Genomic DNA, 50,106 nt, shown 5'->3' on the forward strand with positions numbered 1-50,106 from the left:
AGTTCATTGAAACCTAATTTGATACCAAGGTATCTAATTGGATTATCATCAACGAGTGCCCACACAGATTGATAGGTTCTTATTTTTAAAGAGCGATTCTTCTTTGTGATTTACATCACTTCGGAAGAGGCGGCCATTCTAGCGAGATAATCTTTTGTGTCAAACACTTTCTCAAATTATTTCGTTTTTCTTTCTGACCTTGCCGACCTTGCCTTGAGCCCTTGTGAGCTCTGCCCTGTCGACAAGGACGCATTATAGAGATCGTGCTCACATTGGCAAGCGTTATTTTGCAAAAATTGCAAAAACAATGGTTAAACGCTGTGTTTTCGATCAAAGCCTTATTTATCCAACTTTACCCAAAGAACGTGAACAACTTATCCACAGAGTTATACTTTTGAGGCACATTTTCATACCTTATAAATAAAGAAAGCGGCTTTGCAGCTGCTTTCTTTATTTACCTGAAAGTCGGTTACAGCCAACTTTACGACTAGATGCCCGAACCATCTTGCTCAGAGCCATCATCTTCATGCAATCCACATTCACGCTTTAATCCGAAGAAGCGGGTTTCTTCTTCCGACATTCCGGGCTCCCACTTTATAGTCGTATGGGTATCACCTACAGAGAGATAGCCTTGGTCCCAAAGCGGATGATAACTTAAACCGTGCTCTTCTAAATAATAGTGCACATCTTTATTTGTCCAATCGATCACGGGCAAAAACTTGAAGACACCATTTTGTATTGACAAGATAGGTAACCCCGCTCGTGACTTGCTTTGTTCGCGGCGCAACCCTGAAAACCAAGTTCCTATGTTTTGCTCACGTAGAGCTCGTCGCATTGGCTCGATTTTGTTTATCTTGTTGTACTTTTCAATTCCCTCTATACCTTGTTCCCAAAGTTTTCCGTAACGTGCTTCTTGCCAATTGGCACTTTCTTTAGCTTGGTACACTTTAAGGTTAAGATTCAGTTGCGCTTTCAACTGATCGATGAATTGATAAGTCTCTGCAAATAGATAACCGGTGTCCGTTAGGATGATGGGAATGTCCGGCTTTTGTTGTGTCACAAGATGGAGCATCACTGCGGCTTGGATACCGAAACTGGATGAGACAGCGAACTCCCCTTCCAAATTCTCCAATGCCCACTTTAGTCTCTCTTGTGCCGAAAGCTGTTCGAGATCGACATTGATTTGAGCAAGACGGAGAATTTGCTCCGTCTTCGTTAATGTCAGTAACTCTGCTAGCTCCGGTTTGGACGCTACAGAATCAAGCATGGAAGTCCCTCTTTGATATGAACACTTCTTGGATAATACCAACTCGAATCGTGAAGTCGCCAAATGCTTCGCCTTCCTCACGTTCAGCAGCCCAACGAGCCACCAGCTGATCAATCTCTTCTAAGATTTGCTTATCCGTAATATTCTCTTTGTACATCTTCGGCACTCGCGTTCCACCACGGTTACCACCTAGGTGTAAGTTGTATCGACCTGGCGCTTTACCAACTAAGCCGATTTCTGCCAACATTGCTCGACCACAACCGTTTGGACACCCTGTTACACGAAGAATGATATTGTCTTCTTCAGGTAGACCATGCTTTTCGAGAATACCTTCTACATCGGTTACGAACTGAGGAAGGAAGCGCTCTGCTTCTGCCATTGCTAATGGACATGTTGGGAACGCCACACACGCCATCGAGTTTTTACGTTGTTCACTTACGCCGTCATCCATCAAGCCATGCTCACGAGCAATCTTCTCGATCTTCGCTTTTTGGCTTTTCGGTACACCTGCAACAATCAGGTTTTGGTTTGCTGTCATGCGGAAATCGCCTTTATGGATTTTGGCTATTTCAGCAACACCCGTCTTAAGTGGTTTCCCTGGGAAATCCAGCAGACGACCGTTTTCGATGAAGAGTGCTAGATGATACTTACCATCGATCCCTTCAACCCAACCGATACGGTCACCACGTTCCGTGAATTCGTACGGGCGGCTTTGCTCAAACTTAACCCCGGCACGTTTTTCTACTTCTGCTTTAAACACATCACTACCGACACGATCTAATGTGTATTTGGTTTTTGCATTCTTACGGTTAGAACGGTTACCCCAATCACGTTGAGTTGTTACTACAGCAGCAGCAACATCAAGTGTTTTCTCTAATGGGATAAAACCAAAGTCATCCGCTCTACGTGGATAAGTTGACGTATCGCCATGCGTCATCGCTAGACCACCACCAACGAGCACGTTAAAACCAACCAGCTTACCGTTATCTGCAATCGCTACGAAGTTAAGATCGTTAGCATGTACGTCTACGTCATTTTGCGGTGGGATAACCACTGTGGTTTTAAACTTACGTGGCAAGTAGTTCTTACCCAAAATAGGTTCGTCTTCTTCCGTGCTTTCTACTTTTTCACCGTCGAGCCAAATCTCTGCATAAGCGCGTGTCTTCGGTAATAGATGCTCACTGATCTTCTTCGCCCATTCGTACGCTTCTTGGTGTAGCTCCGACTCCACTGGGTTAGTGGTACACAAGACGTTACGGTTAACATCACCCGCGGTGGCAATCGAATCAATACCAATGCTGTTTAGCGTTTGGTGCATCAACTTGATATTTGGTTTTAGCACGCCATGGAACTGGAACGTTTGGCGAGTAGTAAGACGAATACTTCCATATAAAGAGTGCTCAGTTGCAAACTTATCGATCGCTAGCCATTGCTTTGGTGTAATGATGCCCCCCGGCATACGTGCACGAAGCATGACGTTGTGTAGTGGCTCCAGCTTTTGCTTAGCACGCTCATTTCGGATATCGCGATCATCTTGCTGGTACATTCCGTGGAAACGAATCAACTGGAAGTTGTCTGCAGTAAAGCCACCAGTAATGCGGTCTTGCAGATCTTGTTCAATCGTTCCACGTAGTAAATTACTTTCTCTTTTAAGGCGCTCGTTATCCGAGAGTGGACCAAGCACCTCACCTAATACTTCTTGGCTGTTTGATTGTTGATTCGCGCTCATTAGTACACATCCCTTTGGTAACGTTTCGCTTTACGTAGATCGTTGATAAATGCTTCTGCTTCTTCACGAGATAGCTTGCCTTGTTGCTCGGCTACAAATACCAGCGCATCGTGAACATCTTTTGCCATACGAGTAGCATCACCACACACATAGATGTAGGCACCATTCTGAATCCATTGCCAAACTTGTTCAGCGTTTTCTAGAATGCGATGTTGAACATAAACCTTCTCTGCTTGGTCACGGCTAAACGCGACATCAAGGCGGGTCAGCAAACCTGACTTGAGGTACTTTTGCCATTCAACTTGGTAAAGGAAATCTTGAGTAAAGGTACGGTCACCAAAGAACAACCAGTTCTTGCCTTGCGCGTCACGGTTATCACGCTCTTGAATAAAGCTGCGGAAAGGCGCAATACCTGTGCCTGGACCAACCATGATGATTGGTGTGTTGTCATCTTGTGGCAGTTTGAAGTTATTGTTGTGCTCAACAAACACTTTCACTTCACCGCCTTCTTCTAGACGTTGAGCGAGGAAACTCGATGCTCCGCCATAGCGCTTCTCATCACCTTTGTCGTATTCAACCAATCCGACAGTTAGATGAACTTCTTCGTCCACTTCCGTTTGACTCGAAGCGATAGAATATAGACGAGGTGTCAATCGACGAAGTAAACCAACCAATTCTTCTGCGCTTAGCTTGGTCTTCTTTTCTGCAAGGACATCTACGACTTGAGTATTTGCTGCGTACTCACGAAGTTTGTCTTTATCTTCCACTAGCTTTTGTAGTTTCTTACTACCAGAAAGCTCTGCAAACTTCGTGACGAGTTGAGGATTAGAAGCGGTGATCTCATATTTGCTAACTAAAGCGCTGTGAATAGATAAACTCTCACCATCAACTTCGACACTCTCGACACCGGATAAGCCTGCTTTTGCAAGGATGGCATTCGCCAACTCTGAACTGTTATCAAACCAAACTCCGAGCGCATCACCGGCTTGGTAAGTTAGTCCAGACTCTTCAAGGTCAATTTCGACATGGCGAACATCTTTACCTGAATCTCGGCCAGTGATCTTTTGACTTGTCAGCAGTGTTGCAGTGTATGGGTTTTGCTTATTATAAGACGAGTGGCCTGATGCTGCCTGCCCGACTGGCAACTGAACCACTTCCGCTTCATTACCTGAACAAAGCGCTTCTTTCACTTGTTCAAGGGCTTGTTTGCGCCATTCCGCGGCAGGCGCATCGTAATCCACATCACAGTCAATGCGATCGATGAAGGCAGTTGCACCAAGCTTAGACAAGTAAGTATCGAAGTCTTTACCCGTTTGGCAGAAGAACTCATAGCTTGAATCGCCAAGCGCAATGACTGCGTATTGCAGGTTTGGTAACTTAGGTGCTTTCTTAGATTGAAGGAATTCATGCAGTTCAATGGCATTATCTGGTGCTTCGCCTTCACCATTGGTCGAGGCCACGACAATAACGTGTGTCTCTTTAGCGAGGTTTTTACCTTTGTAGTCACAGGCATCAAAGAGCTCTACAGCAATGCCTTCGGCTTTCGCTTCTTGCTCTAGTGCTTCAGCAACACCTTTTGCATTACCCGTTTGAGAAGCAAAGATGATGCTCAACTTACCTGCCGGTTGTACAGCGACAGCCGCCGCTGCGTGTGCGATTGGTGTCGCGACTGCAGTACTTGGTTGATTTTGTGCGAGACCCCAGAAATAACCACTGACCCAAGCAAGTTGCTGTGAAGACAACTCAGAGACAGTTTGCTGGAGTGAACCAAATTGTTGATCATTAAGAGGGCTTGCGATTGGCGAGTTTCCACCTTGCCCATTTTTTCCTTCCGACTCATTCTTGTTAGAAGATTCATTCTTTTGAAAAGACATTGTCACGACATCCCTATTCATTGCGTGACTATAGATTAACCACTCTCTTTAATAACAAGAAAGAATAGAAGTGAATGCTTTATAACTTTTTGGAAGTAAGCCCCTCTGCGTTACACTCAACGATCTTCGATGCGTACCTGTTGAAAGCCCACAGCCATTGCCGACTTGGACGCCGTATCGAGATCATCATACAGACACTCCTCACCATGGGTATCAGTGAGAAAAACAAATCCGCCTTGTGCGTGACGAAATTCCACGACCCAACCACCTTCTTGCATTGCAGGCTCGATGATGGCCTCTACAAGCTGTTTTTCACGAAATAGATGTCTTAGTTCATTTATAGTCATCGTAAGCCTCAGCTCCTAGCGTTTAACACTAGATAAGCATGGCCCAACTCTGCGAAGTTAGGCGAGTATTTCGAATAAGTATAATGAAGTGATATAAAAAAAACGCCGCTTATAAGGCGACGTTTTAAAAGAAGTATCTTGAGCTAACTTAAAATGAGAATTCTACACTCGCGAAAAAGCCATTGGCAAAGATAAACTCTTTACCTAAATCTGATAAAAACTCTTCTGACTCTAGGTCAATTACACGGTAACCACCACGCAAAGCCAATTGAGACTCTTGGAAAGGAATACGGTACTGTATGCCTGCCATTAAGTCCGTGCTCTTAATGCCTTTGTTATCACCAAAGTTCATTTCACCAATCACATCAAAATTGGTGTTTGGCACCGTGATTTCGGCGTAGCCGTACCAAGCCCAAATCAGTTCATCGAACTCTTCCGTACGAACGTTAGTCCCTGCATCAGTGTATTTAGTATCACTTAAGTTGCTAAACGTTAGGCCGGCATCAAAGTGCAACAAATCATGCTCAAGAATTTGGTAGTAAAGAGTGAGGTCAAGCTTATCAAAGCCCATAAAATCTGCATCAATGCTGGAATAACGAAGACGAGCATTGGGCACGTATTTTACGTCATGCTCTACCGCTGCGTAGAAAGACCCTGTTGTATTGCTATCTCTTCTTACTTCATTAACTTTGGTATCCGCAACCCAAACTTCTGCACCGACTTTCGTCGTCAAAGAAGACTCTTGTGCAAAAAGAGGGAAAGACGCGGCCAACGATAGTGTCGCTAAAGCGAGGGTCGCTTTATTTGTCATGTAATTTTTACTCCGAGATAGCTGATTTCAACATTAAGGGCATGTAAGAAATACTACCATACTCTCACAGCCCTCTATCAACTAAATCTCGACAATCCGTTACTTATAACGCGGTTGGGCAACAACACTTTTAAAGAACCATATACCTAGAGCAATGACTATCAACCAAGGTAACAGTTTCAATACAGCACCAACCATGCCAAGTAGGAACATCACCACCAATGCGATACCTGTTGCGGCGAATACCGTCATCATTGTGATACCTGTTACCAACAATGTCGCGGCGAACACTAAAATAAAGATAAGCTCCAACATAATCACTTCTCCTTTGTTTTAGTGTTATTACAGCAGGTTCTATACCAACTTTTTCAAATGAAACTAAATTAATGATCTAAAAGAAAAAATAAAGCCAGAGGCACTTCTGCACTCTGGCTTACATATTCATCACTTGGCAATTCTAACCAACCACTGGTGAATTTTACACATTCAGTTCTTTCGGAATTTTCGCTAGTGCATCTTGCAGTACTTCTAGACCAGAGCCTGGCTTATGCGCGTTTTCACTGATGTGGCGACGCCATTGACGTGCACCCGGCATGTTTTGAAACAAGCCCAACATATGACGAGTAATGTGCCCGATGTAAGCACCTTTTGCCAATTGCGCTTCAATGTAAGGATACATCTCTTCGACAATTTCACTGCGTTTCTTCACTGGCGCATTCGAGCCAAACAGCTCTTGGTCTACTGATGCAAGCAGATAAGGGCTTTGATACGCCTCACGACCGATCATCACACCGTCTAAATGTTGTAGATGTTCTTTTGCTTCTTCTAATGACTTCACACCGCCATTCACAGCGATAGTGAGATGAGAGAAGTCTTTCTTCAACTGGTAAGCGCGCGGGTAATCCAATGGTGGTATTTCACGGTTTTCTTTCGGGCTCAAGCCACTCAGCCACGCTTTACGCGCGTGAATAGTGAATTGCTCACAGCCGCCTTTTTCAGACACAATCGATACAAAGTCAGTGAGGAACTCATAAGAGTCTTGGTCGTCGATACCAATACGTGTTTTTACCGTCACTGGAACATCAACCACGTCCTTCATCGCTGCTACACAGTCAGCCACCAATTGGGGCTCTGCCATCAGACACGCACCAAAGCGACCGTTTTGAACTCGGTCAGACGGACAACCCACATTTAGGTTGATCTCATCATAGCCGCGCTCTTGAGCTAGCTTGGCACACTTCGCCAAATCTTCAGGGTTTGAGCCACCCAATTGAAGCGCTAACGGATGCTCTTCTTCGTTGTAAGCAAGGAAATCCCCTTTTCCATGAATGATCGCGCCTGTGGTTACCATTTCGGTATACAGCAGGGTTTCTTTGGTCATTAAGCGATGGAAGTAGCGACAATGACGATCGGTCCAATCCAACATTGGTGCTACAGAGAGCCTGCAAGAATGAGTCATGATATAAACACCCGTTTTTACGTTGCCAAGTAAGAGCGCATTGTGCACTCAAAAAATTAAGTCGGGTATTGTATACCCAAGTACCCTCTAGGTGCTAGTTTCAGCAAGAACGACTGAGTTTTCAGATATGGCGACGAGTAAGGTTCGAGTAGTTCTACACCAAAATCATCACAAACTACGCTAGCCAAGGCAACGCCCCTGTGGGAGCGCCATGAATCCGCTTATGGCTGCCTGATTTCTGCACTGGTCTCTCGTTCTCTGATATCCACAGCGCATCCCTCCCTCGCGGACTTGCTTTATTTCATGATTTTCGTTCTGATTATGGGTAAAATAAAGCGCTTCTGCACAAAGTGCATATTGAAGTGCTTTATCATCAAGCACGTCCGATAGTTATGGTGAAAGATTTGGACTCAAAAATCATTGAACAAATTGAGCGTACATGCGTGGAACGTGGCGTTAGGCTGACTCCACAACGCAGACGCGTTTTTGAACTGATTTGTTCTCACCGCCGCGCTTCGAGTGCGTATGAGCTATTGGAGCAACTTAAAAAGAGTGAACCTCAGGCGAAGCCACCAACCGTTTATCGAGCGTTAGATTTTCTTTTAGAGCAAGGTTTTATCCATCGAGTCGAGTCAACAAACAGCTTTATCACTTGCTGCTCTTTCAACACTCAACAACATTTTTTTCAACTGTTAATTTGCGATAAATGTGGTGATGTCGTTGAACTTGAAGACGAGACGCTGATATCCTTGTTAGCCAATAACGCCGAGAAACACGGATTCAAGTTAACAAATCAAGTTATTGAAACCCACGGTGAATGCCAGGCATGTTCCTCGTAGACAAAAAAAGATAGATAGAAGAACGTTATGCGCGCTGAATTTGTAAACCCGTTTTTAGCTTCTTTAATGAATGTTCTAAAAACTATGGCCTCTCTAGAACTGAAGCCACAAAAACCGCGAATCAAGAAAGATGAGATCGCACGAGGGGACGTTTCTGGCCTTATCGGTATGGTTGGTCCACAAACACGTGGCTCAATGTCAATTACCTTTGATGAAGCATTAGCACTAGAAATCATGCAAAACATGCTTGGCGAACGTCCAAATGGCGTGAACGAAGAAGTGACCGACATGGTTGGTGAGATCACCAACATGGTGACTGGTGGTGCAAAGCGTATTCTTGCTGAAAGTGGCTTCGATTTTGATATGGCAACACCGATTGTTGTATCAGGCAAAGGTCATACTATTCGCCACAAATGTGAAGGTTCCATCATCATCATGCCTTTTTCTTCACAGTGGGGAAATGCCTTCATCGAAATTTGTTTCGAATAAAAGAAAAACAGGTTGGTCAGTGCCAACCTATTTTATTTCTGCCTCAGGTAATAAAAAAGGTCAGCGTTTGCTGACCTTTGTTTTTCTATTCAAACATTAAGCTTTGAACGCTTTAAACGCGTTGATCAGACCATTTGTAGAACTGTCGTGTGAGCTGATTTCTGATTCATCTGCTAGCTCAGGTAGGATTTGGTTCGCTAGTTGTTTTCCTAGCTCAACACCCCATTGGTCGAAGCTGAAGATATTCCAGATAACGCCTTGAACGAAGATTTTGTGCTCGTACATTGCGATCAGGTTGCCTAGCGTGCGAGGTGTGATTTGCTTAACTAGGATAGAGTTCGTTGGGCGGTTACCTTCAAATACTTTGAATGGTACTAGAGATGCCATCTCTTCTTCGCTCTTACCTGCCTGCGCAAATTCTGCTTTCACTGTTTCTGCAGACTTACCAAATGCCAATGCTTCTGTTTGTGCAAAGAAGTTAGACATCAGTTTTTGGTGGTGGTCGCTCGCTGGATTGTGGCTGATTGCTGGTGCAATGAAGTCACATGGGATCAACTTTGTGCCTTGGTGGATCAACTGGTAGAACGCATGCTGACCATTTGTGCCAGGTTCACCCCAAATGATAGGACCTGTTTGATAAGTTACTGCGTTACCTTCACGGTCAACGTACTTACCGTTAGATTCCATGTTACCTTGCTGGAAGTACGCCGCGAAACGGTGCATGTACTGGTCGTAAGGTAGAATTGCTTCTGACTCAGCACCGTGGAAGTTGTTGTACCAAATACCGATTAGAGCAAGAATCACTGGAATGTTGCTTTCTAAGTCTGTCGACACGAAGTGGTTATCCATCTCATGGGCGCCATCTAGAAGCTCAATGAAGTTGTCGTAGCCAACGGCTAGTGCAATTGAAAGACCGATTGCTGACCAGAGAGAGTAACGACCGCCAACCCAGTCCCAGAACTCAAACATGTTGTCCGTGTCGATACCAAACTCAGATACCGCTGGAGCGTTAGTCGATAGCGCCGCGAAGTGCTTAGCAACGTGTGCTTGATCGCCAGCAGTTGCTAGGAACCAATCACGTGCAGAGTGCGCGTTTGTCATGGTTTCTTGAGTTGTGAACGTCTTAGACGCGATCAAAAATAGCGTTGTCTCTGGATCGACTTTCTTCAGCGTCTCAACAATATGAGTACCATCAACGTTAGAAACGAAGTGTAGGTTTAGGTGATTTTTGTATGGTGCCAGTGCTTCCGTCACCATGTAAGGACCAAGGTCAGAGCCGCCGATGCCGATATTGACGATATCTGTGATTGCTTTACCTGTGTAACCTTTCCATTCGCCGCCAATTACGCGTTCAGTGAATGATTTAATTTTCTCTAGAACCGCGTTTACCGCAGGCATTACGTCTTCGCCGCCAACCATTACTGGTTTATTAGAACGGTTACGTAGTGCGGTGTGAAGAACAGCGCGATCTTCTGTTTTGTTGATTGCTTCACCACTGAACATCGCTTCAATCGCTGACTTAAGCTCAGTTTCGTTCGCAAGTGCGAATAGATGCTGCAGAGTTTCTTCGTTGACTAGGTTCTTTGAGTAATCGACTAGAATATCTGAGCCGAAACGTGCAGAGAATTTGTCAAAACGAGCCGCGTCTTGAGCAAATAGCTCTTTCATATCCATATCTTGTGCAGATTCGAAATGCGCTGTTAGCGCTTGCCAAGCTTGAGTTTGCGTTGGATTGATATTTTTCAACATGGTCTTTATCCCGATGTTACAGTAGGTTCTATTCCTGACAGTCTAGAGAAAACTGTGGAATCCCCGATTTAGCAAAATGTATATAAATTAGATGTTTGGGCAAATTGCCACAAAACAAGTCTTGTAATTTTTTTTCAGGCATCAATTATGACGGAGAGCTTTTACTCTCACATTGAGTTAGGTCACGTTCCCTGTTTCGAATTTAAACAATTCATTTATGATGCTAAGAATCATACCATTAACTAATTGTTGACTCTAATTGGATTAGGATAGACACCAATTCACATTTTTCCAAAGGAACGCATATGTGGGCACAAAGAACACTGCACCTGAAAGCACGATGTCGTGGTTTTCACCTCATCACTGATGAAATTGAACAACAATTACCAGAAATTCAATCGCTTTCAGTCGGTTTGTTACATCTATTTATTCAGCACACCTCGGCCAGTTTGACCTTAAACGAAAACGCCGATCCAACCGTACGAATGGATATGGAAGCCCACTTCAACAAGTTTGTTCCTGAGCGAGCACCCTACTACCAACATACCTACGAAGGCGATGATGATATGCCTGCTCACATAAAAGCATCATTACTTGGCAACAGTGTGACGATTCCTATCCAAAACGGTCGATTAGCATTAGGCACATGGCAGGGTATTTACTTGGGGGAGCACCGATATTCTGGGGGTAAGCGCTGCATTATCGCGACCATCAATGGTGAAGAGTTCAGATAAAAAAATGCTAACCACGGGGTTAGCCTTTGTTTTATCTCAATTTAGAAAGGTTGGTTGATCATCACTCGGAAAGTGCCTTCGTCTGCGCCTTTTGCCATTTCAGCACGAACCACAATCCCTTCTACTTGGAAGCGTACCGCCCCACCGACGCTCCACTTCATCTCTTCATGCAGTGTTTTTAGATCATAGTCATCTGCGACTCGTCCAACTTCAAAAAACGCTACCCATTGCCACCAAGGCAGATCGTAATAGTTGAGCAGGGGAATATCATCTAGCGGCTGCCAATCCGGTAATACGCGGTATTCAGCAGAATAGTGAATTGCACTGCGGCCGTGATATCGACCTGCGGTGTAACCACGTAGTCGATACAAACCTCCTAAGCGGACTTGATCTTGTTCCGGTGGCCGACTGCACACGCCACCATCACACTGATTCCATGTTGGTGTATCTGCAGTATAAAAATCCAATGCCAACACTTGCTGATCGAACCAATCACCAAGAGAACCAAAGGAGTAATAATGACTTTTTTGGAACTCCCACTTTAGCCATAAATCTTCTGACCGCCAACTATTCGCTCCGGTAGTAAGGTCTAAAGAAGTGTGCGAACCACGAGTTGTGTTGCGCACGCTATCGCGGTTATCCCAATCAAACGTCAGAATAAACCCGCTCGCTTCTTCATTATTTCTACTATAAATATCTAACTCTCGGGAAGAGTAGAAAGGTGTGAATACCAATGAGCTCACACCTGACTCGACTGGTGAAGCAAAGCTGACATCACGAACGGGTTGAAACGCACCAAGTAATCCGTACTCACGCACGTTCCCCCATGGTAAGAGGTATTTGAACTCCAACTTATAGTTCTGCTCTTCCCCATTAGCAATGGTTTTGTTTTGTGTTGATGAATTATTATTACCCTGACTTCCCAAGTAATAGGGATTGTCATTAAAACGGGCTCGGTACATCTGTGTGCTGAACAACCAATGAGAAGAAAGAGCGTAATTAAATGCCGATAAAAAACCGACGTAGCTGTCTTTCTCCGAATATAGCCCCATACCAAACAGCGCCGCTTGTGGTTGACCCACTCCTTTTGCAACACCTGCCACGCCTATCGTACTTCCGAGCGTCTCGGTAGTGAAATAGAATGGAACAAATGCGGAATCTTTCTCTTTCGCGAACGACTGAGACGATAAAAAAAGGCTGGCAGAAAAAGCCAGCACTGAGAGTAGTCTTTTCTTCATTGGTTACTTAGCGTATTCCATTTCGACGCGAGAAGTCAGTTTCGTCACTAGCTCATAAGCAATCGTGCCAATGTGACTCGCGACCTCTTCTACTGGTAACGCTTTACCCCAAAGAATGGCCTCGTCACCAACTTTATCCGTAGCATCTGCGCCTAAATCAACCGTCAACATGTCCATTGAAACACGACCAGCGATCGGCACTTTACGCCCATTCACCAAAACAGGAGTGCCATTTGGCGCACTTCTTGGGTAACCGTCACCATAACCAACCGCTATCACGCCGATTTTAGTATTACATTCACAGACCCATGTGCCCCCGTACCCCACACTTTCACCTTTTTTCACTTCACGTACAGCTATCAGATGAGACTTCAATGTCATCACCGGCTGGTAACCAAGATCTTGTGCGGTCTTATCACTAAAGGGGGAGACACCATACATAATGATCCCCGGACGAACCCAATCGAGTTGGCTTTGTGGCCAAGCCAGTAAGCCGGCTGAAGCCGCGAGTGAACGTTCCCCCTGACAACCTGCGGTCAAAGACATAAACAACGCTATTTGCTCAGGGGTGGTATGGCTATCAAGTTCATCAGCACAACCAAAGTGACTCATATAACGAAGCGGCTTAGCTACATTCTGACACGCATTTAGGCGAGTGATAAACTCTTCATATTGTTCTGGACGAACCCCTAAGCGATGCATGCCGCTATCGATTTTTAGCCAAACCACAACCGGCGTTTCTAATTCCGCTTGTTCAAGAGCGATCAACTGCTCTTCACAATGCACCACCGTTTGGATGTTATTGGTGACCAAAACCGCCAAATCACCTGCTGAGTAGAACCCTTCGAGCAATAATATCGGCTTCACCACACCGCAGGCGCGTAATTGTAACGCTTCTTCAATTCGTGCAACTCCGAATGCATCGGCATGAGTCGCATGCTTCGCGACGTGACGCAAGCCGTGGCCGTAACCATTGGCTTTTACCACCGCCATCACTTTACTTTCTGGCGCTTGCTGTTTTACTCGTTGAAGGTTGTGTTGTAGTGCAGACAAGTCAATACATGCCATTGCGGCTTTCATGTAGCTCATTGTATTACTCATCATCAATATCAAATGCAGGACCCGCGTAATTGTCAAAGCGCGAGTGTTGACCTTGAAAGGTCAAACGTACAGAACCAATTGGACCGTTACGCTGTTTACCTAGAATGATTTCTGCCGTCCCTTTATAAGGGCTATCCGGATGATAAACCTCGTCACGATAGATGAACATGATCAAGTCGGCATCTTGCTCAATAGAGCCCGATTCACGCAAGTCGGAGTTAACTGGGCGCTTATCCGCACGTTGCTCTAAGGAACGGTTAAGCTGCGACAGGGCAACAACAGGCACATTTAGCTCTTTCGCCAACGCTTTCAACGAGCGAGAGATTTCTGCAATCTCAAGCGTACGGTTGTCCGATAATGCAGGAACACGCATAAGCTGAAGGTAGTCGACCATGATCATGGATAGGCCACCATGTTCACGCGCGACACGACGAGCACGAGAACGGACTTCTGTTGGAGTCAGACCTGAGCTATCGTCGATGTACATGTTCTTCTTTTGCATCAAGATGCCCATGGTAGAAGAAATACGCGCCCAATCTTCGTCATCTAATTGACCCGTACGGATTTTAGTCTGGTCGACACGAGAAAGAGACGCAAGCATACGCATCATCAACTGTTCTGCTGGCATCTCTAGCGAGAAGATCAGCACTGGCTTCTCTTGTTGCATCGCGGCGTTTTCACATAAGTTCATCGCAAAGGTAGTTTTACCCATCGATGGACGCGCAGCCACAATCACCAAATCCGAGCCTTGCAGACCCGCCGTTTTCTTATTGAGATCGGTAAAACCAGTATCCACCCCAGTCACACCGTCTTGCGGCGTTTTGTACAACAGCTCAATACGCTCGAGTGTTTTCTCCAGAATGTTGTCCACATTCTGCGGTCCTTCATTTTCACTGGTGCGCGATTCTGCGATGGCAAAAACTTTACTTTCCGCTAGATCAATCAAATCTTCAGAGCTGCGACCTTGCGGATCATAACCTGCATCCGCGATCTCATTTGCCACGCCGATCAGGCCGCGAACAATGGCGCGTTCCGCAACGATATCAGCATAAGCGTTAATGTTCGCCGCACTAGGCGTATTTTTAGCAAGGTCGGCAAGGTAAGCAAAACCACCGACATCCTCTAATGATTCGTGACGCTCCAAATGCTCAGATAACGTGATTAAATCAAGAGGCTTGCCCGCTTCAAGAATGGTTTTGACACCATCAAAGATAAGACGATGTGGACGACTATAGAAATCACTGCTAACAACACGTTCGGCAACGGTGTCCCAACGTTCATTATCCAATAAGAGCCCACCAATCACTGATTGTTCCGCTTCCAATGAGTGAGGGGGCACCTTCAGTGCGTCTACCTGACTGTCCAAAGGTTTGCGATTTCTGTTTTCCGCCATGACTTTGCTCGATAACTACTATTGACCCGAGATTATAACCTTAAACCTAACTAATATGCTTCCCCGATACGACAATTACTTGTTAAGAGTGGAACAGGAGAAATACGTCTCTTGATGTTAAGCCAATGGCCTCTTTCGGTGAGTTAACACTCCCTAGTAACGTTAACCATCGAGCAAGCATCTATCATTATTGCAAAGAGTCTATATTGTGATTGGTTTCGCCCATATCAGTCATGGATATCACGATGGTAACTAAGCCTGAGTCTAATATAATTTAACGTACCATTGACCAAATAAAATATCTGTATCAGTATCATGCCCCACCATTTTCATTGCATTCGAGGTAGTTGTGTCACGATACTGGTTACTTGGCATTAGCTTGCTTTGTATGGGCGCATCGCATGCTGAAGAGTCAGTACAGCCAGAGCAAACCATTGAAGTGACCGTTCCTCTAGAAACTGAGGTCGAATTCGGCTATCAGGCTCACACAGGTAACACGGACTCTCGTTCCCTAAATGCTCGCCTAAGCGCTGAATACACTTCCGGTCGTCACCGTTCAATGGGTGAATGGAAGTATTACAACCTGTATAAAAACGGCGAGGAAGATAAACGATCTTCCACTTACACCGCACAGAGCGACTACAAGTTGGGGACAAAAACTTACTTGTATGGCAGTTTTAAAGGGGTAGATTCACGCTACAGTGCTTACTTTAAAGATTACACGCTTTCTGGCGGTCTGGGTTATCAGTTTGCTTACACTGAAGATTTCACTTTGGAGGTCGAAATCGGACCGGGCTTTCGCTATCAAGAACCGAACCTTGATGAAATTGACGACGATGATATTGTCTTTTCAGATATCGTCCAAGAGGCGATATTTCGTGGCAACATCAACACGACTTGGCATGCACTCGATAACTTGAGTTTTGGCGTTGACGTCACAATGGTGAGCGGTAAAAGCAACACGCGTATAGATAGCGATATTAGTATCATCAATAACATCACCGAAGATATAGCATTAAAGCTAGAGCAATCTCGTCAGTACCACGATAGGGTGCCAGAAGGGCTGAGCAAAGCAGATAGTGTGTTCTCGGTAAACCTACTATTTATCTTCTAATACCAATGCCGCAAATGATGTAGCCAGTATTAGATAATTTCTGGTCTTCCCCACCTTCCGCTTTTCATTGAAAATTAGACATAAAAAAAGCACCTCGAGAGAGGTGCTTTAAATTCGTCTTGATACTGATATTAGTCAGCAGCAACAACCTGTACTTTCGCAGTAGCGAACACTTCTGAGTGAAGTTGAACGCTGATCTCGAATTCACCAGTGTTACGTAGAGCGCCTTCAGGAAGACGAACTTCGCTCTTAGCAACTTCAACGCCTGCCGCTGTGATAGCGTCAGCGATGTCACGAGTACCGATAGAACCGAATAGTTTGCCTTCGTCACCAGCTTTAGATGCGATAACAACAGCTTCTAGAGCGTTAACTTTCTCAGCACGTGCTTCAGCAGCTACTAGTTGCTCAGCAACTTTAGCTTCTAGTTCAGCGCGACGAGCTTCGAACATTTCAACGTTAGCTTTAGTAGCCATAACCGCTTTACCTTGAGGGATAAGGAAGTTACGAGCGTAGCCAGATTTAACGTTTACTGTATCGCCAAGACCACCTAGGTTACCGATTTTATCAAGTAGAATAACTTGCATTGTTTAATCCTCTTTCTTAATAAAACGAACCGATTACTGATGCTTGTCAGTGTACGGTAGTAGAGCTAGGTAGCGTGAACGCTTGATAGCGCGAGCTAGTTGACGTTGGTATTTAGCGCTTGTACCAGTGATACGGCTAGGAACGATTTTACCAGCTTCAGTGATGTAGTTTTTAAGAGTTGCTACGTCTTTGTAATCAATCTCTTGTACGCCTTCTGCAGTGAAACGGCAGAATTTACGACGACGGAAGAAACGAGCCATGGGCTATCTCCTGATCTTAAATTTGAGTAATATTGTCGGCATGTAACACTAATTTCCCAACGCCATTTCGGCCGGTTTGATAAGCGACAAAACCACTTACCTTAATGTTACTACCTTGTACTAAATTCTGAGTTAACGCTTGTGACCTAAGCCCACTGACAACTACCGGCATTCGACAATAAACTTGTCGTGGTAGGTCAGCTTCGATAACAGCAGAGCGATGCTCTAACCAAAACCGACAGTGTTCAATGCCACTTGGGCTTTTACTACGAATGGGCGGCTTGGCAATGGTGCCACTCAGCTCCATTCGATTGGCCATAAGAGAAATTACTCAGCAGCTGCTTCTGGCTTAGCTTCAGCACGCTCTTCGCGACGTGGAGCACGCTCTTCACGTTGCTTAAGCATGATAGATTGCTCAGTGATAGCCGCTTTAGTACGCATGATCATGTTGCGTAGAACTGCATCGTTGAAACGGAAAGCAGTTTCTAGCTCATCGATTACAGCTTGGTCAGCTTCAACGTTCATTAGAACGTAGTGAGCTTTGTGAAGCTTGTTGATTGGGTAAGCCAGTTGACGACGGCCCCAGTCTTCTAGACGGTGGATTTTACCGCCAGCTTCAGTGATTGAACCAGTGTAACGCTCGATCATGCCAGCAACTTGCTCGCTTTGATCTGGGTGCACCATGAATACGATTTCGTAATGACGCATGGGTTGCTCCTTACGGATTATTCAGCTTCCACAAATGGCCCGGTCGTCCAGAGGAAGCAAGGAACTAAAGAAAATTGACCGAGTTTTAAGGAGCACGAATAGTACAGAAAGGACGCAAAATAGGCAAGTGATTATTTGCACAGCGCGAGGGATATTTTTGCACCCTTGCCTTCAGAAACGACAAAGGCTGCCAACAAAGTGACAGCCTTTTTAATCAGTGTGTTATTACACTTATTTCAGCGCTTATTTAACTTGAGCAAGTTCCGTACGCATTTGGTCAATCACTTGCTTGTAATCTGGCTGACTAAAAATTGCTGAACCCGCGACAAACATATCCGCACCCGCTTCGGCGATTTCACGAATATTATCGACTTTAACACCACCATCGATCTCTAAACGGATATCACGACCAGACTCATTAATCATTTTGCGTACAGCACGGAGCTTATCCAAAGTGTTCGGAATGAACGATTGACCACCAAAGCCCGGGTTAACGGACATAAGTAGAATCAAATCCACTTTGTCCATGATGTACTCTAGGTGAGCAAGCGGTGTTGCTGGGTTAAGCACCACGCCCGCTTTACAGCCGTGCTCTTTGATCAATTGAAGAGTACGATCGACGTGCTCTGATGCCTCAATATGGAAAGTGATCATCGATGCGCCCGCTTTCGCGAAATCAGGAATAATACGGTCGACTGGCTTGACCATTAAATGAACGTCGATTGGTGCAGTAATACCGTAATCACGCAGCGCTTTACACACTGGCGCACCAAATGTCAGGTTTGGTACATAGTGGTTATCCATCACATCGAAGTGCACGACATCCGCACCCGCTGCGAGTACTTTTTCTACGTCTTCACCAAGACGGGCAAAATCAGCCGATAAAATGGATGGCGCAATGAGAAAATCTTTCATACCTGACCTCAGTAGTGGCGAGCAAACAACAAACAAATTTGCGCACAATTCTACCGAAGCCAGTGGGGAGATCCACTATTTAGAGACAATAGTGTGAGAACTAGGAGTCAGATTTATCCGTATCTGGGGCACGAAACAGAGCAAGCAGCTCATCAACTTTATTGCGTCCACTGCCGTTGCGGCTGATGGTTCGCTTCACTTTAACCACATTAAGCTCAGCACCATGGTACAGGCGACGCGTTAATGTCGTGTCGTGGTTTGAAATCAGAACGGGAATACCACGTTCAGTTGCAGCTCTCTCTGCAATGTCAGCCAATGCTGCTTGGTCATCAAGAGTAAAACCATTACCGGCATATGAGGTAAAGTTCGCCGTATTCGACAACGGTGCGTAGGGTGGATCACAGTAAACCACGCTGCCTTTGCGCGCTCGGCTGAATGTCTCAGGGTAACCTTCACAGACAAATGTCGCCTTCTTCGCTTTTTCTGCAAAGAATTCAAGCTCGGCTTCTGGGAAGTAAGGCTTTTTGTAAGAGCCAAACGGTACGTTGAAGCCACCTTTTTTGTTGTAACGGCACAATCCATTAAAACCAAAACGATTCATATAAAGGAATGCAAGGGAACGGTACATCACATCGTCGGTACCGTTAAACTCAGCGCGAATACTCAGGTACGCTTCTTTACGATTATTCTCTGCGACAAACCAACGCTTTGCCTCTGAGATGTAATCCTCAGGACGCTCTTTCAGCAGGTTATAGAGGTTAATTAGGTCGGGGTTGATGTCTGCCAGCAAATATTGGTCATAGTCGGTATTCAGGAATACTGAACCAGCACCAACAAAAGGTTCAACTAGCTTCCGAGCCGGTGGCAAATGACGTTGGATGTCTTCAACCAGACCGTATTTTCCTCCCGCCCATTTTAGAAAGGCTCGTTGCTTTTTCATCTACTGCTCTATCTATCGACCAAAAATTAAGGCTGCGGAATGTAACATATTTTTCGACGAAGCTCAGGATTATTTCACGCGATCAATTTCGCGATGTACTTGACTCAAGGATTTTGCCCAAGGACTCACCGACTTAAGTGAATCAGGCAGTCCTTCAACCGCGTCACGCGCTAACTGAATGGTCGGGTAATCTTGATAAGTAATTATATACCACTCTGTACCACTGCGAACCGTTGGGTAAATGCGCACTTGGTGATTGAGCTGATGGAGATCTAAAAATACTTGAACATCTTCCATTGATGTCATGGCAGCAAGCTGCAAAGTATAGGCTCTTGGAGACAAAGCCTTTAACTCTTCACGAGCAAACGAAAACTTCAGCACCGGTTGACGCGAAGCCAAGTCTGAATCCGATCCTACCGACGTCTCACTATCTTCCGCCTCAACCACTTTAATCAATGATGAGCTGGCACTGCTTTGTAATGAAGCCTCGGACGCTTTAACAACGGCGTCGATTTTAGCCGTATTCGCATGCTCAGGCTTACCTTCAAGCAAAGCATCGACCACATCAGATTCAATGACCACACGCTGTTGAGCCTCTTCAGAGCCAACACTTGCAACTTCGCCAGTCACCACAGGTGGTAATGCGTCCGAGTCATCGGTCACATTAAACAGATCAGAGTGGCTATCAGCATCCGTTTCCATCGACGTACCTACCGATACACCGACACTTGATTCGACTTCGGGCTCGGTTAACGTTGGGATCGCTGTTTGCTCCAAACTGCCTGTCATTTGCTGCGCTTTTTCCTCTGGACTTGGCTGATTATACATCCACCAGTAGCCACCTACTGCCAGTAACAATAACACCAACACAAGCAATGCGATGTTACGCGATGATCCGACCATTGAGCGGATAATAATCCTTTTTTCCATTTTCATCCCTCCTAACGCCATAATGTCGCCTGGAACAGGTTCAACTTTTTTAAAAGCATCTCGAACGCGTTTTTCCGCATCATCATCCACGTATCGAACCACTAAAGATTCAAAAAATCGACGCGCCTCCACTTCCGAGAGCATCTCAATGTCTACTTCAACTGGCTTTAACTCTTGCCCATAACTAAGGCGCGCGAGAACCGACTCTATCTTTCCAGCGATAGTAAAGAGTACGACATTTATTTTCCACTTTGGATTCGCTTGTGCTTCTAACACCAATATCCAAAGTTCTGAGAGCAGAGTTTCACTCAGCAAGTGAGCGTCATCGACCACAATAGCGATATCACACGAGTCGTTGCCGATAATTCGCACAAAGCTATCAATCAATCTATCTTGTTGATTAAAAAGAGCATCAGAAACAATCTGGTTCAAAATAAGCGTACGATGCTGCACATCATCTTGATTAGTTCGACACAGTAACAAACATTGATTTTTATTGCTTGCACCGAGCTCAAGGTATCGTTGTGCTAACCATGATTTTCCGTAACCGGCATGACCATTAACCGCAATCAGGTTGGACCCAAAATTGGTCAGTAAACCCAATCGATCCAATAATTCAATTTGAGAGTCCAATTCCAGTACGTGAGCGAAACTCATTTAAAAACCCTAATCAACAACAAAAATGACACCCTAAAACAGCATGACTAAATCAAATATCACGCCCAAAGTCGATGGCTTGTTTGATCACGTCTTGAGGTGTGTCCGCGATGACTTCTGCGCTGCCGATACCCGTTGGTAACACTAGGCGAATCTGACCAGATAGCACTTTTTTGTCACGCATCATGTGCGCCATAAAGTCATCAAATGTCATACTTTCTGGGGTGTGTACAGGCAATTTAGCGCGGCGCAAAATTGCAACAATTCGATCGAACTGCGCTTGAGAAATCAACCCACGGAGATGGGATGTTTTTGCTGCCATCACTGTACCTGAAGAAACCGCTTCACCATGTAGCCAGTTACCATAGCCTAGCTCCGCCTCAATCGCGTGACCATAAGTGTGACCAAGGTTGAGCAATGCTCGAATACCGGTTTCTTTCTCATCCTGCGCGACAACTTCTGCTTTGATTTCACAGCAACGTGCAATCGCGTAAGTCAGGGCTTCTTCATCTAGGGCGTACAGACGATCGAGGTTCTCTTCCAACCAATCGAAAAATGCACCATCATAAATAATGCCATACTTGATGACCTCTGCGATGCCCGCAGCAAACTCACGCTCTGGCAATGTCGACAAACAATTGGTATCGATAATTACGGCTTTTGGCTGGTAAAAAGCACCAATCATATTTTTGCCTAATGGGTGGTTAACAGCCGTTTTACCACCAACTGATGAGTCAACTTGAGACAATAATGTCGTAGGGATTTGGATGAAATCCACACCGCGTTGATAACACGCTGAAGCAAAGCCAACGAGATCACCAATCACACCACCGCCCAATGCGATAATCACCACATCACGCGCATAACTTCCCTCCAATAGGAAGTTCATGACTTGGTTAAATACGTCTAGGCTTTTGTATTGCTCGCCATCAGGTAACTCAAGTAAAGAGGCGTCACAGCCAAGCTGCTTCAGTTGGTTAAGAATTTTATTTGCGTACAGAGGTGCCACCGTGACATTACTGATCACGACCACTTTCTGGTTTGCGTTTTTATTTGAGAGAATTTGAGAAAGGTACGCCGGGTCCTCAAATAACCCGGCGCCTATAGAGATTGGGTAGCTACGCTCTGCTAGATTGACCGTAATCCGTTCCATCGGGGCCTCCAATTAAAAAAGATAATTGCTTATCTCTCTTCTAGCATTTTTACGATTTGGTTGGCTACCACTTTTGCACTCTGGTCGTCAGTACGAACGGTGTAATCCGCCACTTCTTCATATAGAGGATTACGTTCACCAGCCAATTGCTCCAATACTTCACGAGGTTTATCCGTTTGAAGTAAAGGACGCTTCTTGTCACGGTTAGTACGTGCCAATTGCTTTTCGATAGTCGTTTCTAGGTAAACAACAACACCACGAGCTGAAAGGTGATTGCGGTTTTCTTTGCTCATGACAGAGCCGCCACCTGTTGCTAGCACGATACCTTGCTCTTGAGTTAGGTCTTCAAGCACCGCTTCTTCACGCTTACGGAAGCCTTCTTCACCTTCTACATCAAAAACCCAAGAGATATCTGCGCCTGTGCGTTCTTCAATCACTGTATCAGAGTCAACAAACTCCATATGCAGCTGCTGTGCGAGATGTCTACCAATTGTACTTTTGCCGGCACCCATTGGGCCAACAAGAAAAATATTACGTTTCTCAGCCATATTTAGCGGTATTTTTACAACGTTAATTCAATAAGATCGTCACAAGAAAACACAGCCAAACTGCTATTCAACAAGGCTTGTGACACCAATTCCTCACAGATAATTCGTGATAAGACCCGAAATTATCCAAGCATGGTGCCACTAATGCAACTTTATTTTTGATCTAATCGCTTTTTTTACTGATTAAGCGTTACTGGATTACGACTTTGGGTGTGACAAAAACCAGCAACTCACTTTTACCTACATTTTCATAACTGCGACGGAAAAGCGCCCCCAATAGCGGCAAATCCCCCAATAAAGGCACTTTATCAACAGAGTTGGTAATGTTGTGCTGGAAAATACCACCGAGTACCACCGTCTCACCATTGTTCACCAATACCTGAGTTCCAATACGTTGAGTATCGATAGCCACAGCTTCACCAGTTCCCGTTTTTACTACTTGCCCTGGCCTATCTTGCGTCACACTTAAATCCAACACTAAGCGGTTATCTGGCGTAATTTGCGGCGTCACTTTTAAACTCAACACCGCTTTTTTGAACGTTACCGAAGTCGCACCACTTGAAGAAGATTCTAGGTATGGGATCTCTGTACCTTGCTCGATATAAGCCGGTTTTTTATTGGTAGTGATTAAACGCGGACTAGAAATGATTTCTGCTTTCGATTCTTGTTGTAACGCAGAAAGCTCTAAGTCCAATAAGGTATCAGAGCCCAGCTTTGCCACTTGGAAAGCAATACTGGTTGCACTCGGATTGGTCGCAGCTAAATTCACATTCAGGAAGTCATCAATACCGGCACTGCTACTAGCGTCTTCACCTTCACTACCGCCAGCATCGTAGAGGCCAATGGTCGCTAAATTACTCTCAATTGAACCTCCGACAGTATTGCTGCCATTGGTTGAGGTAAAGCCCCAGCGAACACCCAGTTCATCCATATTGCCTTCATAGATAGTCACAATTCGGGCTGCAATTTGTACTTGTTTAACGGGAATATCCAGCGATTCGATGATTTCTCGGATAACGGCAATGTTCTCAGGTAATTCACGAATCAAGAGTGAGTTAGTACGCTCATCAATCGTCATTTTTCCGCGTTCAGACAACATACTAATGTTACCCTCGCCATTGATCATCTCTGCAATATCTGATGCTTTAGCGAAATTAACTTTGATGATTTCCGATGATAGTTCGCCCATCTCCTGCTCGAGTTTTTGTTTCTCCAGTTGCTGCATTTCTCGTAAATCGAGCTCATCCTTTGGTGCGACCAAAATCACATTCCCATCAACGCGTTTATCTAGCCCTTTTACCTGCAAAATAATATCCAATACCTGTTGCCAGGCTACACCATCAAGGCGCAGGGTCAGATTACCGGCGACCGAATCGGACACCACCAAGTTGAATTGATTATGATCGGCAATCAATTGCAATACGTTACGCACAGGAATATCTTGGAAATTAATCGAAATCAGCTTGCCTTGCTTATCTAAGATGCTCTTATCTGGCACTTTTTCATTCGGCTTTAACTTACTAACCGTCACTTCAAGATAACGCCCAGAGAGCCGATAATCATGGGTATAACCTTCATCGATATACGCCTGCAAACGTGTGCCCGAAACCTCACGAAAGACCTCGACACTTTCAACTACGGTTGAGAAGTCTTTTACATCAAGCAGATAAAGCTGTTCATCTGCCACTAAAGTGTTGAGCAAATCAATGCTCAGCCCTTCCTGGACGCGCTTAATATCCACTATCGCTGCTGGAGAGGCCAGTTCGACTACAATGATCGCATCTTTGTCTTTGTTAGTGCGAAAATCGATACTTTTTAGTGCATTAGCTTGTCCTCCTTCAGCGTGAGCTAAAGGCGCTAAAAGTAAAAGCAGCCAGAAAGTAAAAAGCCCTGTTAGCTTCTTTGGTAGGCTCGGAAATCCTTGTCTCATCTTCATTACTCAATATCAAAAAATAAATACAGCTATATCTATCTCAAAGCCAGCTTAACTTTGCGTTTTTGCCAGCACCCTAAGCCATCGGGCAGGGTTTCATTAATCGTTAAATAACGCTGGGATACATGGGTAACCTTGCCATTGTTGCGCCCAAGATATTGCCCCGGCTTAATGGGGTAAACGGTGCCGTTTGGTGCTTGCACAAGCCCTGAAACATTGTTATCTACACCCATCACACCTTTTAAACGCAACTGACTAAGAGGAAAGCGTTCCAGTTTTCCGGTACGCTTTCTCGCCGGAGGCTGCCAGCAATCTTTCCTAACCTCGGGTTGAGTCGCAATAATGGCTTCTTTCGGTAGCTCAAATGGGGCTCGCATCACCATGGGATCATAAGCGACCACCCGATATTTCTCCGCTGGCCTCAGTTTTTCCGCATCACGACGCGCTTTCTCTTCTACACCACGAATGAAATCGCTCAATGATTCATCATTGCCTTGGCACCCAACTAATACGCTGGCAATAGCAATACCTATCATCAGCAAAGTTTTATTTCTCAACTTTCGCTTCCTCAGGTTTGAACTGGTAAGTGTTCGCCTTTACGCGAAAATGCAGAGCTTCGCTCTCTTGACTGACTCGCTGCCACGTCACATCGGTAAATGTAATGATACGAGGCAGCGTCGCAATAGCTTGGGAGAAACGGCCAATATCATGAAAATCACCTGTCAGCTCAATATTGAGTGGCAAACGGTATAGAAAGTGCTCGGACTGTTTCTCCCCCCACTCAATACTGGTAAACGTCAGCTTGTTATCAATACCGAGCTCATTAACAGAGGCCAGCATGGTTGCCAGTTCTTTCTGCACTGGCAGTTGTTGCAATAGCATTTTGTAGCGCGTGGTGAGCTCATCCAACTGCGATTGAAGCTGAGGCAACGTTGCAACTTTATTTGCTTTGATTCTGAGTGCCACTTTTAAGGCTTGCTCTTCTTGGATCTGGCTATTAAGACGTTGCTCTTCGGGAATAAGATAAAACCAATAGCCAAAGCCCTGAATGAACAACACCATTAATAAGATGACAGCCAACTGAGGATGTAATGGCCACTCTGCAATTTCATCAAATTCTAGATCTGACCAATTAGCCATGTTGACCTCCTGTCTGTTGAAGAGGCTCTTTAAACAAGAAGGAGGCTTTGAAGGCCTGAAATTCTTTACCAAAGCGCACTTTACCGTGAACAATCGAATGCATTTCTACATCGAGTAACTTGGCCGACCTCTCCATTTTATCCAGCATAGTTGCCAAGCGCGGCGTGCTATCGGAAATGCCTGAAATCTCTATCTCATAATCGTTCATCTTGATCTTATCGACGTACACACCATTCGGGATCACGGAAGGCATCAAATTCATGAACTCCGTCGTTTTGTTTCGCCCGCGTTGAAGTTCTTCAACAACCTTCAAGCGTCCTAAGATCTTGTCGTGTTCTTGCTCGGCGATCTTCATCGCTTTCATTCGTTGATCTAGTAGTGAAATATAATGTGCTAAATAATCGATGCGCTGCTGCTGCTGATCTTGCTGATACTGGTAGTACTGGCCAATGCTCCATTGAATGCCACCTGCCACTAATGCACTTAAAATCACTAGCCCGACAAAGCGACGACGGTGTGCCTCACGCTGGCGTTCGCGCCAAGGAAGAAGGTTAATGTGATACAACATTCTTACCTCCTAACCACTGAATCCCACGCACAGCAAGCCCCGCAGCCGCAGTGAAACGCGGCCAGTCCGCGGTGTAACGCTTGCGCTTAGGCACTTTCATATCAAATAAACCAAGAGGGTTGAGCAACTCACACTCTATCGCCAGTTGTTCAGACAGAGCTTCAGCGAGCATTGGCATGGTCGCCCCTTCGCCAGACAGCCAGATACCTTGGATGTTTTGTGAACCATTCATCGAGCTGTATAACTGCATTTGACGCTTCACATGTTCGATCATGTGACAGTTAAACGACTCAGCCATCCCTTGTTCATTATTTTCAGAGAGGGCATCGTGTCTCACTCCACTGACGTTGCGGGTTCCGCAGACAAACTCTTTATGAAAGAGCTCGCCTTGCTCAGTAAACATGGTGAATGAACTGCTCATTTCTCCAAGGTGAAGTAAACAATACGCACTCCTGCTAGGAAAGCGTCCTGCGGCCAACTGCCAAATGTGCCCAAGACTTTGCGAGTGCACATCCACCAGCACCGTTCTCAACCCTGACTTTTGAACGGCACCAACTCGCGCTTCTACCACTTCTTTACGCGTTGCAAAGAGTCGATAACTATCTATGCCTCGTTCCTGTTCTGCGACTTCAACTAAAGCAAAATCAAGACTCAGTTCTTCCACAGGAAATGGCGATTGATGTGAAAAAGCCCGGACGATGGCAAATTCTTTTTCACTTTCATCCAAGTGGTGTTCAATTGGCAACGTTTTACTGATCACTGCATTGTCAGGAACAGAAATAGCCACTTGTCGAGCGCCAAAAGGAAACATTTTTTTCATCTCTTTTAGGGTCTTTACAAATTCTTGATGATTTATGATGTTATTTTCAGCGACAATACCTTCCTTAAGTAATATTTCTTTGTAGCCCAATAAGGCGTAACTGTTGCCATTGGGTTTAAGTACCACGGCTTTGAGGCTGTTATGACCGATATCTATGCCAGTAACTAATAGCTTATCCATCTCTACTCTCGATCCGATATTCAATCGTGCAAAGTTGTTCTTAGCATCGAGAGAATTTTCTTCGTGCAAAGGTTGTGATTAGCATCTAAATAAGAGTTAATATCTCTATGTGCTAAATTTTTAACCTAAGAGTACAAGGGTTTGCCGTTATACAGCCTCAACCAATCAGGGATTCTCCGGTGAAGTTCATAAAGCGTTTACTATTTTTAACATTGATTTGCATAATTCTTGGAGTCACCACAATTTTCGGCTTCTACCAGTATGTAAAGCCTGAATTGCCAGACGTTGCAACTCTAAAAAATGTTGAATTACAAACACCTATGCAGGTGTTTAGTCAAGATGGAAAACTGATCGCACAGTTTGGCGAGAAACGTCGTATTCCTGTTACTTACGACGAAATTCCACAAGATTTAATTCACGCACTGATCGCGACCGAGGATAGCCGATTTTATGAGCATCCAGGTATCGACCCGATCGGTATTACACGGGCTGCAGTGGTTGTGGCGCTTTCTGGTTCAGCAAAACAAGGTGCGAGTACTATTACTCAGCAATTAGCTCGTAATTTCTTCTTATCGAATGAAAAGAAGATCATGCGAAAAATTAAAGAGATTTTTATTGCAATCCACATCGAACAGCTTCTATCTAAGCAAGAGATCATGGAGTTGTATGTGAATAAAATCTTCCTTGGCTATCGTTCATATGGCTTTGGTGCAGCTGCTCAGGTTTATTTCGGTAAGAGCCTAAATGAATTGACATTGAGTGAAATTGCAACGTTAGCCGGCATGCCAAAAGCGCCTTCGACCATGAACCCGATCTACTCATTAGAGCGTGCAACCAATCGTCGTAATGTGGTATTGATGCGCATGCTAGATGAGAAATACATCACTCAAGAGCAATATGACCAAGCTCGTTCTGAGCCTATCGTAGCACGCTACCACAGCGCTGAAATTGAACTTTCCGCCCCATATGTCGCTGAGCTTGCACGTTCATGGGCAGTCAATGAGTATGGTGAGGAAAAAGCCTACACTTCGGGCTTAAACATCTACATGACAGTGAACTCAAAACTTCAAGATGCTGCAAATACAGCCGCTATCAATAACCTATTGGCTTATGATGAGCGTCACGGTTACCGAGGTGCAGAGAAAACCTTATGGAAAGCCAGAGAAGAAGCGTGGAATACAGAGCAAATTGAAACGCACCTGAAAACGCAACCAACTTACGGAGAGCTATACCCTGCGGTTGTCACCAAAGTGGAGGATAAATCGGCACAAGTTTGGGTGAAGAACAACAATGAGCAGACTATCGCTTGGACTGGCATGAACTGGGCACGCAAGTTTTTGACCGATGAGCGTCAAGGGCCTGCGCCAACATCTGCAAAAGAGATCCTAACCGCAGGTCAGCAAGTATGGGTGCGTGCAATCAACACCACCGATAAAGAAGGCACCATCACAACCCATTGGAAATTGAGCCAAGTACCAAATGCGAATACGGCTTTTGTGGCAATGAATCCAGAGAACGGTGCGGTGCTTTCTCTGGTTGGTGGTTTCAACTTCATACACAGTAAGTTTAACCGTGCAACCATGTCTGTGCGTCAGGTCGGTTCGAGTATCAAACCGTTCATCTACTCTGCAGCATTAAACCAAGGTCTAACACTCGCTTCACTCGTCAACGATGCCCCCATTAATAAATGGGATGAGGGCTCAGGTTCGGCGTGGCGTCCAAAGAATTCACCACCAACATACATTGGCCCAACGCGTCTACGCATAGGCCTGGCACAATCAAAAAACGTGATGGCTGTTCGTACGTTACGTGAAGTTGGCTTAGACGAGACGCGCCAGTACCTAGCCCGTTTTGGTTTTGACATCAATGAGGTTCCTCGTTCAGAGACTATCGCCCTCGGTGCAGGCAGCTTAACACCAATGAAAGTCGCACAAGGCTATTCTGTGTTTGCCAATGGCGGTTATTACGTGGAGCCGTATTACATTGATCATGTTGAGAACCCGTTCGGTGAGGTGCTATTTAAAGCCAATCCAAAAACAATTTGTCAGAAAAATTGCCCTCAAATGAGTGTGCAAGCAGAAGATAAGTTCATCACAGAATTTGGTGAACAAGATGTCGCGTTAGACAACGCCGACACAAATCATACATTGGAAAGCAATGAGCCTAATTACGCACCACAGGTTATTTCAGAGCAAAATGCTTTCTTAATGCGTGAAATGATGTACAGCAACATCTGGGGTGGTGGCAGTTGGCAAGATGGCACAGGTTGGAATGGTACAGGCTGGCGAGCACAAGAACTTGATCGCCGTGACATTGGAGGCAAAACCGGTACCACCAACGATTCTAAAGATACTTGGTACAATGGTTACGGGCCAGGCATCGTGGCGATTTCATGGGTAGGTTTCGATGACCACTCGCGCACACTTGGCCGTACAACCATCAACAGCAATCTAGGTCAAGACCAGATCTCTGGAGCAGAGTCTGGCGCAAAAACCGCAGAGCCTGCATGGATTGACTTTATGCACGCAGCACTAGAGGGCACACCACAACAAAGTAAGAACATCCCTGATGATATTGTTCGCGTACGTATCGACCGTGACAGCGGGCTGTTAACTCACAAAGTGGATGGTACATCGATGTTTGAGTACTTTGAAAAAGGGACTGAGCCTACAGAGTACGCCGGCAATCACCTCGAAGATAGTATCTACTCCACAGGCAGTGGTGAGACAGAAGAGTTGTTCTAATCGCTTAACAAAGAATAGGGAAACCAGAGGCTTCCCTATTCTTATCTACTTTTTGACTGTTCATGCCGCTATAGACGCGGTTTGCGAGCCAAGAATGTCTTTAACCTTCGCTGCTAAGGTCTCAAAACGCGCACGCAGTGGTGAACCAGGACGGTAAACTAATACGATACTTCTCGATGGCACAGGGTTCACAGCAGGTACATAGCAAACCCCATCTTTTTCCTTCTCCTTCGGAACCGAAAGCTGCGGCAATAGCGTAATGCCCGCTCCTGCTGCCACCATATTACGCAATGTCTCCAAACTCGTGGCTTTAAAACGTTCATCATCTTTGGCGCCGGCTGCAAAGCAGAAGCCTAAAGCCTGATCTCGCAAACAATGACCATCACCAAGTGCCAATACCGTTTTACCACTGAGTTCAAGCATATCAATATGATCGAGTTCTGCCCATTCATGGCCACAAGGGACGGCGACACTCATGGGTTCACTGTAAACCTCAATCTCTTTAAATGGTGCAGTCTCGGTTACTGATGCTAAAACAAGACAATCCAATTTTCCTTCTTCTAACTGACGGACCAGTTGATGGGTCTGCGCCTCATGCAAGAACAATTCAAGCTCTGGAAACTCTTCTTTTAGTTGAGGGACGATCTTTGGCAATAAGTAAGGGCCAACCGTAGGTATAAAGCCAATATGCATAGGGCCAGTCATCGATCCACTTTGACCACTCGCCATATCTTTAAAGGTTTTCACTTCACTTAAGATGCGTTTCGCCTGCTCCACCAGCTGCAAACCAGAGTCAGTAAACAATACACGTCGGCTACTTCTCTCTAAAAGGGTCGTGCCTAGCTCATCTTCTAACTTACGAATTTGCCCACTTAACGTCGGTTGACTCACAAAACAGGCTTCCGCTGCCTTTCGAAAATGCTTGTGCTCTGCAAGCGCAACCAGATACTCAAAATCTCGGATATTCATGACATACGATTCGCTTTTATTGCTTGATAGAAATAATCTATCAAAACCATAGCATTAAACGATTGGAGCTATCAAAGTTTTTTTTCAATAATGAGTACATTGAAGCATGACGACGCGGAAAAACCGCTAAGCTCTCAACAAATTATTCATATAAAAAGGAAATCATCATGTTTGCATCAAAAGAAGGTCAAGCTGTACCATCAGTTACTTTCCCTACTCGTAAAGGTGACGCATGGGTGAACGTAACCACGGATGAACTATTTAAAAATAGAACGGTTATCGTATTCAGCTTGCCAGGTGCATTTACTCCAACATGCTCATCAAGCCACCTACCTCGATACAACGAATTATTCTCTGTATTTAAAGAGCATGGCGTGGATGAGATTCTCTGCGTATCGGTCAACGACACGTTCGTAATGAACGCGTGGAAAGCAGATCAAGAAGCTGAGAACATCACTTTCATTCCAGATGGCAACGGTGAATTCACAGATGGCATGGGTATGCTCGTTGATAAGAATGACCTAGGCTTTGGTAAGCGTTCGTGGCGTTACAGCATGCTAGTAAAAAACGGCGTGGTCGAGAAAATGTTCATCGAACCGAACGAGCCTGGTGACCCGTTCAAAGTTTCAGATGCAGACACAATGATGAACTACGTGGCACCTGAGTACAAGACTCAAGAATCCATCACCGTATTCACTAAGCCAGGCTGCCCTTTCTGTATGAAGGCAAAGCAGAACCTGATTGATCACGGTCTTCAATATGAAGAAGTCATTCTAGGTAAAGACGCAACAACCGTGAGCCTGCGTGCAATCTCTGGACGTACGACGGTGCCTCAAGTCTTCATCGGTGGTAAACACATCGGTGGTAGCGAAGAGCTAGAATCTTACCTAGATTAATCCTTTGTCTAATAAGCGCAGTCTACGTTGTTAACGTCCTGAGCAACAGCCTCGTCATTGACGAGGCTGTTTCATATAGGTAAGGCCAAGTAAAGATGATCCTCACTCAGATGACAGATAGAAAAAAGCCCCAAAACCAATATTAGTTTTGGGGCCCTCTTAGATTCTTCTAAGAAAAAGCAGTGGTACTTTAATAGACCAACCTTCTTCTCAAAGGTTCCAATTTTTTCGCTTATTATTTTATCCGATTTGAAAATCTTCGCTTAAGCGACGTTACTTTTCTGAATTACCTGCTCTATAAGATTGATCTCTAAAGCGACTTCATCACACGCATGTTGACGTGGACATTGGTCACAATCTTTCAATACTTTCTCCGGCAACAGTGACTTTGACGTTGGTAAGAAGCTTTGTTTCATAAAGAACTCAGGCGTGCGAGTCAGAACAAAGACTTTCTTGATCGCCATTTGACGCGCTTTCTCAATCAGGTTGTGCACAATCGCACTCCCCTGCCCCTGCCCTTGCCAACCGGCTTCAATACCTAGCGTTCTAATTTCAGCCAAACCAGAATCATAAACGTACAAAGATGCACAACCCGTTACTTCACCATGATGCTCCGCAACGGCAAAAGAACCAATATCACGCACCAGTTCATTACGTGAACGCGGTAAGTTCTCACCCATATTCGCCCAATAAGCCACCATGCCTTCCAATGTCTCGATATCGGTCAAACGTGCAGGACGAACTTTCACCGCCGAGGTATCACGTTGTGTTAGGCGCTTATCGGCTTGTTCCACCGCATAAGCAACTTGCTGTGGTGACACACCACCAAGCGCGCAACGTTTTTCTAAGCAAGATTCGATGGTTAATATATCGTACACATCCACTTCAATCACCTCGGAGAAGGTTTTGAGCTCTCGCAATGATAACTCTTCCAATGCACAACCTTTGGCAATTGCACCAACAACCGCAACACCGACAATATGGTGCGCTTCACGGAATGGGATGCCTTTCGCCACTAAGTAATCAGCCAGCTCAGTTGAGTTTGCATAGCCTTGCTTCGCCGCTTCTAGCGTGCGCTCACCGTTGACTTTAATACCATCAAAGCATAGCGCTGCCATTTCCATGCAGTCGTTCCACGTATCAAGCGCATCGAACAGACCTTCTTTGTCTTCCTGCATGTCTTTGTTATAAGCCAGTGGCAGCGCTTTTACGGTCATCATCATGCCTGCGAGTGCGCCATATACACGCCCGGTTTTACCGCGGATAAGCTCTAGTGCATCTGGGTTTTTCTTCTGCGGCATCAGAGAAGATCCCGATGTCACGGTATCTGCCAGTTCGATGAAGTTAGATTCACCCGAATTGTAGAAGATCATGTCTTCTGCCAAACGCGACAGGTGCAGCATAGAGATAGACGCCACCGACATTAGCTCCATCACATGATCACGATCAGATACCGAGTCTAGCGAGTTACGTGTTGCACGGTGGAAGCCAAGATTGTGAGCCAACTCTTCACGGTCGATTGGGTAAGCGGTACCAGCAAGCGCGCCTGAACCAAGTGGGCAGGTGTCCAAACGCTTCAGGGCATCGCTTAAGCGTGAGTAATCACGCTCAAACATTTCGACATAAGCCAAACACCAGTGAGCAAAGGTCACAGGTTGTGCGCGCTGCAGGTGTGTATAACCAGGTAGGACTGTATCTTGATGCTGCTTTGCTACGCCAACCATTTTAGTTTGTAAACGGTCGAGGGCAATGAGCAGTTGCTGACCTTGCTGACGGCACCAAAGCTTGAGGTCCGTTGCCACTTGGTCATTACGCGAACGACCGGTATGTAGCTTTTTACCTAAGTCACCCACTTTGCCTATCAACTGCTGCTCAACCCATGAATGGATATCTTCCGCATCCGAATGCAAGATTTGATGTGGGTCTTCCATGACTTCTAGTTTGAGCTCATTCAGTGCGAGTTCAAGCTTTTGCTGCTCTTGTGCGGACAGCACATCGACAGAAAGTAACGCTTTAGACCACGCAATAGAACCGACAATGTCTTGCTCAGCTAATCGGTAGTCGAAACGCAACGAATCGTTGAAGTCTTTAAATCTGGTGTCTGCCGCTTGGGTAAATCTTCCGCCCCATAATGCCATTGCGTCTCTCCTGATGACTATTACTTATGCTAACCTGCTATTCATGAAGTGTTGACCAAACTGATGATCATTTGCTCACTTTTTCTTATGTTTCAACGGTACGATAAACCCAACAAAAAATAAAGTATAAATTCAGTATTATTACATATTTATTCACGATTATTTTATTTTTATGTTGGCCATATCAGCAAAATAAAAAAGACCTGCCGATAGTAGGCAGGTCTTTTATTTTATAAGGTGTTAAATTGGCTTATTTTTTCTGGCTGTTCAATGCGCGGATACGGCTGGATAGCGAATACAGACGGATGAAGCCTTCTGCATGGCTTTGATCATAAACTTCATCCTCACCAAAGGTCGCAAACTGCTCACAGTACAAACTATTGTCAGAGCGTTTTTGAGTGACCGTAGCTTGGCCTTTGTACAGCTTCACAACCACTTCACCATTAACATCCTTCGCAAGTTCTTCTGTCGCGGCAAGGATCGACTTACACAGTGGTGTGAACCAACGACCGTCATACACGAGATGCGATGCCTTTAGGCCTAACTCTTCACGGAATTCGAATGATGATTTATCGAGCACGAGCTGCTCAACCGCACGCAGAGCTTCCATCATGATGGTGCCCCCTGGCGTTTCGTAACAACCACGAGACTTCATCCCCACAAGGCGGTTCTCGACGATATCGATACGGCCAACGCCATGCTTCGCCCCTTTCTCGTTTAAGTAAACCAGAGTGTTGTAGGGCGTCATTGCTTCACCATCAACTTCAACAACTTCACCTTTCGCTACCTTTAACGTCACGTATTCTGCTTCGTTTGGTGCTTGCTCTGGATCGACTGTCCAAACCCAGCAATCTTCGTTCGGTGCATTCCATGTATCTTCGAGAACACCACCCTCTGTTGAGATGTGCCACGCGTTGGCATCTCGCGAGTAGATCTTAGTCAGAGACGCTGAGCAAGGAATATTACGCTCTGCGAGGTAATCCAAACACTCTTCACGGCTAACAAGATCCCACTCACGCCATGGAGCAATCACATGTAGATCCGGTGCTAGTGCTGCAAATGCGCCTTCAAAACGCACTTGGTCATTACCTTTGCCAGTACAACCGTGACACAGCGCGTCAGCGCCCACTTTACGCGCCACTTCTACCTGTGCTTTAGCAATGATTGGACGCGCCATTGACGTACCTAGCAGATATTTACCTTCGTAGTAAGCCCCCGTTTTTAGTGTCGGGTAAATGTAGTCTGCCACCATCTCTTCTTTCAGGTCAGCGATGTAACACTCCGAAGCACCCGAGGCTTTTGCTTTCGCTTCAATGCCTTCTAGCTCTTCTGCGCCTTGACCAACATCGGCAACGAAAGCCACCACTTCACAATCGTAGTTCTCTTTTAGCCACGGGATAATGACTGAAGTATCTAGACCGCCTGAGTATGCGACTACCACTTTTTTAACGTTCACTTTGCTCATTTTTGTTCTCCAAACTTACCTGGCGCTGCGCTCGGCGGTCAGTGCCAACCACTTCCTAATGTTGAATTTTTTAACTGTTTTGCTTCTGCTTTATTGCGGCAGAAACTGCGTTCCTATACTTTCACCCGCGAATAGCTGGGTCAGTTTCTCTGGGTAACGCCATGTCGCGACTTCGATAGGACGACCAAGATCATTGGCGGCCTCCAAGGCGGCTTTAACTTTGACGATCATGCCATCGGTGATCACTTGCCCTTGGATCAAGGCATCGGTTTCTTGCTCGGATAGCGTTTTAATCAAATGACCTTTACCATCCAATACACCACTCACATCAGACAAAAGTACTAACTCCGCATCTAATGCGCCCGCTACAGCAACAGCAGCTTGGTCTGCATTCACATTCATCATTTGGCCTTTATCTGTCAGGCCAATTGAGCTAATGATCGGTAGCGCACCTGTGTTTAGAACCGCTTGTAATAACGTTGAATCACCCGGTGATGCTTTGCCTACTGCGCCTAACTCTGGATCAAGCTCTTCGACATGACACATTCCGCCATCTGCAAGACTAAGTCCTACCGCATTCAGCCCATCAGCAATCGCTTGACCTTGCAGTAACTTATTCGCTGTACCCGCAAGCGCACCTGCAATCACAGGAATTTGCTCATAAGGCGTCACACGAAGACCATTTTTCTTTACGGTCTCAAGCTGAAGCTTTGCCATCAACTCATCAACTAGGTAGCCACCTCCATGAACGATGGCGATTTGTCGCTGCGCCGATTTTTGGTATGCCGCAATAGCAGCAAACAGTTGGCTTAAGGTTTGAGTGCAAGATAGAGCTGCACCACCGAGCTTAATGACTAAAGGAGCTTGATTGGTTTGCGTCATCGCATTTCCCTCTTTCAACGACTACAGCAACGCTGTCAGTTCTGGGTAACCGTAATGAATATTGAGACATTGCATCGCTTGACTCGATGCACCTTTAAGTAGGTTGTCGATCGCCGATATCACAATGATGTGCTCGCCTTTTACCCTCCAGCCGATATCGCAGAAAGGGGTATTTTCTACATCCTGAATACGTGGAATACCATCGCCTTTTAGACGAACTGCTGGCTTACCTTGATAGGCTTGTTCAAACGCTTGTGCCACTTGTTTTTCCGCCACACCTTGCGCCAACTTCATTGTGATGGTGGCAAGAATGCCGCGCTTAAAGTTGCCTAGATGTGGAGTAAAAATCACATCGCAACCTAAGTGTTGAGTAATCTCTGGTTGGTGGCGATGGTTAAAGACACCATATGGCTGCAAACTCACTTCGCAGAAGCTATTGACCATGGAGGCTTTACGTCCTGCGCCAGACACACCACTGGTAGCATTAATCACTGGCCATTGGTTGGTATCTAGTAATGCACTTTCTAACAGAGGTTTGATTGCGAGCTGTGAAGCGGTTGGGTAGCACCCCGCCACTGCAATCAAGGAAGTGGTTTTGATTAATTCTTGGTTCCACTCTGCTAAGCCGTATGCTGCTTTATCTAGCCAGTTGTTATATTGATGCTCGAAGCCATAAAAGGTGTTGTAGAAGCCTTCGCTTTTCACACGGAATGCCCCCGATAAATCGAATACCTGACAACCCGCATCTAAGAAAATTGGGGCTAAGTCGTGGCTCACTTCATGCGCTGTCGCCAGAAAGACGACATCTGACACTTGAGCAACTTGCTCAGGGTCGGTCAGTGGTGAAACTGGCATATCAATCACACCCGCTAACTTGCCGTGCAATTGAGCAATATTCTTTCCTGCATCTACGCTATTGGCGGAAACGTATAAACCTGATAGCGTGAGTTCAGGGTGTTTGTTGACCATTAAAGCCAACTCTGCGCCGGTGTAGCCGCTGGCTCCGATAATCGTGGTTTTTAGCATTACATGGCATCCATACGCTTAAGGTCAAAATGACTATTCATATTTAATTTTTGCTATATTTTGATTTTTTATTCATTAAATATGACTTAGTATGTGTTTTACATTTTTACACTCTGTCTGTCAATAGGAGAATTGAAAGATCCATGCAATTACCAAGTTTTCTAGAAGTCTATGAAGGACTGATCAGCACCTCTTCGATCAGCTCAACCGATTCAAGTTGGGACCAAGGCAATGCCAAAGTGATCGAGAAGCTAGCTTCTTGGTTTAAAGATCTTGGCTTTAGTGTTGAAGTGATCGAGGTGGAACCAGACAAACACAATATGATCGCACGTATGGGTGAAGGCGAAGGCGGTCTACTCCTGGCAGGTCACAGCGATACCGTGCCATTTGATGAAGGCCGTTGGAGTTTTGACCCACATAAACTGACCGAGAAAGATAACCGCTTTTACGGTTTGGGCACTGCTGATATGAAAGGCTTCTTTGCGTTTATTTATGAAGCGGTGAAGAAAGTCGATTGGAGTAAGCAGACCAAGCCACTTTATGTATTAGCAACCTGTGATGAAGAAACCACCATGCTGGGTGCGCGTCATTTTACTGAGAATGCGCCTTTTAAGCCGGATTACTGCATCATTGGTGAACCCACCAGTCTTGTACCAATTCGAGGTCATAAAGGGCATGTGGCAAATGCCATTCGCGTAACAGGTAAATCCGGTCACTCTTCAAACCCTGCTTTAGGCGTTAACGCAATTGAGATCATGCATGACGTCATGTTTGCCATGATGCAACTGCGCGATAAATTAGTGAAAGAGTATCACCATCCTGGTTTTGCCATTCCAAGTCCAACCCTAAACCTTGGTCATATTCATGGTGGCGACAGCGCTAACCGTATTTGTGGCTGCTGTGAGCTGCATTACGACGTGCGTCCTCTTCCTGGTATTAGCCTTGATGGTTTAGAGAACATGCTGCGTGGCGCATTAAAAGAACTCGAACTGAAATGGCCAGGGCGATTGGAAATTATTCCACTGCACGAACCCATTCCGGGTTACGAATGCCAACATGACCACCCATTTATCGGCGGCGTTGAAGAGATCTGCCAAACTAGTTCAGAAACCGTTAACTACTGTACTGAAGCGCCATTCCTGCAGCAGTTGTGTCCAACCTTGGTTCTTGGCCCTGGTTCGATTGACCAAGCCCACCAGCCGGATGAATTCCTGTCTTTCGACTTTATCGACCCAACCATCGATGTGCTGTCACGTGCGATGGTGAAATATTGTTGTTAGTCGCATTCTGTACTTTCCTGACAATGCAGTTCGATTGAGCTGCTATTTGTTATCTTCGAGTCTCTTCTTCTAGCACGCTATATCCTTCTTTTGGTGAGCGGTTTTGTAATTAATTTTCACTTAGAGCGGTATAAGCGGACCTAATTTTGCTCTAAATCAGGAGAGCTGTGGAATAATTGCAAACTTACTCGGCTTTATTTGACTAGAACTGGTGGTTTTCGCTAGATTGGAGTCTTAACAAGGACAATGGATGTAGTTTTTTTACGAGGCAGGATGACAATGAACGAGAAATACGCCGCACTCAAAAGCAATGTGCGCATGTTAGGCCACTTACTGGGCAACACGATCCGCGATGCCCATGGCGAAGAAATCTTCGAGAAAGTGGAAACTATTCGTAAATTATCCAAATCGGCTCAAGCTGGAAATAGCGCTGACAGAGAAAGCTTAATAGAAGAAATTAAAAGCCTGCCAGATGAGCAATTGACGCCCGTGACCCGTGCGTTCAACCAATTTCTAAACCTGACCAATATTGCTGAGCAATACCACACCATTTCACGCCATTGTGAAGAGCATATCTGCGAACCTGACGCAATTAACTCGCTGTTCTCAAAGCTTGTGCAAAATGATGTGAGCAAGCTAGACACGGCACAAGCGGTTCGCGAGCTGAACATTGAATTAGTTCTAACTGCGCACCCTACCGAAATCACTCGTCGCACCATGATCAATAAACTGGTTAAGATCAACGAGTGTCTATCTAAGCTAGAGCTGAGCGATCTCTCTTTCAAAGAGCGTAAGAAAACTGAACGCCGTCTTGAGCAACTTATCGTGCAAAGTTGGCATTCTGACGTTATTCGTCAACAGCGCCCAACCCCGCTTGATGAAGCCAAATGGGGCTTTGCGGTTGTAGAAAACTCACTATGGGAGGCAGTACCTGACTTCTTACGTGAAATGAACGACCGTCTAAAATCATACCTTGGCGAAGGTCTACCGATTGATGCTCGCCCTGTACACTTCTCATCTTGGATGGGTGGTGACCGTGACGGTAACCCATTTGTGACCCACAACGTAACTCGTGAAGTACTGCTTCTATCTCGCTGGAAAGCGGCAGACCTGTACCTTAACGACATCAACGAGCTGATCAGCGAACTGTCAATGACAGTGTGCAACGACAAAGTTCGTGAACTTGCGGGTGAAGATCAACACGAACCATACCGTGCGATCCTAAAACAGCTACGTTCACTGCTGAACGAAACCAAAGACATTCTTGACGCGAAAGTTCACGGTCAGAAACTGGCCGTCAAAGCGCCGCTACAAAAAGTAGAGCAGCTTTGGGAGCCGCTTTACGCGTGTTACCAATCACTCAACGAATGTGGCATGGGCGTTATTGCCAACGGCTCACTGCTAGATACGTTGCGTCGTGTTAAAGCATTTGGTATCCACTTGGTTCGCCTTGATATCCGCCAAGAAAGTACCCGTCATGCGGATGCTCTGTCTGAACTGACGCGTTACCTAGGCATTGGTGACTACGAACAGTGGAGCGAGCAAGACAAGATTGCTTTCCTAACCAATGAACTTGCGTCTAAACGTCCTCTTCTACCTCGTGACTGGGAACCATCTGAACCCGTTAAAGAGGTTTTGGACACCTGTAAGATTATTGCCGCGCAACCTCGCGAAGCATTTGGGGCTTACGTTATCTCCATGGCACGAACGGCCTCTGACGTACTCGCTGTGCACCTACTACTACAAGAAGCGGGCTGCCCTTACCGCATGGACGTGTGTCCGTTGTTCGAAACGCTAGACGACTTGAACAACGCAGAATCCGTTATCAAGCAACTGATGGGTATCGATCTATACCGTGGCTTTATCCAAAACCACCAAATGGTCATGATCGGCTACTCTGACTCTGCGAAAGACGCTGGTGTTATGTCGGCGGGCTGGGCACAGTACCATGCAATGGAGTCGTTGGTTAAAGTCGCCGATGAGGAAGGCGTTAAGCTGACTCTGTTCCACGGTCGCGGCGGCACAATCGGCCGTGGTGGTGCACCTGCACATGCTGCCCTGCTATCTCAGCCACCGAAGAGCTTGAAAGGCGGTCTGCGTGTAACAGAGCAAGGCGAGATGATCCGCTTTAAGCTTGGTCTACCAGACGTTGCCGTAAACAGCTTCAACTTATACGCAAGCGCAATATTAGAAGCAAACTTACTGCCGCCACCAGAGCCAAAACAAGAATGGCGTGACTTAATGGAAGTGCTGTCTGAAATGAGCTGTGAAGCCTACCGCAGTGTGGTTCGTGGCGAGCCAGACTTCGTCCCTTACTTCCGCCAAGCAACGCCTGAACTCGAACTGGGTAAACTGCCTCTAGGTTCTCGCCCTGCGAAGCGCAATCCAAATGGCGGTGTTGAAAGTCTCCGCGCGATTCCTTGGATCTTCTCTTGGAGCCAAAACCGCTTGGTACTACCTGCATGGTTGGGGGCCGGTGAGGCGATTCAATACTCGGTAGATAAAGGTCACCAAGCACTACTAGAAGAGATGTGTCGCGAATGGCCGTTCTTCTCGACTCGCCTTGGCATGCTAGAGATGGTGTACTCGAAGTGTAATATCGACATTTCGCGTTACTATGATCAACGCTTAGCGGATGCGTCTCTATTGCCTCTTGGCGATCGTCTGCGTGCACAATTACAGCAAGATATTAAAGCGGTACTGAACGTAGAAAACAACGAGAACTTGATGCAACGCGATCCTTGGGGCCTTGAATCAATTCGCCTGCGCAACATCTACGTAGAGCCATTGAACATGCTTCAAGCTGAGCTGCTTTACCGTACTCGTCAAACCGAAGAGCCCTCTGCTGACTTAGAGGAAGCGTTGATGGTGACGATTGCAGGTATTGCCGCAGGTATGCGTAACACAGGCTAATCACTATTGCCAAAGGGATAACAAAGCTGAGCGAGAGCTCAGCTTTTACTCCTATTCAACAATAACTTTACTATATGGATAACAATTATCCAGACAATTAATCCAAAAATAAAACAAAAAGTCCGCATCTATCAACATAAAAAACCACAACCAAACACTATTGAGCATTTTATTAGTTTTTTGAGCGAATCTCGCCCTAGTATTCCACTTCATGCTTATTATTTATATACTACTCGCCTGCTGAGAGCCCTAAAAAGTCCAATCATATAGGCTCCAGCTCGATGGAAGCATCCATCACTCTAGGTGATAAACGGCTTTAAGGTGACAGAACCAACTTTGTTGGTGCTACTTATTAAATAAAAATCTCAAGCGCCAGCAAGAGCGCAGCTGAAAGTATAAGTAGTTTGTTTACAAGTTTATTGACCATTTGGATTGAAGACATGTCATTACCACACGTAATCTTAACCGTTCTTAGCACTCGCGACGCGACTGGTTACGATATCACTAAAGAATTCTCAGCGAGCATCGGCTATTTCTGGAAAGCAAGCCATCAGCAAGTTTACCGTGAACTGAATAAAATGGCTGAGAAAGCACTCGTTACCTGCGTACTTGAACCTCAAGAAGGCAAGCCTGACCGCAAGGTATACTCAATCACTGACGCTGGTCGTAGTGCATTGGGCGAATGGTTTGATCAACCAACTGCCCACCCAACGGTTCGTGATGAGTTTTCTGCGAAATTGATGGCGTGTTCCGTTCAATCGGCAGCACCTTTCCGTGTTCAGCTTTCTGAGCTAGTAGAAGAATCTCGTAAGCTGGTTTCTCACTACAAAGAAATCGAAGCAGCATACTACGCAACACCATCAACACTAGACAAGCAAGCGCGTTTAGAGCGTTTGACTCTTCGCCGTAACCTAATGCTACGTGAAGCGTGGATTAACTGGGCTGAAGAAGTGCTAACTGAGCTTGAAGTGATCAGTTAATTTTAACACTTAAGTTAGAATAAAAAGGCTTGCCGATAGGCAAGCCTTTTATGCATCAGAAGGAAGTGAATTACGCCTCAACTACCGCTTGCGGACGCACACCTAAGGTATGGCATAGCGCGTAAGTCATCTCGGCACGGTTTAGTGTGTAGAAGTGAAAGTCTTTCACCCCTTCACGGCTGAGCACACGCACAATATCAATCGCTTGGCTCGCACCGACTAGCTGACGCGTCACAGGATCATCATCCAAGCCTTCAAATTGCTTGCTCATCCAGCCTGGCACTTTCACATTGTTCTGCGCCGCAAAGCGAGATGCTTGTTTGAAGTTCGAGACTGGTAAGATACCCGGAACGATTTCTACATCGATTCCAGCGGCTACACAACGGTCACGAAAGCGTAGGTAAGACTCCACATCAAAGAAGAACTGAGTAATCGCACGGTTTGCACCTGCATCGACTTTACGTTTTAGGTTAAGCAGATCAGATTGCGCGCTTTTCGCTTCTGGGTGTACTTCTGGAAACGCCGCCACCGAGATATCAAAATCATGACGCGCTTTAAGCAGCTCTACCAAATCCGATGCATACATATCTGGAGCACCACCACCCAGTGGAATATCACCACGTAGAGCTACGATGTTTTTGATACCGTTGTTCCAGTAATCATCCGCAATGTCGATCAGCTCATCACGAGTTGCATCAATACAGGTTAAATGAGGCGCAGCCACAAGACCCGTCGTCGCTTTAATCTCTTTAATAATGGAGTGGGTTCTGTCACGTTCACCTGAGTTTGCGCCGTACGTTACAGAAACGAATTTTGGTTGAAGAGTTTTAAGGCGATGCACAGAGCTCCAAAGTGTCTCTTCCATCTTTTCACTGCTTGGTGGAAAAAACTCAAATGAGACGTTGATATTGTCTGATAGTTCAGCAATATTTTGGTTTAAGGCATCGATATGGCCTGCATGCGTGTATCCCATCTTACTCTCCCTGTGACAACTCCGTCACTAAATCAAATCCCAAAACCGACGTTTGGACGTCCATATGTCTACAGAATGTATTGAATACGATTTAATGTCAACCTTGTGATTATGAATTTTTCTCAAGTTAACAATGAGGATAGTTCAAGTTTCTTTGCGGCAACTCCGTAACCTAACTCTGCAATTCAGTATGGCATTATCGAGACAATAAAAAACCCCGGAAGCAGTCCGAGGTTTTGTTATCGTTCGCAAAAATTGGCTTGGAATAATTTAAAACAAACCAGCTAGGCGATTAAGGTCGGATTGAATCGCGCCGGCGGTCACTTCACGTCCCGCACCAGGACCTCGAATCACTAATGGATTGTCTTTGTACCATTTGCTTTCAATCGCGAAGATGTTGTCACACGGCAGCAAGTTCGCCAGAGCATGCTCACGTGATAACGCTTCGACACCCACCGTTGCCTTGCCGTTGCGCTCTAAACGAGCGACGTAACGCAACACTTGGTCGTTTTTCTGCGCCTTGGTTAAACGCTCTTGCAGAATCTCGCTTAGGCTATCGCCTTGGTCGAAGAAAGCGTCTAGGCTCAATTCTCGCAATTCTTCTGGCACAAGGGATTCCACTTTCACACTCTCTGGTTCAATGTCCAAACCAGATTCTCGGGCTAAGATAACCAACTTACGCACCACGTCAGAACCATCGAGGTCAGAACGAGGGTCAGGCTCGGTCAAACCTTGTTGCCACGCTAAATCTACCAGCTCTACGAACGGTACTGAGCCATCAAACTGCTGGAATAACCAAGATAGTGTGCCGGAGAAAATGCCCGATAGCGCGACAATGTCATCACCGCTTTCACGTAAATCTCGAACGGTATGGTTAATTGGTAGACCTGCACCAACCGTCGCGTTGTACAACCAATGGCGGCCAATTTTAGCAAAGGCATTTTGTACTTGGTGGTAGTACTGGCTGTCAATCGAACCTGCGATCTTATTTGCGGAGATCAGGTGAATGCCTTGCTGAGCAATCTCAACATAACGTTCAGCTAACTCTTTGCTTGCCGTGACATCCAATACCACGGCTTCATCATAATGTTGAAGTTCCCCAAGTCGCGTTAGCCAACTCCCATCGTTGCAAATTCCCTCATCCTCAAAACGCTGTGCGACCACGGCCGCGTCAATGCCTTGATCATCAAACCAATACGTTTGGCTATCAACCACTGCAACCAAATCGAAGCTCATACCATGTCGCTTTTCTAGCTCTCTTTTTTGCGCTGAAAAAAGTCGTAACCAACTAGAGCCAATATTCCCCTTACCACACAGCGCAACCGCGACGCGCTTTTGGGCTTGGAATAACTGACTATGGATACCTTGCACGAGCTCTGCCACTCCTGCGCAACGTAATACCGCCACCAGGCTCAAGCCAGATTCAGTTTCAGAGATAAATTCAACTGGCGCGTGTTTTAATTGCTGATAGAAACCGAAACAGTGACTGGCATTTTTTGTCACCCCAGCGCCCACCGCAGCCAATAGGGAATAGCCTTCCTTGAGCTTGATTTCAGCTTCTACTGCTAGCTCTTGCAAGTACGTCAGTACTCCACTGGCAATTTCAGCTGTGTACGCTAAGCGCAGCGTTTGTTGATCCGATTGAGCTTCATACGCTAAAGGTTCTAGTTGAGCACGTTTTAGAGCCCGCAAAACCTCTTTCTGTGCACGTTCAAAGTCATGACCATGGAGAAAGGCTAACTGAACCAACAGCACTTCATCCAGCGATGTAATGATTTTAGCCCCTCGCCCCGAAGCCAATACACGCTCAATACGTGTCGAACCCGACTCTGGTTCATAGCTGCATTTAAGATTCAAATCCATTGCGCTCTGCGCAACAGGCTGAAGCGTTCGACTATGTAACACCGGAGCCGCCAAGCGAGCGAGTTCACTCGCTTCATCCAAGCGCAGCAAAGGGAGTAGACAAGCATCCGACACCAAACGAGGGTCTGCACTGTATACGCCTGGAACATCACTCCATATGGTCACCATACTCACTTCTGCCAGAGCGCCAATCACCGTTGCAGAGTAGTCTGAGCCATTCCGGCCAAGTAAGACCGTCTCGCCAGATTCATTTTGCGCCATAAAACCTGTAATAATGATTCGCTTGTGACTGTTCTGCGTAAGTACCGTTTTAATTGGTGGATAAGATCGTGCACAGTCTACTTCTGGTTGAGTCCCGGCATCAGCTCGTAAAAATGCTCGTGCATCCTGCGCGACTGCTGGCAAATCGTACTGTGATAACAAGGCAGCAAGTAAGCGTGAGGACCACACCTCACCATGCCCTAGCACTGCGGCTTTTTGTGCTTCCGTTAGTGGAGCCGACAACTCTGCTAATGTACTGAATTCATCTTGCAGAGAAGCAATTAATTGCACCTGCGCTTCGCCTTCCAGCAAAGCTTCCACCAACTCGGTTTGGAACTGTCGCAAACTTTGCAAGGCTTCATGAGCAATGCGGCCGTCTTTATCTAACCCTTCTAAAAAGTCAATAAGCCGATTCGTCGTTTTACCTGCCGCAGATACCACGACTAAATCATTCTCTGCCGAATACTCTTTAAGAATCCCAACCACACGTAAGTAGCACTCGGAGTTGGCTAGACTACTGCCTCCAAACTTGTGTAGCTGACGTTGTACCCTCATGACTTTCTCCCCCTAATTACTGCGCTGCTTTCGCGAAGGCTTGCTCAAGATCAGCAATCAAATCTTGTGCATCTTCAAGACCAACAGACAAGCGCAATAACTGTTGAGATACGCCCGCTTCTGCTAATGCCGTTTCCCCCATTGCACGGTGAGTCATGGAAGCTGGATGACAAATTAGACTTTCTACCCCCCCTAAAGACTCAGCTAAAGAGAACAATTCCAGCTCTTTCACAAATACTTTTAGCTGTTCAAACGAACCGGCGAATTCAAAGCTCAGCATTGAACCAAAGCCAGATTGCTGTCGCTTCGCAATATCATGACCCGGATGTTCTGGCAGGCTAGGGTGATAAATCTTCGCCACCAACGAGTGCGTTTGAAGATAGCCCAACACAGCGAGTGAACTTTCTTCATGAACTCGCATTCGGGCACCCAACGTACGAATTCCTCTTAATGTCATGTAACTATCGAATGGTGTTCCCGTCGCGCCAATGCAGTTCCCCCACCACGCCAACTCTTCAGCATGCGCTTCACTCTTAGTGATCACCACACCACCAATGACATCTGAATGCCCATTGATGTACTTTGTCGTTGAGTGAATCACAAAGTCTGCGCCCAGTTCTAAAGGCTTTTGGCACACCGGAGTCAAAAAGGTATTGTCGACCGCTACTAAAGCCCCCACTTTTTGGGCTTTTTCACATATAGCCGCGATATCCACCACGCGAACCAACGGGTTAGATGGCGTTTCTAACAAGATCAATTTGGGCTTTTGCTCAAGTGCAATATTCAGTGCCTGCTCGTCAGACTGGTCAACAAACTGAACCTTGAAATCACCTTTATTTGCACGAGTATTAAACAAACGATAGGTACCACCGTAGCAGTCATGTGGAGCAACAATGAGGTCATCAGGGCCTAAGAAAGCTGAAACCCAAAGGTTAAGTGCAGAAGTGCCACAGTTGGTTACCACCGCACCTTTACCAGATTCTAATTCATATAGAGCTTTCTCTAGTAAGCCTCGGTTCGGATTTCCTGAACGGGTATAATCGTACTGAGGAACTTCTCCAAAAGCGGGAAAGCCATAGTTAGTAGAAAGGTAGATGGGTGGAACAACAGCGTGGTACTGACTGTCTGACTCAATACCAGTGCGTACAGCAATGGTCGCAGGCTTATAGGTGCTCATGGGGGTATCCTTTCACGGCTGGTGACATCTGAGTGGGAATGCGCTATATCTAACCTATCTTATTCGATTGATTAACACTCTTCCCTGACTGTTAACCTCACTTTACTTGTCTAAAATTAGGACGTCAATACCTCCAGACGTCTATATGTCTTTGCTTATGGCGGTAAATGCAGCTAAAATCAGCACCTATATTTATTTTTCAACTTATTATATGAATGAAGGTGTGCAATGGCTGACTGGAATGGCGAATACATTAGCCCGTATGCAGAGCACGGTAAAAAAAGCGAACAAGTAAAAAAGATTACCGTATCTATCCCGCTAAAAGTTTTGAAAGTGCTGACTGATGAGCGAACTCGCCGTCAGATCAATAACTTACGCCATGCAACCAACAGTGAGCTGCTTTGTGAGGCTTTCTTACATGCTTACACAGGGCAACCACTACCAACGGATGAAGACTTACGAAAAGATCGTCCAGACGATATCCCAACGGAAGCAAAAGCGCTAATGACGGCAATGGGCATCGAATTCGAAGCATTTGACGAAGAATAATTGCTTACAAATTTGCCATCGTTCAGAAGCGGCATCGGGGCTCGTTTCAGAAACAATAAAAAAGGGACGCAATCGCATCCCTTTTTTATTCCAACGACTTTCTTCTATGAGATCGTTACTCTGCCATGTAATTTTCTGGTATTTCAATACGAGCAACACCTGAATCAACGGCAGCTTGAGCAACCGCTTTTGCTACGCGTGGCAACAAACGAGGATCCATCGGTTTAGGAATGATGTAGTCCGTACCAAATTCAAGCTTGTCCACACCTGCCGCTTTCAATACTGCTTCTGGTACTGGCTCTTTTGCTAGTTCACGAATTGCACCTACTGCCGCTAACTTCATTTCATCGTTAATCTCGCTTGCACGTACATCAAGCGCACCACGGAAGATGAATGGGAAGCACAATACGTTGTTTACTTGGTTCGGGTAGTCACTACGACCAGTACCCATGATCAAGTCATCACGCACTTCATGCGCGAGTTCCGGCTTGATCTCTGGATCCGGGTTTGAACATGCAAATACGACCGGTTTATCGCCCATTAGCTTCAGCGCTTCTGCTGGCAATAGGTTTGGACCTGACACACCCAAGAATAGATCAGCCCCTTCAATCACGTCTTCCAGCGTGCGCTTATCCGTATTGTTCGCAAATAACTGTTTGTATTCATTTAGGTCATCACGACGTGTATGAATCACCCCTTTACGATCCAACATATAGATCTTCTCACGCATTGCGCCACACTTAATCAACAGCTCCATACAGGCCACTGCCGCTGCGCCAGCACCAAGACAAACGATGGTAGATTCTTCAAGCTTCTTACCTTGTAACTCGATTGCATTCAGCATACCTGCAGCCGTAACAATCGCCGTACCATGTTGATCGTCATGGAATACCGGTACGTCACAACGCTCGATCAAGCGCTTTTCGATCTCAAAACAATCGGGGGCTTTGATGTCTTCTAAATTAATGCCACCAAAGGTATCGGCAATGTTTGCTACCGTGTCGACAAACTCATCAATAGTACGATGTTTTACTTCGATATCAATCGAATCCAACCCCGCAAAACGCTTAAACAACAGCGCTTTACCTTCCATCACAGGCTTAGAAGCCAGTGGACCAAGATTACCCAATCCTAGAATCGCCGTGCCGTTAGAGATCACCGCAACCATATTACCTTTCGCCGTATACTTGTAAACGTTATCGGCATTTTGCGCGATTTCACGCACTGGCTCAGCAACACCTGGGCTATATGCTAATGCAAGATCGTTCGCCGTTTCTGCAGGCTTGGTCAGTTCAACCGCAATCTTTCCTGGCGTTGGGTATGCGTGGTAATCCAATGCTTGTTGGCGGCGTTCTTCTTCTGGGGTCAGTTCTTGGCGAGTGTCTTCAGACATGGGTCGTTTCTCTTTTTATGGTTTTTGGGTAAGGGGGATAAATCTTAATGTATAGAAATCAATCTTCATAGGCAAGATTGCGAGCTATATCTTTAAAAAATGGGAAAATAAAAGAGATTAGACCAGACATTTGTACTTAATACCTGATTTAAAGGGTAGTAGTTGCTTCAAAAACATAAAAACGTAGAGCAAAGAGCAAATACTGGTAGCCCCAGTGGATTAAGCACTGCACTTTGGTGAGCTTATAAACCGTTCAAATACGTAATAAGGAGCGAGAAAATGAAATCGTGCGTGAGGAGATGTTATGTTTAAAAAAACAGCAGGATGGGGGTAATAATGACAATACCGCAAATAATGATTAAATAATGAGTGGAATGGTTATCATCACTAACCCAAAAACGATATAAAAAAGGGAAGCCTTAGCTTCCCTTTCGATGCGCCTTCTTCAATGAGAAGAAGAGTGCAAGATTTCGTTTAATTCGTTAAGAATTATTCGAAGATCTTAGCAACAACACCAGCACCTACAGTACGGCCACCTTCACGGATAGCGAAACGTAGACC

45 protein-coding genes are annotated in these 50,106 nt (G+C 45.7%); 10 read left to right on the forward strand and 35 right to left on the reverse strand.

The genetic code is table 11. From position 1 onward, the window contains the following. Positions 1-487: 487 nt before the first annotated feature. From ACVA54_RS17195 to dusA, 7 genes are all read right to left on the reverse strand, one after another. Positions 488-1,267 (reverse strand): phosphoadenylyl-sulfate reductase, encoded by a 780-nt coding sequence (locus tag ACVA54_RS17195; protein ID WP_099080837.1) that lies wholly within the window; start codon positions 1,265-1,267, stop codon positions 488-490. Further along, positions 1,260-2,996 carry an assimilatory sulfite reductase (NADPH) hemoprotein subunit gene (cysI, locus tag ACVA54_RS17200; protein WP_099080836.1) on the reverse strand — a complete coding sequence of 579 codons (1,737 nt, stop codon included), beginning with the start codon at positions 2,994-2,996 and terminating at the stop codon, positions 1,260-1,262. The genes ACVA54_RS17195 and cysI overlap by 8 nt, the downstream gene beginning before the upstream one ends. After that, entirely contained in the window at positions 2,996-4,870 is a 1,875-nt protein-coding gene (locus ACVA54_RS17205; RefSeq protein ID WP_446649779.1) for an assimilatory sulfite reductase (NADPH) flavoprotein subunit, read from the reverse strand. Before ACVA54_RS17205 ends, cysI begins: the two co-directional genes overlap by 1 nt. Positions 4,871-4,986: 116 nt before the next feature. Continuing rightward, positions 4,987-5,217, reverse strand: coding sequence for a hypothetical protein (locus ACVA54_RS17210; protein WP_099080834.1), 231 nt, complete (start codon positions 5,215-5,217; stop codon positions 4,987-4,989). Between the two features lie 148 nt (positions 5,218-5,365). After that, positions 5,366-6,028 carry a TIGR04219 family outer membrane beta-barrel protein gene (locus ACVA54_RS17215; RefSeq protein WP_099080833.1) on the reverse strand — a complete coding sequence of 221 codons (663 nt, stop codon included), beginning with the start codon at positions 6,026-6,028 and terminating at the stop codon, positions 5,366-5,368. Positions 6,029-6,127: 99 nt separating this feature from the next. Continuing rightward, positions 6,128-6,343, reverse strand: coding sequence for an envelope stress response protein PspG (pspG, locus tag ACVA54_RS17220; RefSeq protein ID WP_099080832.1), 216 nt, complete (start codon positions 6,341-6,343; stop codon positions 6,128-6,130). A 163-nt stretch (positions 6,344-6,506) separates the two neighbouring features. Beyond that, entirely contained in the window at positions 6,507-7,487 is a 981-nt protein-coding gene (gene dusA / locus ACVA54_RS17225) for a tRNA dihydrouridine(20/20a) synthase DusA (RefSeq protein WP_099080840.1), read from the reverse strand. 392 nt (positions 7,488-7,879) lie between these two features. Here dusA and zur point away from each other — a divergent pair, with 392 nt between their 5' ends. Both zur and ACVA54_RS17235 read left to right on the forward strand, forming a co-directional pair. Further along, positions 7,880-8,326 (forward strand): zinc uptake transcriptional repressor Zur, encoded by a 447-nt coding sequence (zur, locus tag ACVA54_RS17230; protein WP_099080831.1) that lies wholly within the window; start codon positions 7,880-7,882, stop codon positions 8,324-8,326. A 27-nt stretch (positions 8,327-8,353) separates the two neighbouring features. Continuing rightward, a complete protein-coding gene (locus ACVA54_RS17235; protein WP_099080830.1) occupies positions 8,354-8,815 on the forward strand; it encodes a chemotaxis protein CheX in 462 nt (153 codons plus the stop codon). Between the two features lie 96 nt (positions 8,816-8,911). Here ACVA54_RS17235 and pgi read toward each other — a convergent pair whose 3' ends face one another. Next, positions 8,912-10,564, reverse strand: a complete 1,653-nt coding sequence (pgi, locus tag ACVA54_RS17240; RefSeq protein ID WP_119464647.1) for a glucose-6-phosphate isomerase — start codon at positions 10,562-10,564, stop codon at positions 8,912-8,914. A gap of 305 nt (positions 10,565-10,869) precedes the next feature. On the opposite strand from pgi, the gene ACVA54_RS17245 reads away from it, so the two are divergent. After that, the gene (locus ACVA54_RS17245; protein WP_446649780.1) at positions 10,870-11,298 is read left to right on the forward strand and encodes a secondary thiamine-phosphate synthase enzyme YjbQ; all 429 of its coding nucleotides are present in this window, start codon (positions 10,870-10,872) and stop codon (positions 11,296-11,298) included. Positions 11,299-11,339: 41 nt separating this feature from the next. Here the strand turns inward: ACVA54_RS17245 and ACVA54_RS17250 are convergent, their stop codons facing one another. Genes ACVA54_RS17250 through ACVA54_RS17260 form a run of 3 tightly spaced genes read right to left on the reverse strand, consistent with a single transcriptional unit; the run spans position 11,340 to position 15,030 of the window. Continuing rightward, on the reverse strand, positions 11,340-12,536 hold the full coding sequence (locus ACVA54_RS17250) for a hypothetical protein (protein WP_446581604.1): 1,197 nt from the start codon (positions 12,534-12,536) through the stop codon (positions 11,340-11,342). Positions 12,537-12,539: 3 nt separating this feature from the next. Further along, entirely contained in the window at positions 12,540-13,616 is a 1,077-nt protein-coding gene (alr, locus tag ACVA54_RS17255) for an alanine racemase (protein ID WP_099080838.1), read from the reverse strand. Positions 13,617-13,629: 13 nt separating this feature from the next. Further along, positions 13,630-15,030 (reverse strand): replicative DNA helicase, encoded by a 1,401-nt coding sequence (locus ACVA54_RS17260; RefSeq protein ID WP_099080827.1) that lies wholly within the window; start codon positions 15,028-15,030, stop codon positions 13,630-13,632. 349 nt (positions 15,031-15,379) lie between these two features. Here ACVA54_RS17260 and ACVA54_RS17265 point away from each other — a divergent pair, with 349 nt between their 5' ends. Next, positions 15,380-16,144, forward strand: coding sequence for a DUF481 domain-containing protein (locus ACVA54_RS17265; protein WP_099080826.1), 765 nt, complete (start codon positions 15,380-15,382; stop codon positions 16,142-16,144). A gap of 131 nt (positions 16,145-16,275) precedes the next feature. On the opposite strand, the gene rplI is transcribed toward ACVA54_RS17265, so the two are convergent. The 14 genes from rplI to pilM form a co-directional block, all read right to left on the reverse strand. Then, entirely contained in the window at positions 16,276-16,728 is a 453-nt protein-coding gene (rplI, locus tag ACVA54_RS17270; RefSeq protein ID WP_099080825.1) for a 50S ribosomal protein L9, read from the reverse strand. Positions 16,729-16,761: 33 nt separating this feature from the next. Beyond that, positions 16,762-16,989 (reverse strand): 30S ribosomal protein S18, encoded by a 228-nt coding sequence (gene rpsR, locus ACVA54_RS17275; protein WP_000090472.1) that lies wholly within the window; start codon positions 16,987-16,989, stop codon positions 16,762-16,764. A 16-nt stretch (positions 16,990-17,005) separates the two neighbouring features. Further along, entirely contained in the window at positions 17,006-17,308 is a 303-nt protein-coding gene (priB, locus tag ACVA54_RS17280; protein WP_099080824.1) for a primosomal replication protein N, read from the reverse strand. Positions 17,309-17,316: 8 nt separating this feature from the next. Further along, positions 17,317-17,697: a 30S ribosomal protein S6 gene (gene rpsF / locus ACVA54_RS17285; protein ID WP_099080823.1), complete on the reverse strand. Its 381-nt coding sequence runs from the start codon at positions 17,695-17,697 to the stop codon at positions 17,317-17,319. Between the two features lie 243 nt (positions 17,698-17,940). After that, entirely contained in the window at positions 17,941-18,612 is a 672-nt protein-coding gene (gene rpe, locus ACVA54_RS17290; protein ID WP_099080822.1) for a ribulose-phosphate 3-epimerase, read from the reverse strand. A 100-nt stretch (positions 18,613-18,712) separates the two neighbouring features. Beyond that, positions 18,713-19,552 (reverse strand): Dam family site-specific DNA-(adenine-N6)-methyltransferase, encoded by an 840-nt coding sequence (locus ACVA54_RS17295; RefSeq protein WP_099080821.1) that lies wholly within the window; start codon positions 19,550-19,552, stop codon positions 18,713-18,715. Positions 19,553-19,621: 69 nt separating this feature from the next. After that, the gene (locus ACVA54_RS17300; RefSeq protein ID WP_446649781.1) at positions 19,622-21,139 is read right to left on the reverse strand and encodes an AAA family ATPase; all 1,518 of its coding nucleotides are present in this window, start codon (positions 21,137-21,139) and stop codon (positions 19,622-19,624) included. Positions 21,140-21,191: 52 nt separating this feature from the next. Then, positions 21,192-22,292, reverse strand: coding sequence for a 3-dehydroquinate synthase (gene aroB, locus ACVA54_RS17305; RefSeq protein WP_446649782.1), 1,101 nt, complete (start codon positions 22,290-22,292; stop codon positions 21,192-21,194). Positions 22,293-22,321: 29 nt separating this feature from the next. Then, complete coding sequence (gene aroK, locus ACVA54_RS17310) at positions 22,322-22,840, reverse strand: shikimate kinase AroK (protein ID WP_099080818.1); 519 nt, start codon at positions 22,838-22,840, stop codon at positions 22,322-22,324. Positions 22,841-23,030: 190 nt separating this feature from the next. Then, positions 23,031-24,776 carry a type IV pilus secretin PilQ gene (locus ACVA54_RS17315; protein WP_446596943.1) on the reverse strand — a complete coding sequence of 582 codons (1,746 nt, stop codon included), beginning with the start codon at positions 24,774-24,776 and terminating at the stop codon, positions 23,031-23,033. Between the two features lie 32 nt (positions 24,777-24,808). Further along, a complete protein-coding gene (locus tag ACVA54_RS17320; protein WP_446649783.1) occupies positions 24,809-25,330 on the reverse strand; it encodes a pilus assembly protein PilP in 522 nt (173 codons plus the stop codon). Then, on the reverse strand, positions 25,320-25,913 hold the full coding sequence (locus ACVA54_RS17325; RefSeq protein ID WP_119464644.1) for a type 4a pilus biogenesis protein PilO: 594 nt from the start codon (positions 25,911-25,913) through the stop codon (positions 25,320-25,322). The genes ACVA54_RS17320 and ACVA54_RS17325 overlap by 11 nt, the downstream gene beginning before the upstream one ends. Beyond that, positions 25,906-26,481, reverse strand: coding sequence for a PilN domain-containing protein (locus tag ACVA54_RS17330; protein WP_099080814.1), 576 nt, complete (start codon positions 26,479-26,481; stop codon positions 25,906-25,908). The genes ACVA54_RS17325 and ACVA54_RS17330 overlap by 8 nt, the downstream gene beginning before the upstream one ends. Next, the gene (gene pilM / locus ACVA54_RS17335) at positions 26,465-27,481 is read right to left on the reverse strand and encodes a type IV pilus biogenesis protein PilM (RefSeq protein WP_446609205.1); all 1,017 of its coding nucleotides are present in this window, start codon (positions 27,479-27,481) and stop codon (positions 26,465-26,467) included. The genes ACVA54_RS17330 and pilM overlap by 17 nt, the downstream gene beginning before the upstream one ends. A gap of 179 nt (positions 27,482-27,660) precedes the next feature. On the opposite strand from pilM, the gene ACVA54_RS17340 reads away from it, so the two are divergent. Beyond that, a complete protein-coding gene (locus tag ACVA54_RS17340; protein WP_119464641.1) occupies positions 27,661-30,225 on the forward strand; it encodes a penicillin-binding protein 1A in 2,565 nt (854 codons plus the stop codon). Between the two features lie 60 nt (positions 30,226-30,285). Here ACVA54_RS17340 and oxyR read toward each other — a convergent pair whose 3' ends face one another. Next, complete coding sequence (gene oxyR, locus ACVA54_RS17345; RefSeq protein ID WP_099080811.1) at positions 30,286-31,194, reverse strand: DNA-binding transcriptional regulator OxyR; 909 nt, start codon at positions 31,192-31,194, stop codon at positions 30,286-30,288. A gap of 167 nt (positions 31,195-31,361) precedes the next feature. Between oxyR and ACVA54_RS17350 the strand changes: the two genes are divergently transcribed. Next, complete coding sequence (locus tag ACVA54_RS17350; protein ID WP_119464639.1) at positions 31,362-32,090, forward strand: redoxin family protein; 729 nt, start codon at positions 31,362-31,364, stop codon at positions 32,088-32,090. A gap of 263 nt (positions 32,091-32,353) precedes the next feature. Here the strand turns inward: ACVA54_RS17350 and argH are convergent, their stop codons facing one another. From argH to argC, 4 genes are all read right to left on the reverse strand, one after another. Next, on the reverse strand, positions 32,354-34,228 hold the full coding sequence (gene argH, locus ACVA54_RS17355; protein WP_099080809.1) for an argininosuccinate lyase: 1,875 nt from the start codon (positions 34,226-34,228) through the stop codon (positions 32,354-32,356). A 250-nt stretch (positions 34,229-34,478) separates the two neighbouring features. Beyond that, a complete protein-coding gene (locus ACVA54_RS17360) occupies positions 34,479-35,693 on the reverse strand; it encodes an argininosuccinate synthase (RefSeq protein ID WP_099080808.1) in 1,215 nt (404 codons plus the stop codon). Between the two features lie 90 nt (positions 35,694-35,783). After that, positions 35,784-36,575, reverse strand: a complete 792-nt coding sequence (argB, locus tag ACVA54_RS17365; RefSeq protein ID WP_099080807.1) for an acetylglutamate kinase — start codon at positions 36,573-36,575, stop codon at positions 35,784-35,786. A 21-nt stretch (positions 36,576-36,596) separates the two neighbouring features. Then, positions 36,597-37,601: an N-acetyl-gamma-glutamyl-phosphate reductase gene (gene argC, locus ACVA54_RS17370; protein ID WP_099080806.1), complete on the reverse strand. Its 1,005-nt coding sequence runs from the start codon at positions 37,599-37,601 to the stop codon at positions 36,597-36,599. A gap of 143 nt (positions 37,602-37,744) precedes the next feature. On the opposite strand from argC, the gene argE reads away from it, so the two are divergent. The 3 genes from argE (at position 37,745) to ACVA54_RS17385 (ending at position 42,774) form a co-directional block, all read left to right on the forward strand. Beyond that, a complete protein-coding gene (gene argE, locus ACVA54_RS17375; RefSeq protein ID WP_099080805.1) occupies positions 37,745-38,881 on the forward strand; it encodes an acetylornithine deacetylase in 1,137 nt (378 codons plus the stop codon). A 279-nt stretch (positions 38,882-39,160) separates the two neighbouring features. Continuing rightward, the gene (gene ppc, locus ACVA54_RS17380; RefSeq protein WP_099080804.1) at positions 39,161-41,794 is read left to right on the forward strand and encodes a phosphoenolpyruvate carboxylase; all 2,634 of its coding nucleotides are present in this window, start codon (positions 39,161-39,163) and stop codon (positions 41,792-41,794) included. 440 nt (positions 41,795-42,234) lie between these two features. Beyond that, positions 42,235-42,774: a PadR family transcriptional regulator gene (locus ACVA54_RS17385; RefSeq protein WP_099080803.1), complete on the forward strand. Its 540-nt coding sequence runs from the start codon at positions 42,235-42,237 to the stop codon at positions 42,772-42,774. A gap of 70 nt (positions 42,775-42,844) precedes the next feature. On the opposite strand, the gene metF is transcribed toward ACVA54_RS17385, so the two are convergent. From metF to ACVA54_RS17400, 3 genes are all read right to left on the reverse strand, one after another. Continuing rightward, a complete protein-coding gene (gene metF / locus ACVA54_RS17390) occupies positions 42,845-43,747 on the reverse strand; it encodes a methylenetetrahydrofolate reductase (protein ID WP_099080802.1) in 903 nt (300 codons plus the stop codon). A gap of 270 nt (positions 43,748-44,017) precedes the next feature. Next, complete coding sequence (locus ACVA54_RS17395; RefSeq protein WP_446649784.1) at positions 44,018-46,426, reverse strand: bifunctional aspartate kinase/homoserine dehydrogenase II; 2,409 nt, start codon at positions 46,424-46,426, stop codon at positions 44,018-44,020. Positions 46,427-46,442: 16 nt separating this feature from the next. Continuing rightward, entirely contained in the window at positions 46,443-47,603 is a 1,161-nt protein-coding gene (locus tag ACVA54_RS17400; protein WP_446649785.1) for an O-succinylhomoserine (thiol)-lyase, read from the reverse strand. 228 nt (positions 47,604-47,831) lie between these two features. On the opposite strand from ACVA54_RS17400, the gene metJ reads away from it, so the two are divergent. After that, positions 47,832-48,152, forward strand: coding sequence for a met regulon transcriptional regulator MetJ (metJ, locus tag ACVA54_RS17405; protein ID WP_005432736.1), 321 nt, complete (start codon positions 47,832-47,834; stop codon positions 48,150-48,152). 115 nt (positions 48,153-48,267) lie between these two features. Here the strand turns inward: metJ and ACVA54_RS17410 are convergent, their stop codons facing one another. After that, positions 48,268-49,545 carry a malic enzyme-like NAD(P)-binding protein gene (locus ACVA54_RS17410; protein ID WP_099080799.1) on the reverse strand — a complete coding sequence of 426 codons (1,278 nt, stop codon included), beginning with the start codon at positions 49,543-49,545 and terminating at the stop codon, positions 48,268-48,270. Between the two features lie 489 nt (positions 49,546-50,034). Further along, on the reverse strand, positions 50,035-50,106 hold a 72-nt coding region (locus ACVA54_RS17415; RefSeq protein ID WP_446581627.1), incomplete at its 5' end, for an EF-Tu C-terminal domain-related protein.

The organism is Vibrio sp. PNB23_22_6, assembly GCF_052877535.1.

Excerpts from the sequence above, each read along its gene's own strand:
- rpsF (WP_099080823.1), bottom strand. The coding sequence starts at position 17,697 with ATGCGTCATTACGAAATCGTATTCATGGTGCACCCAGATCAAAGCGAG.
- metF (WP_099080802.1), bottom strand. The coding sequence starts at position 43,747 with ATGGGATACACGCATGCAGGCCATATCGATGCCTTAAACCAAAATATT.
- ACVA54_RS17400 (WP_446649785.1), bottom strand. The coding sequence starts at position 47,603 with ATGAGCACCTATAAGCCTGCGACCATTGCTGTACGCACTGGTATTGAG.
- rpsR (WP_000090472.1), bottom strand. The coding sequence starts at position 16,989 with ATGGCTCGTTTCTTCCGTCGTCGTAAATTCTGCCGTTTCACTGCAGAA.
- rpe (WP_099080822.1), bottom strand. The coding sequence starts at position 18,612 with ATGAAAGATTTTCTCATTGCGCCATCCATTTTATCGGCTGATTTTGCC.
- dusA (WP_099080840.1), bottom strand. The coding sequence starts at position 7,487 with ATGACTCATTCTTGCAGGCTCTCTGTAGCACCAATGTTGGATTGGACC.
- pgi (WP_119464647.1), bottom strand. The coding sequence starts at position 10,564 with ATGTTGAAAAATATCAATCCAACGCAAACTCAAGCTTGGCAAGCGCTA.
- priB (WP_099080824.1), bottom strand. The coding sequence starts at position 17,308 with ATGGCCAATCGAATGGAGCTGAGTGGCACCATTGCCAAGCCGCCCATT.
- ACVA54_RS17395 (WP_446649784.1), bottom strand. The coding sequence starts at position 46,426 with ATGAGGGTACAACGTCAGCTACACAAGTTTGGAGGCAGTAGTCTAGCC.
- pilM (WP_446609205.1), bottom strand. The coding sequence starts at position 27,481 with ATGGATAAGCTATTAGTTACTGGCATAGATATCGGTCATAACAGCCTC.
- metJ (WP_005432736.1), top strand. The coding sequence starts at position 47,832 with ATGGCTGACTGGAATGGCGAATACATTAGCCCGTATGCAGAGCACGGT.
- aroB (WP_446649782.1), bottom strand. The coding sequence starts at position 22,292 with ATGGAACGGATTACGGTCAATCTAGCAGAGCGTAGCTACCCAATCTCT.
- ACVA54_RS17295 (WP_099080821.1), bottom strand. The coding sequence starts at position 19,552 with ATGAAAAAGCAACGAGCCTTTCTAAAATGGGCGGGAGGAAAATACGGT.
- ACVA54_RS17235 (WP_099080830.1), top strand. The coding sequence starts at position 8,354 with ATGCGCGCTGAATTTGTAAACCCGTTTTTAGCTTCTTTAATGAATGTT.
- ACVA54_RS17385 (WP_099080803.1), top strand. The coding sequence starts at position 42,235 with ATGTCATTACCACACGTAATCTTAACCGTTCTTAGCACTCGCGACGCG.
- ACVA54_RS17195 (WP_099080837.1), bottom strand. The coding sequence starts at position 1,267 with ATGCTTGATTCTGTAGCGTCCAAACCGGAGCTAGCAGAGTTACTGACA.
- ACVA54_RS17210 (WP_099080834.1), bottom strand. The coding sequence starts at position 5,217 with ATGACTATAAATGAACTAAGACATCTATTTCGTGAAAAACAGCTTGTA.
- aroK (WP_099080818.1), bottom strand. The coding sequence starts at position 22,840 with ATGGCTGAGAAACGTAATATTTTTCTTGTTGGCCCAATGGGTGCCGGC.
- oxyR (WP_099080811.1), bottom strand. The coding sequence starts at position 31,194 with ATGAATATCCGAGATTTTGAGTATCTGGTTGCGCTTGCAGAGCACAAG.
- ACVA54_RS17350 (WP_119464639.1), top strand. The coding sequence starts at position 31,362 with ATGTTTGCATCAAAAGAAGGTCAAGCTGTACCATCAGTTACTTTCCCT.
- zur (WP_099080831.1), top strand. The coding sequence starts at position 7,880 with ATGGTGAAAGATTTGGACTCAAAAATCATTGAACAAATTGAGCGTACA.
- pspG (WP_099080832.1), bottom strand. The coding sequence starts at position 6,343 with ATGTTGGAGCTTATCTTTATTTTAGTGTTCGCCGCGACATTGTTGGTA.
- ACVA54_RS17245 (WP_446649780.1), top strand. The coding sequence starts at position 10,870 with ATGTGGGCACAAAGAACACTGCACCTGAAAGCACGATGTCGTGGTTTT.
- ACVA54_RS17300 (WP_446649781.1), bottom strand. The coding sequence starts at position 21,139 with ATGAGTTTCGCTCACGTACTGGAATTGGACTCTCAAATTGAATTATTG.
- ACVA54_RS17330 (WP_099080814.1), bottom strand. The coding sequence starts at position 26,481 with ATGTTGTATCACATTAACCTTCTTCCTTGGCGCGAACGCCAGCGTGAG.
- alr (WP_099080838.1), bottom strand. The coding sequence starts at position 13,616 with ATGAAAGCCGCAATGGCATGTATTGACTTGTCTGCACTACAACACAAC.
- cysI (WP_099080836.1), bottom strand. The coding sequence starts at position 2,996 with ATGAGCGCGAATCAACAATCAAACAGCCAAGAAGTATTAGGTGAGGTG.
- argC (WP_099080806.1), bottom strand. The coding sequence starts at position 37,601 with ATGCTAAAAACCACGATTATCGGAGCCAGCGGCTACACCGGCGCAGAG.
- argB (WP_099080807.1), bottom strand. The coding sequence starts at position 36,575 with ATGACGCAAACCAATCAAGCTCCTTTAGTCATTAAGCTCGGTGGTGCA.
- ACVA54_RS17260 (WP_099080827.1), bottom strand. The coding sequence starts at position 15,030 with ATGGCGGAAAACAGAAATCGCAAACCTTTGGACAGTCAGGTAGACGCA.
- ACVA54_RS17410 (WP_099080799.1), bottom strand. The coding sequence starts at position 49,545 with ATGTCTGAAGACACTCGCCAAGAACTGACCCCAGAAGAAGAACGCCGC.
- argE (WP_099080805.1), top strand. The coding sequence starts at position 37,745 with ATGCAATTACCAAGTTTTCTAGAAGTCTATGAAGGACTGATCAGCACC.
- ppc (WP_099080804.1), top strand. The coding sequence starts at position 39,161 with ATGAACGAGAAATACGCCGCACTCAAAAGCAATGTGCGCATGTTAGGC.
- ACVA54_RS17250 (WP_446581604.1), bottom strand. The coding sequence starts at position 12,536 with ATGAAGAAAAGACTACTCTCAGTGCTGGCTTTTTCTGCCAGCCTTTTT.
- ACVA54_RS17360 (WP_099080808.1), bottom strand. The coding sequence starts at position 35,693 with ATGAGCAAAGTGAACGTTAAAAAAGTGGTAGTCGCATACTCAGGCGGT.
- ACVA54_RS17325 (WP_119464644.1), bottom strand. The coding sequence starts at position 25,913 with ATGGCTAATTGGTCAGATCTAGAATTTGATGAAATTGCAGAGTGGCCA.
- argH (WP_099080809.1), bottom strand. The coding sequence starts at position 34,228 with ATGGCATTATGGGGCGGAAGATTTACCCAAGCGGCAGACACCAGATTT.
- rplI (WP_099080825.1), bottom strand. The coding sequence starts at position 16,728 with ATGCAAGTTATTCTACTTGATAAAATCGGTAACCTAGGTGGTCTTGGC.
- ACVA54_RS17215 (WP_099080833.1), bottom strand. The coding sequence starts at position 6,028 with ATGACAAATAAAGCGACCCTCGCTTTAGCGACACTATCGTTGGCCGCG.
- ACVA54_RS17315 (WP_446596943.1), bottom strand. The coding sequence starts at position 24,776 with ATGAAGATGAGACAAGGATTTCCGAGCCTACCAAAGAAGCTAACAGGG.
- ACVA54_RS17205 (WP_446649779.1), bottom strand. The coding sequence starts at position 4,870 with ATGTCTTTTCAAAAGAATGAATCTTCTAACAAGAATGAGTCGGAAGGA.